We start from the raw sequence: 57,671 nt of genomic DNA on the forward strand, positions 1-57,671 counted from the left end.
CTTAAATCAAACCCCAAACCGAGCCGGAAACTCCAATCTTCAAAAACACAAATAGTCTCAAATCATTCGACGACGGACAACGCATGGAAAGTCATGCCGAAGCGGCTGTCCAGCTGCCGGCTGAACAGCAGGCACGCTTGATGCCGAAAGGATAATCAGACAGGCAGAGCGGTGGTGTATTTTACGGCCTTGAGTGCAAAATGCGATGATGACGTCAATACTGCATCATGAGTCAAAATGCCTCCCATAAGCAGGGCTTCATACTCGCGGACACTACCCACAACTATGCGTATCAGATAGTCCCATTCACCAGACATTGAGTAACACTCAAGAACCTCGCGATAACTATTGATATAGCGCTCAAAGTCATTTCGGGCTGCCGGATCGTGTGTCTTCATGCGTATCTGGCAAAACACATTCAGCCCCTTGTCAACAGCTTCAGGATCTACCAGCCGTACCGTGCGAGTCAGCACGCCTGCTTCTTCAAGTCTGGAAATGCGTCTCCAGCATGATGCCGCCGATGCGCCAACTTTCTCGGCCAGCTGTGACTGGCTGATATCGCCCTGTTCCTGCAATATGCGCAGTATGGATTTGTCGACTGAATCCAGCGTGATCGTTTTCATTCACAAATTCCGTTCATGATGAATAATTCATTTCATATTGTGTATTATTCCCGGCAAGATTGAAAGGTATTTCGCGCCAATAAGCAATATTCTGATCCAACTATATTCAGGAGGGGAATAATGGGTCAGAGCGTCATCAAGACACACAGGCACAACACAGCCGATGGGCAGATCGATTGGCCAAAGGCTGCCTATTATCTTCACTTGTCCCGTGCGCTGGATGAAATGGAGGAAAATCGTCTCGTCCCTGAAAAAAAGGTGCTGTATCAGTTTTCCGCGCGCGGCCATGATATGGCGCAAATCCTGCTTGGGCTGCAGCTCACTGGGGCACATGATGCCATTTGCGGCTATTACCGGTCGCGGCCCATTCTGCTCTCACTTGGCGTTGAACCGGTCGATATATTGGGCTCGGCAATGGGACGCGCAGGCGGTTATTCCGATGGACGCGACATTGGCGTCGTCTTCAATTATCCAAACCCCAATGGTGCTTCAGCGCTGCCCATGTGTGGCGGTGTAGGCGCACAATATACGCCGACAGCCGGTTGGACCCAGGCATTGAACTATTACACCAATACGCTCGGCAATAACGAATATGCCAAGGCTATTGGCGTCGTGCTGGGCGGCGATGGCTCCGTTGCTTCCAATGGTTTCTGGGCAGCATTGACCGCCGCGACCACACAATCGTTGCCAATGCTGTTCTATATCGAGGACAATGGCTATGGCATTTCGGTGCCATCCACTTTCCAGACGCCAGGTGGCAATATTGCAGCCAATCTGGCGAGCTGGAAAAACCTCAGGATTTTTGATGGTGATGGCTGCGGTCCGGAAACCGCAGCGCAACTTATTCAGGAAGCTGTTACTTTCGTTCGTGAACAGCGCCTGCCTGCAATGCTTCGCCTGACGGTTCCGCGCCTGCAGGGACACAGTTTTCAGGATACGCAGGCCTATAAAAGTGCGGACACAGTGCGCGCGGAATGGGCGCGTGATCCGCTTCCACGCCTCAGGGACTATCTTGTTCCCGCCGTCATGAGTGCCGATGAGTGGGGAAGCATTGAAGCCAAAGCGCGCCAGGATGCCGAAACTGCGCGCGAAGCTGCAGAAGCCCGGCCTGTCGCCGAACCGACCACGGTCACTCACAATCTGTTCTTTAGTGGCGAAATGCAGAAGATGGGTGGCCAGCATTGCACCGGTTACATCGCCCCCAAAAGTTCCGACGTACCGGAGCCCTCGGGCGCGCGCATCAATATGGTGACCGCCATACGCAAGACGCTCGACCATGAAATGTCGATCAACGAGCGTGTTGTCGTTTTCGGTGAGGATATCGGCCCCAAGGGCGGTGTTCACGCTGTTACCTTGGGGCTTCAGGACAAGTTCGGCCATGATCGCGTTTTTGACACATCGCTGTCAGAAGAAGGCATTATTGGCCGGGCCGTCGGCATGGCGCTGGCCGGTCTTGTCCCGGTTCCGGAGATTCAATTCCGCAAATATGCAGAACCCGCCACGGAACAGCTCAATGATTGCGGCACAATGCGCTGGCGAACCAATAACCGCTTTGCTGCTCCCATCATTGTCCGCATGCCGATTGGTTTTTTCAAATGCGGCGACCCATGGCACAGCCAGACAAATGAGGTGGCCTTTGTGCACCAGCCGGGCTGGAAGGTTGCTGTCCCATCCAATGCCGAAGATGCTGTTGGCTTGCTGCGCACATCGTTGCGCGGCAATGATCCGGTGATCTTTTTCGAACATCGCGCCATGCTTGATCACGCATGGGCACGTCGGCCCTATCCGGGCGATCATTTCGCCCTTCCATTCGGCAAGGCAAAATTCACCCGCACAGGCACCGATATTACCATCGTAACCTGGGGTGCCATGGTGCACAGATGCGAAGAAGCCGCCGAAGGCGTCTCCGCCGACGTCATTGACCTGCGTACCCTCATGCCATGGGATCAGGATGCGGTACTGACATCGGTCAGGAAAACCCGCCGCTGCCTCATCGTCCATGAAGATCTGGGCACGGCTGGCTTTGGTGCAGAAATTGCAGCCGTCGTGGCCGACAAGGCTTTCATGGATCTCGATGCCCCGGTTTCCCGCCTGACAATGCCGGATATTCCAAGCCCGCATAATCCGGTCTTGCTGGATTGGGCGGTTCCTTCGGTTGAGCGCATCGCAAACCGCATCGCCGAACTTCTGGAGTTCTGAACATGGCCACGTTGATTGATATAGTTGCACCTGTTGAGCAGGAAGGCACCAAAGCCGTCGTGCGGAACTGGTTGAAACAGATCGGCGACACGGTTGCGGAAGGTGATGCTTTGGTGGAACTGGAAACCGACAAGGTAACCCAGGAGGTGCCAGCGCCCTGCAGCGGCATTCTCACCGAAACGCTCATGACCAATGGCGACGCCACAGCGCCCGGTGCAATCCTTGGCCGCATAGCATTGGCAAGTGTCGCTGATACGCCAGTCCCGGAAGCCTCCGCCGTAAAACAGGAGGAGCCGCTTGATGCAGCAAGCCCCCCAAAACAGTATTCGCCAGCAGTACGCCGCGCTGCTGCAGAATATGGCATTGATCCATCAACCGTCACCGGCACGGGAAAAGGCGGACGTGTGACCCGCCTTGATATGGATCTGGCCTATCAGCAGAAAATCAGGCAGGCCACGACTGCAACGGCTGCGTCAGTACAGCCTGCCTCTGCGACCATAACCGCCATTGCCCAGCCAGCGACAACCAGTACTGACGACAATGTCCTGTCGCGGAAAATTCCGCATTCCCCCATGCGCATGGCCATTGCCAAACATATGGCGCATTCGCTGTCGACAGCACCGCAGGTTACGGCTGTCTTCGAGGCCGACTTCACCGCCATCATGCGCCACCGAGATGCACACAAGGGGCACATGAAGGCCGAAGGCATCAATCTCTCCTATACGGCCTATATTGTTGCAGCCTGTGTCGAGGCCATGAAGCAAGTCCCGGAAGTCAACAGCCAGTGGCATGATGACTGCCTTGAAGTGTTCAGCGACATCAATATTGGCGTTGGCATCGCTCTGGGCGATCAGGGGCTTGTTGTTCCGGTCATTCGCCGGGCCCAGCATCTGTCCCTGCAAGGCATTGCGTCGCAATTGCAGGATCTGACCAACAGGGCACGCTCCAGATCACTCAAAAGCGAGGAGCTGCAAGGCGGCACTTTCACAATTTCGAACCATGGTGTGTCCGGCTCACTTCTGGCAGCACCCATCATCATCAACCAGCCGCAATCGGCCATTCTCGGCATTGGCAAGGTGGAGAAACGTGTTGTCGTGCGTGAAATGGATGGAGTTGATACCATCCAGATCCGTCCGATGGCCTATGTGTCGCTGACGATCGATCACCGCGCGCTTGATGGTCACCAGACAAACAGCTGGCTGAAAGCATTCGTGAACACGCTGGAGAACTGGCCCAGTGAATAGAAAACATGACTTTGACGTGATCGTCATTGGTGCGGGTCCGGGTGGCTATGCCTGCGCAATTCGTGCCGCACAGCTTGGGCTTCGAACAGCCTGTATTGATGAGCGGGAGACCTTGGGCGGCACCTGCCTCAATGTGGGCTGCATACCCTCCAAAGCATTGCTGCATGCCACATACATCTATGACGCGGCAGCAAATGGCACATGGTCGCGTTTTGGCATAAGGGCAGAAAGCCTCTCTTTTGATCTTGCAGCCATGATGGCGCAAAAGGATGAGATCGTTCGGGGCCTTACGCGGGGCATCGAATTTCTGTTCAGGAAGAACAAGGTTGAACGCATTCAGGGATCGGCTGCGTTTGAAGACGCACACACGATCATGGTTGCGGACAAACGCCTGACTGCCAGACATGTCATCATCGCGACCGGCTCTGTGCCCGCCCCGTTTCGATCGGCCAGAATTGACAACGACGCCGGCATCATCGTGGATTCAACGGGCGCGCTTGCGCTCAAATCTGTTCCTGAACGGCTGATCGTCATCGGTGGTGGGGTGATTGGCCTTGAACTTGGTTCTGTCTGGGCGCGGCTTGGTTCCAACGTGACCATACTGGAATATCAGGACGCAATCCTGCCGGGTATGGATGGTGATATTCGCAAAACCATGCAGCAATTGCTGCAAGCCCAGGGGATGCAGATCAAAACCGCGGTCGAGGTTCAAACCATTGAACAGGCTGGTCGTACAGCCATTGTCACCTGCCGGCAGAATGGCGAGAGCAAAAGCATGGAAGCAGATACCGTTCTGGTTGCGACCGGCAGGCGTCCCAATACGGCAGGACTCCATCTGAAAAAGATCGGTCTGGTTCCAGATGAACGCGGTTTCATTCCGGTTGATCACACATGGAAAACGCAGATTGATGGTGTCTATGCCATCGGCGACGTAACCAATGGCCCGATGCTGGCGCATCGCGCCGAGGATGAGGGCATAGCCCTTGCCGAGCGTCTTGCTGGCATCGTGCGTGACGTCAATCACGCTGTCATTCCGGCCGTAGTTTATACGCATCCGGAAGTCGCAACTGTTGGCGAAACGGAAGAGACTGTCAGACAGTCTGGGCGCCCTTACAAGGTGTCAAAATTCCCGATGCTGGCCAATAGTCGAGCCAAAGCAAACGGCGAAAGCGAAGGCTTCGTCAAATTGATCGCGCATGAAAAGACCGACATTGTCCTGGGTGCGCATGTCATTGCCTCCGTTGCCGGAACGATGATCGCACAGATCGCACAAGCCATGGAATTTGGCGCAACCGCAGAGGACATCGCCTATACCTGCCATGCCCATCCGACACATGGTGAAGCAATCAAGGAAGCTGCACTCGGCCTGGATGGCAGTCCAATCCATATCTAGTGTCAGGGCTCATTGATGAGAGCCAGAAGATGACGGCTGCTGCGATACAGATTGCAAGAAGAAGGTATGAGCGCATCGGTCTTAGCGGGTTGCAATGCGTCTCCAATCCCTGAGTCTGGCGAACAGGTTCTCGACCTTGTGCCGCTGGCGGTAGAGGGTCGTGTCATAGTCATACGGGACTTTGCGGCTTCGGCTGGATGGGATACACGGCTCGATGCTCCTGGCTTCCCAGCCCCTCGCTGAACCCACGCTGTCCTATCCACGATCGGCGATCAGGTGAGAGGCCGGCGGCAGCGCATCAAGCACGAGACGAGCGCCTTTGGGTCGCTCATCTGGCCTTCCGACAACAGCAGGATGATCGGCCGTCCATCCTGGTCACAGACGGCATGGAGCCTGGAGTGCAGGCCACCCCTGGCGCGCCCAATACGACGGGGAGCATCCCCTTTTTAGGCAGGTTCGCCGCGGTCCGTGAGCTTTCAGGTGCCTGGCGGCGATCATGATGCGCTCCACTTTCGGCCCTTCTCCGGCGAGCGCGGCGAAGATGCGGTTGAACACACCCATCCTGTTCCAGCGGATGAAGCGGTTGTAGAGCGTTTTGTGCGGGCCGTAGCCAGCCCGGCGCGTCCTTCCACTGGAGACCGTTGCGGATCACGTAGACAATCCCGCTGACCATCCGCCGGTCATCGCCCCGGGGAACACCATACGACAGCGGAAAATGCGGCGATATTCGAGCCATCCATCTGGCGCTCGCCAGCAGATCAAATCACTCATGGCAGCACATTCTTGCGCCACCAGTGAAGCAATAGATTAGACACTACACAACCAATTAACAGGTCATGAGCCTAGGTATGTCATGGGAGCGCGTCTTTGCAGCCCTCATGCGTTATATGTGGGCGTGGTGGCGTGGCGATTCTTACGATCTGGAAACAGGCCAATCTCACCTGTGGCACGCTGCGTGCTGCATCGCATCTCTGATCGCGTATGAGGTGGGGATGATCGGGCTGCCGCAAATAGGGAATCAAAATTCGAACAAACCGCCGTCAAACAATATGAAAAGATATGGAAAGGCGTAGGGCCGGTTCAGGTTTTACAATAAATCAATGGGAGGTCGGACAGTCAGGTCTGGGTATTCTGCGCCTATATCGCCGGCATAACCATTTGATATTAAAATGTAAAACGTCAATCTCTATTAATCAAATGGTGGGCGTGACAGGGATTGAACCTGTGACCCCTACGATGTCAACGTAGTGCTCTCCCGCTGAGCTACACGCCCATTCGATGGGGCGCATACACCACATCACGCTGCGCCCGTCAATGGCCCTTGTGAAATTTTTCTGACTTTTATTACAGAAATTCACAAATGCCCGTTTTGATTGCCGAAATCAGGCGGCAACCAGCATCTTCTCGATCTCGTTCACCAGCTCACGCAGGTGGAATGGCTTGGAAAGAACCTTGGCATCGCGCGGCGCATCCGAATCAGGATTAAGCGCAACAGCAGCAAATCCCGTGATGAACATGATCTTCAGATCAGGATCAATTTCGGTGGCGCGGCGCGCCAGTTCAATGCCATCCATTTCTGGCATCACAATATCTGTCAGAAGCAGCGAAAACGGCTCTTCCTGCAGCCGTTCATAGGCGCTCGCGCCATTGTCAAAATGCGTGACACTATAGCCGGCCTTTTCAAGCGCCTTCACCAGAAAGCGGCGCATGTCATTATCGTCTTCAGCGAGAAGGATTCTCTTCATAGCTCCGTCCGAACATTTGCTCATTGCCTGCACCATGGCACGGCGACATCGAATCAATATTGCATTCAGAAAACCCTTTTTTGGTAAATATGAGGTGAATGCAGTCCCCGATCCTGCCAGCTGAATGCCAAAAAATCGTAAAGCTGATGCCGTTTTGTCACCGGCCCCAAGCTATCGCCTCACATGATAAAGACAGCCTGAAACAACGCATGATCAGTTATGGCCAGTTTTGCAACTTGCTGCCCGCGTCAACCGCAAAATGACTGTGATCCTCATCGCGCTTCCGAGGATGACCACGTGATCGGCAATTCCGGTCATTGCGGCCAACCAAGGAACACAGTCATGAAGAAAGCTGTTTGCCATCACCACACACTTGCAGCCACGGTGACAGTGAGTGTCCCGTCGATTGCAGTGGAAAAGACAATGCTGGTTCAGGTTCAGTGGAATGATGAAGACAACCGCCCACCGCTTATCCGCGTCCGGGAGGCGAATCGCGCAATCTTGGCCCGTGCTGCCATGACAAGCCTGTCCACCACCCAGACTGGGGTGAGCACCGTCCAGACATCCTGGGCCCACGGCAGATCAGACGCACATTGGAACGCCGCAACCTTGTTGCTGATGACATTCTTCCTGACCGCGGCCGCCATTTGTGCGCGCAACCAAACCCCATGGCCGCCGTGTCATCGTTACCGTCGATGCATTCAATGGCCATATCCTGGATATCCGACCGGCGCATCCACGGGCCTATTGATTTCCGGCCAAGGAAACACGGCATTTCTGACAGTTTCAGGCCAGACACCCTGCAGGATGTCTGGCCTGATCTTATGACCTTTTGCTAGAATGAAGCCCATGTTAGCGTTCTGAACCTGCAGGTTCCTGTCAGGCAAGCACAAACGGACACAAGGCTTCATGTCAGAGCTCCTTTTTGGAACAGCCGCAAATCCTGTTCCACACGGCATCACTGCGGGCACGTTTGAAACGCGTGACCATATCCGCCTGCGTTATGCCTGCCTTCCGGCCAGAACGCAGGCTAAGCATGGCACCGTCATCATCCTGCAGGGCCGCAATGAATCCATCGAAAAGTATTTTGAAACGATGGAAGATCTCGCCGCGCGCGGATTGACTGTCTTCACATTTGACTGGCGTGGACAGGGCGGGTCGCAGCGTCTGCTGGACGATCGGCTGCGCGGCTATGTGCGTCATTTTGATGATTATGGTGCCGATCTCGATCAGATACTCACCCAGATCATCCTGCCCGATTGCCCGGCGCCCTTTTACGTGCTGGCGCATTCGGCTGGCGGACTGATTGCGCTCAATTCCATCTCCGTGCTGGCCGCGCACATTACGCGCATGGTGCTTTGCGCGCCGCTCATGGGGCTTGCACAACAGAAGATCAGCGACAGCACGATGCGTCGGCTGACAACCTTTCTGTGCTGGATCGGCCTTGGCAGAGCCTATGTTGCAGGCGGCCCCAAACTGATGGAACGCCCTTTTGCCGATAATCCGCTTTCCAGCGACGAGAAACGTTTCACCCGCAATGCTGAACTGCAGCGTAACAATCCGACGCTTGCCCTGGGCGGACCGACCGTGCGCTGGACAAAAAGTGCGCTGCAGGCCGCACGCCGCCTGAACCAGCCTGACCAGTTTTCCGAAACCCCGATTCCAACCCTGATCATCGCCGCAGGCGCAGACAAGGTCGTCTCCACCGCGGCAATCGAGCGTTTTGTTGCACGCACCCGCAATGTCTCGCTTGTCGTGATTGATGGCGCCCGGCATGAATTGTTGCAGGAAGCCGATTTCTACCGCGCACAGGCACTTGCGGCATTCGACGCCTTCATTCCGGGCACGGCCGCGCCAAAAGGCACGGAAAGCACCAAAGCCGATAGCGTCTGACCAGCGCCTAAAAATTACAGGCGCTGGCAGAACAGTCTAGCTGTTCAGCACGGCCAGCGCCGCCTTGTGCAGTTCTGGCGTTGCGGCCGCCACAATATCCCCGCCCTGTTCGGCCGGACCGCCATCGCGCCGGGTAATGACGCCGCCCGCCTTTTCGATGATCGGGATCAGCGCCGCAATATCATAGACCTTGAGATCGGCTTCCACGACCAGATCAACATGCCCGGCCGCCAGCATGGCGAAAGCATAGCAATCGACACCATAACGCGACAGGCGAACCGATTGTTCCAGGCGAGCAAAGGCTTCTCCCAGCGTGCCCTTGAAATAGGCTGGCGTGGTTGTGAACAATGTTGCATCGGCAAGCCTTGTGGTCCGGCTGACCGCAAGGCGCTCTACGCCATCCACGCCCTTGCGCTGCAGGAATGCACCTTCGCCATCGCTGTAGAACAATTCGCCGGTAAATGGCTGCGCCATCATGCCAGCCGTGGCATCGCCATCGACCAGAAGACCAAGCAGCGTGCCCCAGACAGGCAGACCGGAAATGAAGGCGCGCGTGCCATCAATCGGATCAATCACCCAGACATGGCTGCGCTCGACATGCTCGGCGCCATATTCCTCGCCCAGAATGCCATGATCGGGAAAATGCTTGCCGATCAGCGTGCGTATGGCACGTTCTGCCGCCCGGTCGGCTTCCGTGACCGGGTCAAAACCCACCGTATATTTGTTGTCGACTTCCACAGTCTTGCGAAAACGCGGCAGGGTTTCCTGTGCTGCAGCATCAGCCACTGCGGAAAAAAATGCCTTATCGATCAACAAAATGATTCTCCTGTTTCGTTATTAGCTGTCTATTTATGCAATCCGCACTACGAATGATCAATTATTGAGCATCAAAGAATTTCGCGTAAAAAATGTGCGAAATCTGTTGACGTCAACCATATTTCGGCGTAGCTTAACCATCAGACAGGTCGTCCTGTCGATGCCTTTCGAGGCATTTCCTCCCTAGTCTTTGGCCGCGCTGAAACAGCGCGGTTTTTTTTATCTTCATGTCCGGAATTATTCTGCGGCCATTGCGGTTGAGACGAAGATATCGTCCGGTAGCGCGGTGACATCGCTCAGGAACTGATAGAGATCGTTGCACAGCGCGTCGAATCCGGGCAGCTTGAACAATGTCTGCTCGTTCATGTAAAGACTGCGGTTGATCTCGATCTGCAGGGCATGGATGGCATTCAGCGGCCGACCATAATGTTCGGTAATGAACCCGCCGGCATAGGGCCTGTTATGCGCCACCACATAGCCCTGATCGGCAAGCAGCTGGATGACAGCTCTGGTCAGGCCGGAACTGCATGACTGGCCGAAACGGTCACCGATGATGAAGTCCGGCCTGTCACTCACCTCGCCCGGACGAACATGCCCGGGCATGGAATGGCAATCGATCATGACGGCATAGCCAAATTTGTCACGTGTGGCACGCAACAGATCACTCAGCGCCTGATGATAGGGCTTGTAGAGCGATTCAATCCGATACATTGCCTCGGCAAGCGGAATGCGGCCGGGATAGATGAGCTGCCCCTCTCCCACCAGACGCGGAATCGTGCCAAGCCCGCCGGCCACCCGCACGGAATGGCTGTTGGCATAGGGCGGCAAGGTCTCCTCGAACATGCAGGGGTCGAGTTCATAGGGCTCACGGTTGACGTCAATGAAGGCGCGTGGAAAATTTGCCTTGAGCAGCGGTGCACCCAGCCGGACAACGCTGGCAAACAGCTCATCGACATAGCAATCTTCCGAAAAGCGGATGCTCAGCCCATTGAGCCGGGACGATTCCAGAAAGGATTGCGGATAATAGCGCCCGCTATGCGGGGAACTGAACACAAAGGGGATCCGCTGCTCTGAAGGAGCGATTATTTCGAACGGTGGAACCTGACAAAAATCCCGCTCCAGACTCATTCCTGTTCCTGTTCACACACGTCCCATGACTTGCCGCGGATCGGCAAGGTGAAGCTATACATTCAAAGCCGCAGCATCGCCTGTAAACGGCGCAGAAGACGCACATCCAAGCCGATGGGCAGACGCAGAATCCTGCATTCGACCGTCGACAGGTTACTTCAGCTTGCCACCATGTGCAAATGAACTGAAAACCGAAATGAAGTGAATGCGCGTCAAATGCCTGTGACATGCCAACGAGACTTTTCGTCCGTCATACATGACGCGAAAACAGACGGAACTGTCAGATCTGCCAAGCCACATGCCTGTCTCCAGCACAACAGGCAAAAAATAAAGCGCCAGCAAATGACTGGCGCTTACCACATTGAGATTCTGTCACCCGGCAGTCAATCTGCCGAAGACGATATTAACGGCCGTAGACGGCGGAAACGATTTCTGCGCGGGTCAGGCCGATATCGGCAAGACGGCGATCGTCCATGGCGTCGAGTTCACGGATTGCACGGCGGCGTGCTACATACTGCTGCATTTTCTGGCGAATGTTCATGACTTCAATTCCTTCTTTGATGCTCATTATTTAAGCTTTTGCCTCAGATATAACCAGTGCCATGATTGCAAATGAGGCATGCGAATTTCAGGGGTCTCGTTCTTTGGAAGCTGCAATGTGGGTTCATGGAAATGTCTTTTGCCCTGCACGCATTAATCGATTAAGTCAGCATTCATGATGTCACGCCAGCCATTTGGATACATGCATGCTTTACGGAATCATCATAGCCTTCACCTCTTTTGCGGCCTATGCCGTCAGCGATGCATGCATCAAGTTTCTTGATGGCACGTTGCCAGCCTATGAAGTTGCCTGCATTGGCGCGTTCTTTGGTCTGTTTGCCATTCCATTCATCAAGACCAGCAATGATGACTGGATGGACATGTTCCGCACCACCAATCGCAAGCTCTGGCTGCTGCGCGCCGTCAGCGCCACGGTCGGCGTGGTGGGCAGCGTCACGGCCTTCACCTTTCTTTCCATGGCCGAGGCCTTTGCGCTGATCTTCCTGATGCCTGCCTTCGTCACCATCCTGTCAGCCGTTTTCCTCAAGGAAAAAAGCGGCTGGAAGCGCTGGACAGCGGTTCTGATCGGCTTTGTCGGCGTTCTTGTCGTGCTGCGTCCCGGTTTCCGTGAACTGTCGATCGGCCATTTTGGCGCCCTGTTTGCAGGCCTTGGCGGGGCAATCGGTATTGTCATCATGCGCCGGATGGGATCGAACGAAAAACGTGTTTCCCTTTACAATGCCAGCATGATCGGCCCTATCCTGATCTGCGGCCTGCTGATGATTCCAGGTTTTCAGGCTCCCACAGCCCTGCAATGGCTTTATCTCGCAGGCTATGGCCTGCTGGCTGCGCTCGGTGGCGTGCTTTTGATCATCGCCGCGCAGCATGCCCCTGCAAGCGTTGTCGCCCTGCCGCAATACAGCCAGATGATCTGGGCAATCCTGTTTGGCTATTTCATATTCAATGACCATGTCGACACGCCGATGCTGATCGGTATCGTGCTTATTGTTATCTCCGGCCTTTTCACTTTTCTGCGAGAACAACAGCGCGGCATCGACAAACCGCCAACAATGGTGACAACCATGGCCGAGCCTTCAATCATGGACGACACACAAGAAAACCACATATCCTGACCAGAGTTCATGGCTAGGTTTTCAAAACGAGTAGGAGAGGACGCAATATGAGCGAGAACAGCACGATGTGGACCTATTACAAGGGCGAATGGCGTGAAGGCGATGTACGCATTCTGGGAGCCGCCTCTCATGCAACCTGGCTTGGCTCGCTGGTTTTCGACGGCGCGCGTCTCTTCGAAGGCGTAACACCCGATCTTGATCTGCATTCAGCCCGCGTCAATGATTCCGCACGCGCCTTGGGATTGCAGCCGACGCTGACAGCAAATGACATCGAGTCGCTGGCGCGCGAAGGCCTCAAGAAATTCGCCCCCGGCACGGATGTTTATATCCGCCCGATGTACTGGGCGGAAGAAGGTGACGCCTCCACGGTTGCCCCCGTAGCGGAATCGACCGATTTCGCACTTTGCCTTGAAGCCATCCCGATGGTCGAGCCAAAGGGTTTCACCATCACCACGACCAGCTTCCGCAGGCCCTATCTTGAAGTCATGCCGGTCAATGCCAAGGCCGCATGCCTTTATCCGAACAATGCGCGCATGCTGCATGAAGCAAGAGCCAAGGGCTTCCACAATGCACTGGTGACGGATGTGCTCGGCAATGTTGCCGAAACGGCCACCTCAAACGTCTTCATGGTACGCGGCGGCGAAGTCTTCACGCCGGTCGCAAACGGCACCTTTCTCAACGGCATCACCCGTCAGCGCGTCATCAAGCTTCTGCGTGCTGCCGGCGTGACCGTGCATGAAACCACGCTTAAAGTGCAGGACTTCCGCGAAGCCGACGAAATCTTTTCGACTGGCAATATGAGCAAGGTTGTACCGATCATCGGCTTTGACGATCGCAAGCTCGACTTTGGTCCCATCACACGCCGCGCGCGTCAGCTCTATTGGGAATGGGCGCACAGCTAATGGCAGTTTCAAGATAAGTGGGAACCGGTTTTCGTCCGGAGCTGCGAAAAACAGTAGATTGGAGCAGTTCAGAACCTCCGTGAAAATCTGAATTGCTCCAGCCTCAAAAATATTCCCGTTCCGCTTTTATTGCCAATCCATTAGATTGGAGAAAACGGAGCGGGAGACGATCATGGTTGAGCTCGTCAATAATCTTGAAAATCTTGAATTCATCATCGCCAAGGCACGGGAATATGATGTGCAGGTGCCAACGACTGATGAAGATCCCGATTCCGGCAGCAACAATGATGATGAGCTCGATATTCTCGACGCCAAACGGGATAATCCGACACGCAAGGAACTGGTCGCCGCCATCCACTCCCTCAATGAAGATGAGCGGATGGAGCTGCTCGCATTGATGTGGCTTGGACGCGGGGATTTCAGCACAAGCGAATGGGAAGATGCGCTTGCAACCGCAGCCGACCGCCATAATGGCGCGGAAGCCGACTATCTGTTGGGCACGCCCCTTCTCGGCGATTACCTTGAAGAAGGTCTGGCCCAGCTCGGCATTACGCTGGATGCCTATGACAATTGATCAGGGAAATTGATCGATTAACGACGTATTCTGTTTTGACCTGATGACTGCGCACCGCTACTCTGTGCCCACATCATGACTTCATCGGCATTGTCGATATATCCTGCGGAGGCCATCATGCTTCAGAAAAATCTGGTTCAGAAAACTGAATTCTATATCGATGGTGCCTGGCGCGCGCCACTTCAGCCCAAAACCATTGAAGTGATCAATCCGGCAACGGAAAGGCCCTATGCCGTCATTTCTGCCGGTTCGGCTGAGGATATTGATCTTGCCGTTGCCGCCGCACGCAAGGCTTTCCCTTCCTGGAGCGAGACCCCGGCCGAAGAGCGCATGGGCTATATCCGCCGCATTGCCGAGATTTACAAGGAACGCATGGAAGAAATGGCCAAGACCATTTCGCTGGAAATGGGCGCGCCCATCACCCTTGCACGCGAGGCACAGGCTGCGGCAGGTCTGTCGCATACGAAGGCCTTCATCCGCGCCTTTGAAAATTACGAATTTGAGGCGATCTACGCGCCAAAATTCCCGAACCAGCTGATCCGGCATGAACCGATCGGCGTTTGCGGCCTGATTACGCCCTGGAACTGGCCAATGAACCAGATTGCGCTCAAGGTCATCCCGGCCATTGCCGTTGGCTGCACGGTGGTGCTGAAGCCATCCGAAATTGCGCCCATGTCGGCGCTGCTGTTTGCCGAATTCCTGCATGAGGCCGGCCTGCCAAAGGGCGTGTTCAATCTCGTCAATGGCGAGGGTGCAGTAGTTGGCGAGGCGCTCTCGCATCATCCTGACGTTGACATGATGTCCTTTACCGGCTCGACACGTGCAGGCACCGCTGTCTCCCGCGCAGCCTCTGCCACCGTCAAGCGCGTTTCGCTGGAGCTTGGCGGCAAGTCGCCCAATATCGTCTTTGCCGACAGCGATCTGGAAGCTGCCATTGCGCGTGGTGTTGCGCACTGTTTTGAAAATACCGGCCAATCCTGCAATGCCCCGACGCGCATGCTGGTGGAACGCTCGGTCTATGCGCGCGCAGTCGAACTGGCAAGACAGGCCGCAGAGGCAACTGTCGTTGACGATCCGGCCAAGGAGGGCAGCCATATTGGCCCACTTTCCTCCGCGGTGCAGTTTGAGAAGGTGCAACGCCTGATCCAGACCGGCATTGATGAAGGCGCGCGTCTGATTGCCGGCGGCACCGGTCGCCCCGAAGGCCTGACGGAAGGCTATTTCGTCAAACCGACCATTTTCGCCGATGTGAACAATACGATGACCATTGCGCGCGAGGAAATCTTTGGCCCGGTTCTGGCCATGATTCCGTTCGACACGGAAGAAGAAGCCATCGCCATTGCCAATGACACGCCCTATGGTCTGGCGGCCTATATCCAGACCCAGAACCCGGAACGGGCACAGCGCGTTGCCCGCAAGCTGCGCGCCGGCATGATCCAGATCAATGGCACGTCCCGCGCACCGGGTACCCCGTTTGGCGGCTACAAACAGTCCGGAAATGGCCGAGAAGGTGGCAAATGGGGTCTGGAAGACTTCCTCGAAGTCAAGCTGATCTGTGGCTGAAGCAGCCGAAACAAGCAGTTCCAGAAAAAACGGGAACCAGTTTTCCCGCTGGAACATAACGTCAATTTCAAAACAAGTCAGGGCTTTCGCAAGCATCTGGATGCCCTCATCACGCGCCGGCAGAGTCTGACGCCTGTACACATGCCAGGCTGGCCCTACTGGGGCAGATGCAGCATGAGAACCTGACTTGCCTCGCGAATGTCCTTTTCAACTGCAGCGGCAAGGGCCTCGACATCCTTGTTGCGCAGGGCTGCAATCATGACGTCATGCTCATCATTGGCAATGGCATGAAAGCGGCCTTCATGTGCCAGCATATTGAGCCACGGCCCGGTTTGCAGCCAGCACAATCCGATCAGCTGCAACAGATAAGGCATGCCGGCTGCCGCATAGATGGCGAAATGGAAACTCTGATTATCCGCGAGATAATCAGAAAAGCGCCCTTCCGTGATGGCGACATGCATCGATACCCGTAAATTGACAAGCTGCTGCAACAGCGATTCCGAGACGGCATTGACAGCACTGCTTGCCGCCAGTGGCTCAAGCCGACAGCGTATCTCGGTGATTTCGCTGAACCGCGCCCGGGTCATTTCCGGCACACGTATCGAGCGGTTGGGCAACAGTTCCAGTGCACCTTCTGCAATCAATCGCTGCAAGGCTTCGCGCACTGGTGTTGCCGAAATGCCCAGACTGGCGCCCAGACCGCGCGTGGTCATTGTCTGTCCGGGCATGAACCGTCCCATACGCAAGGCATTGCGCAAGGCATTATAGGCCTGTTCATGTAACGGTTCGGAAGTGAGCTGAACAAAATCCATCACGTCTCTTTTGCCCCTGATACATCTGACAGATCAGACGTTATTCATTTTACCGCCACCTCAAAACACTGCTATTTCGGGCAGTCTTGCTGATTTCACTCATGATAGATGCGCTGTCGCCAATGCTTTTTCCATGGCCTCAAGGAAACGTTCAGCTTCAGCCTGCCGCATGATCAACTGCGGACGGATTTTCAGGATATTTGCCCCCGGCCCGGTTGCACTTATCAGAACGCCGTTGCGGCGAAGATTGTTCACCAGCGATGTCGCCAGAGCCGCGTTCGGCGCATTGGTCTGCCGATCCACGACACATTCCACGGCCAAGAATAAACCACTGCCGCGCACATCTGCAATGTCCTGCCTGCCGGCCGTGAGTGCTTTCAGACCCTCTTTCAGGAAATTTCCGGTTTTTTCTGCATTTTCCTGCAGTCCTTCCTCCTGAATGACATCCAGAACCGCCGTTGCAGCCGCAATGGCCACCGGATTGCCGCCAAATGTGTTGAAATAACGCGCCCTGACACCAAATTCGGCCACCAGATCCGGGCGAATCGCCACACCGGAAATTGGAAAACCATTGCCCATCGGCTTGCCCATCGTCACCATGTCGGGAATGACATCGTGGCGCTGGAACCCCCAGAATTTCTCACCCGTGCGGGCAAAGCCTGCCTGTACTTCATCGGCGATGAACAGGCCGCCTTCGGCATGGATCAGGTCAACGGCCGGTTTCAGAAAGCCGGCAGGATCGGGATAAAGCCCGTCGCTGGAAAAGATCGTGTCAACGATCAATGCCGCCGGTTCGATCCCGTCCTTGCGCATATCCTCAATGGCGGTTTTCAGATCCGCCGCCAGTTTCGCGCCCTGCTCTTCCATCGGCACGAACAATGCATTGGGCGCCGGAATGGTGCGCACGCGCTTGCCACGCTGGACATAATCGCCAAGCGAAGGCGAAATCTCCGCCACGGCCTCGGTCAGACCATGATAGGCAAGACTGGTTATGATGACGCCCTGGCGCCGGGTGAAAGAACGGGCAATGCGCAAGGCAAGATCATTGGCCTCAGAGCCGGTACAGGCAAACATCATGTGCCCAAGCTGCGGGGGCATGGTGGCCAGCAGCCGTTCGGCATAGTTCACAATGTCTTCATGCAGATAGCGCGTATGCGTATTCAGAATACCAAGCTGGCGGGTGATGGCGGCAACCACTTTCGGGTTGCAGTGCCCGACCGAGGCGACATTGTTATAAGCGTCGAGATATTTCCGCCCCTTGTTGTCATAGAGCCAGCAGCCCTCGCCCCGCACGACATGGATCGGCTCTTCATAAAACAGCCGGTAGGCCGGTCCAAGCGCCCTGAGGCGACGCTCAATCAGCGCACGATCCTCGGCATCGAGCTGTGCCGCCCTTGCCTGATCGAATGCATTTACCATAGTCATGGCATTCAATTCCTTTTCGAGCTGTTTGCCGCAGCGCGCAGCGCATCTACCGCCGCATCCATTCCAATATTCTCCAGCGTATCGATACCACGTAAGGAAGCCGCCTTGTTGCGCAGGATATAGGCCGCATTTTCCGGATAAAGCTGCGCACGCCATGCAGTGATGGCAAGCGTCGTGATGTGACGCAGCCTGATCAGATCAGGCAGCAGTTCCAGCTCCTCCTCCTCCAGTGGCAGCGCCTTCGTATAGCCGGCAATGATTTCCCTGACCAGATCAAGCCCATCCCCGCCATTTTCCCGGGCCTGGACATGATAGGAGCAGGCGATGGCCAGATCGCAGATGATCGGGGTAAACAGCATGTCGCCAAAATCGATGATGCCGGTTGGCCGGTTCGCCGCAACTGCATCGACCACAATATTGTGCGGGTTGAAATCATTATGCACCATCTGCGCGCGCAGGCGCGGAATACGTGGCGCGATTTCCGCTTTGAAATGGTCAAGTACATAGGTCAGGCGACGGCGCAGATCCTGATCTGCAACAGATTCGATCATCGGGCGCAGATGGTGCGCCTGTTTGATGTCCCATTGCAGGAAATGCCCGCCAGCCGGGTGGAAAAAGCCGCGCAGGCCAAGCGTCAGCCGCGCCAGCAGATTACCGAGCGCATGATGCAGACCCGGTGCCGGGGTCACTGCATGAAGCATCTTGCCTTCAAGATAGGACATCAGCCGCACAATATGCTGTCTGCCTGTCGCGCTGGTCACACTTGTCCATGCCTTTCCCTCCAGCGTGGCGTGGATACGCTGGACTGGCAGGGATGGATCGATCTTTGCCAGATGCATCAGTGCTGCCGTCTGCATGGCCGTGACGCCTTGCGGCTCTGCGTCATTGGTGATCTTCAGCAGCGCCTGTTCGCCAGTGGCAAGACGGATGCGGAAATTGGCGTCACGTTCGGACGATAACAGTTCCAGCTCACCCGTAATGCCATAAATGTCCCACGCGAGCCTTGCTGCAGCATCCGGATCAATGGCCGGCGGGGACTGGTTCAGCAGCGATGAGCCCGTTTCATTGGTGGCGCCCGGCGCCAGATTTGCATCGGTCGTGGCCAGAACAGGCGGCAGAGCGCTCTTCGAGCCAGTTTCCTTGAGAATAGACCGGGTTTTCAACACAAATATCCTTGCTCTACCGCTTATTTTAAAATGTCGAATTGCTGCCGCCAGCCAGGCATTCACCGCCATCCACGACCAGCGCATGGCCGGTTATAAAGGAAGAACGATCCGAGCAGAGGAACAGAACAGCTTCTGCTATTTCTTCCGGGCGTCCGAAACGTCCCATCGGCACCAGATTGCGCACCACATTTTCAAGCGCCGCACGACCACCCAGCTGTGTTTCGTAAGGCACATTGAATGGCGTATCAACCCAGCCCGGACACAACGCATTCACGCGAATGCCATCGCGCGCATATTCCAACGCAATCTGCTTGGTCATGGTGATGACGGCAGATTTGGTGGTGATATAGGCAAGCATGCCCTTGTCAAGAAAGACGCCAGCATTCGAGGCCGTGTTGAGGATCACTCCGCCGCCCTGTTTGCGCATGATCGGCAGGACGGCCCGGCAGGCGGCAAAATGCGCAACCACATTGATCTCATAGGATTTACGCATGTCGGTCGCATCGATTTCCTCCAGCGCGCCGGCAATCTGCACACCGGCGTGATTATGCAGAATGTTCAGTCCGCCATGTTTTGCCGCCACCGCTTCAAACAGTGCGCCAATGGCAGGTTCATCGGCAACATCAAGCTGTTGGGCTTCGGCGCGAAAACCCGATTGCAGGATAAGATCGACTGTTTCCCTCGCGCCTTCAAGATTGCGATCCGTTACAACGACATAGGCCCCATTGGCAGCAAGGATCTGTGCCGAGGCCCGGCCAATGCCGGAACCGGCTGCGGTGACGAGGGCAATTTTGCCTGAAAGAAGCGGTTGGGTCATGGCATCATTCCTTAAATGCGAAGTGACCGTTCGGTTTCAGCGTCGAACAGATGCAGCGCCTTGAGATCAGCATAGAATTGGGTGGTTTCGCCACGGCCTGGTTCCGTGCCCGGCTGCAGGCGGATGGTAACTTCGCGATCGCCAAGCTCACCAATGACATAGACTTCCGCGCCACATGGTTCGATCAGCGAGGCCGTGATTGCAAAGGCTGGCGCTTCCATACTGCGCGGGGCGACATGAAAAGCTTCCGGGCGGATACCCAGCAGAACGCGACGGCCATTTTCATCTTTCAGGTGAGCGAAAGCCGCTGGCAGGGCAAAGTTTGGACCCGATTCAACCATGATCTGGCCATCGCGCAGAACCGCTGGCAGCAGGTTCATTTCCGGCGAACCAATGAAGCTCGCAACAAAGGTCGAGACCGGGTAATTGTAGAGCTCATCCGGCGTGCCGATCTGCTCGATCCGGCCTGAACGCATAGCGACGATGCGGTCTGCCAGTGTCATGGCCTCGATCTGATCATGCGTCACATAAATGACCGTCTGCCTTTCTTCCAGATGCATGCGCTTGATCTCGGCGCGCATGGAGGTGCGCAATTGCGCATCAAGATTGGAAAGTGGTTCGTCAAAAAGATAGACTGCCGGATTGCGCACCATTGCCCGCCCCATGGCGACACGCTGGCGCTGGCCACCGGAAAGCTCACGCGGCTTGCGGTCCAACAGATGTTCGATACGCAGCATCTTCGCCGCGCGCTTCACCTGCTCGTCAATCTGGGCCTGCGGAACCTTCGCCAGCTTGAGGCTGAATCCCATGTTTTCTGACGCAGTCATGTGCGGATAGAGCGCGTATGACTGAAAAACCATGGCAATGTCTCGGTTTTTTGGTGACAATTTTGTGACATCGCGACCACCAATGCGGATCTCGCCGCCGCTGGTTGCCTCCAGTCCGGCAATCATGCGCAGCAATGTGGTCTTGCCACAACCCGATGGCCCCACCAGCACGACAAACTCGCCATCATTGACCGTCAGGTTGAGATCGCGAATGATGTCGATGGATCCAAAACTTTTGGACAGTTGAATGACTTCTACTTGTGCCAAAGGCGTATCTCCTAAAATCTCCTGGTAAACAGGCCACGCCGTTCATAAACCTCGGCGGCTTCGTGGATCAGCGCCGCAATACGCCTTGCGCCATAAGCGCTCAGCAACTCTTCCGCCCGATCGTGTAACTGTTGCGCATTGTGGGCGCGGCCCGGCCGCAGCAGCTCATAGGTGTCAAGCAGCAGGGGCTGCGGGACGACTGCCAGTTCTGCCGCGCGTTCCAGATTTTCCGCCAGCCGGTCATAGCCGCTTGCGCGCGCAATATCGGCCTGCATGCGCAATGTTTCCGGCGTAATGGCAAGGTCATCGGGTTTCACGCGGCCTGCGAGAACGGCTTCCAGCGTGAAATCGGACAGGCCCAGACCATTGGCAGTACGGATTTTTTCCGGTGCTTTTTCAGAAAGCGGGTAAAGGTCTCGTGGATCAGAAGTCATGCGTTGCGCTCCGCACAGGCAAAAAACATTTCTTCCGGTTCCGCACCGGGATCGGTCATTTCCGTCTCGATGGCATAGAGCAGCGCCACGCGCGGATGGTACCGTGCCCCCAGAGCCTGACCGTCATTGGCGACAATAATCGGCTCCGGCGTTTCACCCCATGTCATGCGCGCGGCATTGCGGCCCATGGCGCGATAGTGTTCAAGCGAAACCAATGGCGCATTGGAGAAAAGCTCAAGATTCATGTGCGGCAGGCGATCACGCTGATGGATGACAGCCGTACCTTTGGCCTGAATACCAATGCCATAACCCGAACCGGAAAGATGCGCGGCCGTAAGCCCAAGAAATGACGTATCCGCCGTATGCCTGATGCGCACCACGCGCGGCAAACCACCACCTTCAAGAATTCCTGCTGTCAGCGCTGCCAGCACGTCGGAAACCGAATGGCCTGCCGTGGTGCGTTGCAGCCGCTCGCCAAAGGCCGGGCTGATGCCGATCACCACTTCATGCGGATCGCGCCCCGTTTCAGCCTTGCCGATCGGATAGAATTGCGCGGCCCCTTCCGGCGGCTCATGACGACCTTCCGCATTCAGCACATGATCGCGGCCAATGACACCGCGAATATTCTTGATGCGGCTCCAGCGCGCATCATCCATGCGGTAGCCGGTGCCGGGCCCCTGATAATCATTGGGCTCATTGACGGCGCTCACCACCCTGCCATCACGGATGATCGCCGAGGTCTGAAGATAATCTCCACTGACGCGCTGTCGCAGCATGCCAAGCAGGTTTTCGGCCATGTCCTTATGACCACGCACGGCCAGTGCACGTACGACATCAAGAGCTGTCAGGCCGCGCCTTTCAATGGCCTGGCTGATTTCCAGCGTCTGTTTTGGCGTGAAAGTTGTCGTTTCATTCGATCCGGAAGCGACAATCACGCTCTGCTTCATCGCCTCATCGGCCTTGGCAAGACCAAGCTCCTCCAGCACATCGGCCAGCGCATCCACCGCTTCGCGTCGCAATTTCAGTGCCTCATCCTCCGACAGGGGCACCAGACCGCCATCGGCCTGGAAATCGCGCTGGAGCACCAGATACTCTTCCATCTCCTCGGCATTGATCAGCGATGGATTGAACGAATTGTCATAGGCCTTGACCGAACCAAAACCCGAGGTTAGCAGATCCGATCCGGCCAGAAGATAGGGGGTGATCTTGGCACCAACACGCACTTCCGATTCCGAAATGCGGGTGTCATTGCCAGATGCGCATTCAAGCCCAACCCAGACGGCCATCAGGTTTTCTGCCAGAAGCTCGCGAACACCACCCGGCATGGAGGCGGTCAGTGGCGCGCCATCAATACCGCCATTTTGCGTGCCCTGCACACCCATGGCGCGTTGCAGGCAGACACAGCGCGCTTCGAGATAAAGCACCGAACATTTCTCGTGAAACCCCATCAGCAGTTCGGACGAGGCGCCCGATGTACAGCGTGCCTTGATGCCACGTGAAGCATAGGCGGCAGTGAGAAAAGCCTTTGACCAGGGTGTATCATCGCCATCGATGAAGGACCGTTCCGTGCCGTAGACCGAGACGGTTTCGGCATAGGTGGCAAGACCGGCAAGGCCGATCTTCAGTTCCTCCGCCTCTTCGATCGAACACTGGAACAATGTATTGCCATCACCTGCCGCCGCTCCCACCGTACAGGCAAGCGCATTGGCCCAGGCATTACCGGCAACACGCATGGTGGTTTCGATCTCGTCAAAGCCGAAGCCGACAGCCACGGCGGCATCGGCTGCCAGTTGCAGCGGGTCATCCTTGGCATTGGTGACATGCGCCTGATTGCCAGGACTCAAGCGCTGACGCATTTTCGAATAGGCAAAGGTTGCTTCAAGCGCGGAAAGACAGCTGACCACCTGTGCCAGTTTCGCCGGTGTCATGCCGCGTGCAAGACGCATCAGTTCACTGCGCGGCACATGGATGTCCACCAGCATCCGCGCCACGACTTCATTGGGCAGCGCCATGGCCTCTTCTGCCACAGACGGATCAATGTGATAGGCGGCAATGAAACTATCAATAATATCGAAATCCTCGGCACGCTTACCGTCCATTTCGATGACTTTGCCATGCGCATCGATCTTCAGGCTGGGGTCTGGATCATAGGGGCTGCGGAAGACCGAAAAACCATGTTCCGGATTTTCTTCGGCAAAACTGTCAAGGCGCAGCGCACGCTGATCCCATTCCTTCATGCGGTTCCAGCGGATAGTCCTGTCTGAAGACGTCATGTTCAGCTCTCCTTCATGATGCGCAGCAGAACAAGTGTCAGCGCCACGACCGCGACAAGCAGGATGAACGAGACAGCCGCCGCCTGGCCGATATCGAGAAAGCGAAAACCAAGGCGATAGGCATAGAAGCTGATGGTTTCCGTGCTCTTGCCGGGCCCGCCCTGCGTCAGCATGTAGATCAGGTCATAGCTCTTCAGCGCACTGATCATGCGGATGAGCAGCGTGACAAGGATCACCGGACGCAGCATTGGCAACGTCACATGACGCAGGATCTGCAGCGCATTGGCGCCATCAATGCGCGCGGCTTCGATCGGATCAAGCGGGAGGGATTTCAAGCCTGCATAGAGCATCAACAGCATCAGCGATGTTTCGTGCCAGACATCGACAAAGATCACGGTTGCAAGCGCCAGATTGGGATCACCAAACCAGCCCTGTGCCGGAATGCCAACAAGGCCAAACAGCCAATTGATGATGCCCAGATTGGGATTGAACATCAGCCGGAACATCAAGGCGACGGCAACCGGCGTCATCAGCATGGGCAGCATCAGTACGACGAGGTAAAATTCACGAAAGCGCAGCCATGGCTGGTTGAGCAGCAGCGCCAGACCAAAGGCGATGAGGAATTCGATCACCACGACGAGAAAGGTGAGCTTCAGCGTCACCCATGAAACGCCGGCAAATTCCGCACTCATCATGACGGCATAATTCTGCAGGCCGATGAAATCACCCTGACCATAGGTCATGATATATTCATGCAGGCTCAGATAAAGCGAATAGAGCAGTGGGGCAGCCACAATCAGCGCCAGAACCAAGATGGTCGGCGTCATGAAGACGAATTTGTAAAAGCCGAGAGACAGGCCTTCACCCTTATTCAGCCGTGCGGATGATGCCATCATCGGGGTGGAAGTCGCATGTGACATGGCCGATTGATCCGTAATGGGTGGCAAAGAAGTGGCCGAAGTAAAATGGTGGCTTCGGCCCTAACCGAGACTAAGCGCTTATTTCAGCAGCGGATCACCACGGGTCAGCGCTGCCAGCTTGTCCTCGGCATTGGCTATTGCGGTTGCAGGATCAGTACCATTGGCCAGCACATCGCCCATGACTTCGGCAAAGACTTCAACAAGCTGGGTTGCACGCGACATGACCGGTAGGCCCTTTGCATGCGCCAGCGCATCGCCGACGCTCTGCATGGCCGGCCATTTATTGATGAAATCCTCGTTTTCATAGATCCAGGTCTGGGTTGGCTGACCACCCGCCATGGCGCGTTTCAGCGCAACATCCTTCGATTCAGCCCATTTGATGAATTCCCACGAGCAATCCGGGTTGGCGGCATTGGTCGGGATCGCCCAGCCCCATGCGCCAAGCAGGCTGTCCTTGCCCGGCATACGTGCAAAAGCCATCTTGTCGACGACCTGCGATTCCTTTGGATCCTGCAGGGTCGGCATCAGGAACAGATAGGAAATGGCGAATACCGCCTTGTCCTGCTTCAGCGCATTGGCAACATCATCGAAATTGGCACCAAGCGCGCCCGGCTGCGCGGCATTCTTCATCAGATCGGCATAGATGGTGATAGCCTTGATGCCTTCCGGAGAATCGAGCGTCGGCGTCCAGGTTTCGCGATTGTAGAAATCGGCCCCTTTCGAGAAGACATAATTGGTCGCTTCCATCACAACCGGATCAGCGCGCTGGCCAGCCATGGCCATGCCGGAACGGCCGGTCTGATCTTTGGTCCATTTGGCAACTTCGGCAAATTCTTCCAGCGTTTCCGGAATACGCCAGTCACGGCCAAATTTTTCCTTATAGGCTGCCTGGAATTCAGGACTTTCGACAATGTCCTTGCGGTAAAGCATACCCATCGCATAATGCCAGAATGGCAGCATATAGGTTGTGCCCTTGACCTGGCCGTTCACTTGCATCAGGGACGGAAAATAGACAGAGGTATCAATATTCTCGGCCTTGATGCGCTCATCCAGCGGCTGAATCCATTTGGCGGTAACGAATTCCCCCGCCCAATAGCTGTCCACGACGAGAACATCATAGGTTCCGGTATCAGCCGTGAGACTTGGCACCAGCTTTTCATGCATCAGCGAATAGTTGACTGCTTCCATATTCAGCTTGGCACCGGAAAGCTTTTCAAATTCGGGCGCAACCTCCATCAGGGCCGTGCTGTCCGGCACGGTTTCCAGCAAGAGGTTGAGTGTCACACCCTTGCAGACATCTTCTGGCGCGGCATAGGCGGCCGTCGCCAGAAACAGGGATGCTGCAGTAGCCAGAATTCCCATTTTTGAAGCATTCATCTTCTCGTTCCCTTTTTTGATTTTGAACTATTAATCTGTAAGGCTTGGTCACCCTTTGACCGCACCGGCATTGAGACCGGCAATCAAAAAGCGGCGAACAGTCAGATAGATGATGGCCATAGGCATCATTGCGAGAATGGTCGCAGCACTGACCGCACCGATGGCGGTCCCCTGCTGGGTCACAAGGCTGGAAATGGCAACCGGCAGCGTTTTGGTCTCCTGCCCCGAAAGCATCAGGGCGAACAGGAATTCGTTCCAGCACAGGACAAAACTCAGGATCGTCGCCGCCCCTATGCCCGGCAGTAGAGCCGGCACGATGATGCGGACAAAGGCCGTCAACGGCGTACAGCCATCAATGAGGGCGGCCTCATCAAGCTCGCGCGGTACGCGCTTCATGAAACTCATCAACAGCCAGACGACATAGGGCAGATTAAAGGCAAGATAGGCAAGGATCAGGCCCATATGCGAATTGGTCAGACCAATATCCTTGAAAATCAGGAAGAAGGGGATGACCAGCACGATCGGCGGCATCATCTGTGTGGCCAGAATGACAATCGGCATCGCCCTGCCGCCGGCATTGTAACGGTCAATCGCATAGGCTGCGAGCGCGCCAATCACAACCGCCAGAACCGTTGATGTCAGGGCTATGGTTACGCTGTTCATGAAAAAGGCGCCGAAATGAAACTCGGACAAGATCGTGCGGTAATTATCAAGCGTCGGCGTGAAGAAAAGCTTTGGCGGCAACTGATAGGCCGTAACCTTGTCAACAAAGGATGTGCGCAATACCCACAGCAATGGCGCCAAAATCAGGAGACTGCACAAGCCCAGAATACAATGGGTCAAAATCCGTACCAGCAAGGATGGTTGCATCGCACAGCCTGTTATTTGTTATAACACATAACAAATAACACACGCTGTCCGGCCATTTGTCAATGCGGATTTGTAGAAGCTGTAATCTTGTTGACACAGGTTGACGCGATCAGAATGCCGCAAGATAAACGCCTTGAAAAGACCTGCGCACGATCAGCCGCAAACAGCTGCAGACAAACAATATGTTGGAGCAATTCACCGTAAAATGTGAATTGCCTAATGAATATCGAGATGCGGTTTCAATGGCATGTCGTCCGTGACCGGAACTGTCTGACGCTCAATCATGCGATGGACGCGCGGTGGTTTGTCGCCGCGATGCAGCACACGCAGTTTCTCGTTAATATCGGCATCAGCCTGTGTCCGGCGCTGGTTATGGCGCACATATTCCACCCAGGTCGGCACATGATAGCTTTCCGTCCAGATTTCCGGATTTTCCAGATCACGCAACAGAACCCACTGACGTGCGCCGTCACGAATCCGGATACGGCGGCGCATGGTCATGGTGGCCAGAAATTCGGGAATATCTTCCTGCGCGATGATATAATCCACCATGATCATGATCGGGCCGCTGCGCGCACGAATATCCAGCTGCAGTTCCGGTTCGCTGAACTGATTGAGCGGATCCAGATTGAGCGATTCAAAATCAGGCTGGCGCAGGACAAGACCGATAGCCGCGCCAAACAACAGTACGAAAGCGGAAGCATAAAAGGCCGTCGGCACCGATGTGGCTTCGGCAAGCACGCCCCACAGCCAGCTTCCCACCGCCATACCGCCGAAGGTTGCCGTCTGATAAAGCGCCAAGGCGCGCCCGACCACCCAGCGCGGCGTTGACATCTGCACGCTGACATTGAACAGTGACAGCGCCTGCACCCAGGCCATGCCAGCTGGCAACAGGATCAGGCAGCTGAGCCAGATCTGCCTGCTCCACGCCATGCCCATGCAGCATAGGGCAAAGACGACGAACGCACTACGCACCTGCCATTCATTGCCAAGGATTTCGCGCAGGCGGGCGCTGGTCAGCGCGCCCATGATCGCGCCAAGGCCGAAAAAGCCCAGCATCATGCCATAGGTCAGCGCCGTACCCTGAACGATATCGCGGGCAACCAGCGGCAGAAGCGCCAGCACGACGACCGCTGACAGACCAAACAGGAAACCGCGCAGCATGACTTTCAGCAGGTTCGGCGACATCAGCACATAGCGCATGCCCGCCATCATCGCCGCACCCAGCGTTTCGCGCGGCAATGGCGACTTTTCCGTCTTGCGTTCCCAGCGACTCAAGGCAACGATCAGCGGAACATAGCTCACCGCATTGAGCAGAAAGGCAAAGGCAGCCCCGGCGGTCGCGACAATGAAACCGCCAATGGCCGGACCGATACTGCGCATGATGTTGAAGCTCATGCTGTTGAGTGCCACAGCTGCCGGCAGATCAGAACGTGGCACAATATCGCCAACCGATGCCTGCCATGACGGATTGTGCAAGGCGGTGCCGCAGCCAATCAGAAAGGTAAAGCCGAGCAGCATCCATGGCGTGAGCATGTTGAGATAGGAAAAAGCCGCCAGCACAAATGAAATGACAAGCAGCAGTATCTGCGCCGCCAGCATGATCCGCCGGCGGTCGAAATTATCCGCCAGGGCGCCAGCTGCCACGGAAAAGATCATCACCGGCAGTGCCGTGGACGCCTGAACCAGCGCAACCATATCGTCCGACTGGGTGATCGTGGCCATCATCCAGCCTGCGCCAACAGACTGGACCAGCCCACCCAGGTTGGATGCAAGTGTCGCACCCCAGAGAGATCGGTAGGTTCTTGACTGAAATGGAGCGAGGGATGAAGCTCTTTGTGGCACCCAGACGACCTCGTAATAAATTCCGCCGGCACTTCATGCCTGACCGCGCAGACATGAAGCAGCCAGTTTACGTGTTTCCAGAACTTGCACAAGCCACCCTATGCCATAGGACGAATGTGCAATTTTCTGGAATAAAATTGCGTTCAAATCATGAAATGGCGCCATGTCCGCACTCTCCATCCACCTTGTCGCGGACGTTCTGCCATCTGTAACACACTTTCTGAAAGCTACAGGTCTTTGCAAAAATCCGTCGCTTGACGCCGGCCCGCCAATCACGAAATGTATGGATCGATCGTTGCCAGGTTCAGGAAAAGTGGAACCTTTTTCCGTCCGCGGCTGCGAAAAGAACAATCTGTCAGGGCAATTCAGCGTTTCCGCAAAAATCCGAATTGCCTCAAGAATGACGCAACAGAGCTCGTGTTCTGGATGAACGGATCCCGTTTTGCGCGTATCCGGCCAAATCGATCTTTGGAGAAGACATGGGAACGATTTTGCACCAAGCCTTTGATGCAGCGGGCGAATGCGCAGAATTGTTTCGCAACACGCCCTGGCATGCTACCTCGCTGGGCGCGTCGGAAAACTGGCCGATGGAGCTGCGTACCATGGTTCAGGTTGTTCTGCAGGCAAGACAACCCATGGGCGTCATCTGGGGCGACGAGCGTGTCCTGATCTATAATGATGCCGCAGCCAGCCTGTTGCACGCCAACCATCCAGCAGCTTTTGGCAAGCCAGTCGGTACGGCACTTGAGCCGCATTACTATCAGCGCATGGAGCCATATATCGCCGCAGCCTACCGCGGCATCAGTTCCATCGAACCCCGATCCGCCATCGCCGGAAATGCAGATCTGTCGACGTCAAGATCAGAATTGTCCCTGTCCTACACCCCTATTTATTGCGATGGACGCATTGCAGGCCTGTTCTGGTGCGGCAATGACTGGTCCGCGCGCAATGCCTTGCAGAAAAGAAGCGAGCGCGAACGCCAGTTCCTCAAGACATTCTTTGAGTCATCCCTTGGTGCCGTGGCGCTGACGGAGGGGCCCAATCATGTCATCACCTATGCCAATGAGGAATATGTCAAGCTGCTGGGCCATCGTGATCTGATCAACTGCACGGCCGAGCAAGCAATCCCCGAACTCGTGCCGCAAGGCTTCATTACCCTGCTGGATGAAGTTCTTGCCACCGGCAAGCCGCATATTGGCAAATTGGTTAACGTCATCCTGCAGAATACAATGGATGCCCATCCGGAGCATAAGGTCGTCGATTTCGTTTATCACCCATTATTCAATGATGACGGAACCTGCGACCGAGTCTTTGTGCAGGCCATTGACATTACAGAACGGCATATGCTGCACCGCGAACTGGCGCATCGCCTGAAAAACCAGCTTGCAGTGGTGCAATCCATTGTCAATCTGACCTTGAAAAGCGGCAAGGATCTGAATGATGCCGTGAAAGTGCTGACCGAGCGCATTGCCGTTCTGGCGCGGGCGCAGGATGTCGTCATCAGCGGCAATGTAGATGATCGCAACATTGAAAGAGTCATCCGCGAAGCGCTTGCCTGGCAAAGCGATGAACGCATTTACATCCACGGCCCGCAACTGACCATTGGCACGCGCCAGGCTTTGTCACTTGCCCTGATCATACATGAATTGCTGACCAACGCCTTGAAATATGGCGCTCTTTCAACACCATCCGGCAAGGTTGAACTGCATTGGCGCATCGAGGGCCACAATATGGTGAAACGTTTTATTCTGAACTGGACGGAAAGCGGCGCCCCTGACGTTGAGCCGCCCGCACATAAAGGGGTCGGTACACGTCTCATCCAAGCCGGCATTTCCGGAACGCGCAATGGTACGACCAGTCTGCAATTCATGCCGCAAGGCCTGCGCTTTACGCTTTCAGCCGATCTCGCATCCCTGCAAAAGGACTATTAGCACATCGTCTGTCTGATGCCTCTGTTGCTGCCTTCGCGCCGGAATCACCAGGCATGCGCCATCTGATCAAAAGCTGCAGGGGCGCTAACCGATCCATCAGACAACGCCGCATAAAGATCTGCAGTCGCCCACTGCAAGCGCCGATCACGCAGCTCCATTTCAATCACCCGATACGCGGCATGGCTTATCCGGTACACATGCCTGGCGCCCACCATATCGGTTGCGCGCGGCGTTCGCATTCAGTAATAGCTCATATAATGAAAACGCTTCATTAAAACTTTTCATTCCGCGTCGATTTTCCGTCCCAAAAGCCAGATTTGACACCCAAAATAATGCCTATTTTTTGACCCTTTGCCTATTTTATGAACATGGCTTTTTTGCATTAATGGAGCTATTCAGAATTTTTTATTCAATGATTTCAATATGATAAAAATTTTGTTGTATCTGGAGAAGCGTCTCGCTGCAAATCCCGCTTGACTCTTTAACGCAAGCGAATATCCATTCACCTTCAAATGAAACGCTTCATTTTCAATCGGTCATCCGGTGCATCGATGATCGATTGTTCCGTTCCAAACCTTAGGGAGGACATTGATGTACCGTAAATTGATCGGCCTTCTGGCCGGTAGTGTTGCCTATGCAGCAACCAGCCTTGCTGCTGGCGCCTGCGAGATCAAGATCGGCGCGACTGGCCCGCTTTCGGGTGCAGCCACCCAATGGGGGCTGGCCATCAAGGGCGCGGCTGACTTTGTTGCAGCCGAAGTCAATGCCAAGGGTGGCCTCAAGGTAGGCGATGAAACCTGCACACTCTCCGTTGTACCGATCGACGCGAAATACACGGCTGAAGGTGCGGCTGCTGCTGCCAACAATTTCGTCAGCCAGGGCGTGAAATTTGTTCTTGGGCCGATGGGTGCGCCGGAAGTAACCGGCATGAAGCCGATCGCAACCCGCAACAAGATCCTGATGATGAGCGACAGCTATGCGCGTGATGCCATTGGCCCACGCTGGCCGCTGACCTTCCACATGGGCCCTGGCCCGGCAGCCTGGGGTGACCCGATCGTCAAGCTCGCCAAGGAACAGTTTGGCGTGAAGAAGGCGCTCACCATCGCCACCAATGACCAGGCTGGCACGGACGTTGCCGAAGTGGTTGCCGACATCTATGAAAAGAACGGCATTCCGACCACCAAGGAATATTACCAACGCGGCACGACCAACTTCGCTCCAATTGTTACGCGCATCATCGCCGCCAATCCGGACGTTGTTGACACGGTTTCTTCGCCTCCGGGGGATGCCGGCATTCTGGTCAAGCAGCTGCGTCAGGCTGGCTATAAGGGCATTATCGGCCGCCTCGGTGGCCCGGGCACGGCAGAAATCCTGCGCGTTGCCGGTGGCGCTGACGTCGTTGGCGATTTCTACTGGTTCGAGCCTGTCTTCATCGACGAAAATGTCCGCAAGCTGCAGGACAGCTATCGCGAACTGCTGAAGTCCGAACCGCCGGAAAACAACTTCTTCTACCTCTTCGTTGCCGGCGGCCGTGCTCTGGCTCAGGCCATTGAAAAGGCTGGCACCTACGAAGACACCCAGAAAGTTGCCGAAGCTCTGCGCTCGATCAACGTTGTTGACCCGAACCTCGGCGAAGGCCGCTGGATCGGTCAGGCAACCTACGGCATCAACCAGGAACTTTCGTTGCCTTTCGGCATCGGAACCATCCGCAATGGTGTTGAACAGCCTGTCGTGCGTGTTGAAGCGCCGGTTGAACGCTAACCAGTATATGTGAGAACAAAATCGTGGACGGCTTTATCTCTGCTGGCCTCATAGGGCTATCCCTTGGTGCACAATATGCGTTGCTTGCGCTTGGCTTTACGCTGATCTTCGGGATTCTGGGCGTTGTTAACTTCGCGCATGGCGGTTTTTATCTTCTTGGAGGATATATCGCATATCTTTGCGTATCTTGGGCAAACCTGCCCTATCCGCTGGCAGTGGTTTGCGCCACGTTCGCGACGGCGTTTCTCGGATATATCTTCGAGCTTCTGCTCCTCGAAAGGGTCGCCAATGATCATCTGGCGACCCTGATCATCACGCTCGGCCTTTACCTTGTCATGGGAACCTCGGTGATCGTCATCTTTGGTCCTGATGCGCCTTTGTTCCAGTTCCCGGTCAATACGGTCCTGCAATTCGGCGGCATCTATCTGCCGCTTGCCAATCTTATCGTATTCCTTGTCTGTTTTGCGGCTATCGGCATTACCTATGCGCTTATCTATCGCACCAACTTTGGCCGTAGCCTGCGCGCGCTGTCCGAAGACCGTGCGGTCGCAGTCGCGCTCGGAATCCGTGCACGACTGATGTTCCCGCTCGCCTTTGCATTGGCGACAGGACTTGCCGGCATGACCGGCGCTCTCGTCACCCCCATCCTGTCGCTGACACCACATGCAGGCGACCCGGTACTGGCCTCGTCGTTCCTCGTGGTCATTCTGGGCGGTCTCGGCAGCCTTGGCGGCGCAACCATTGCCGCTTTCCTCGTTGGCCTCATTGAAGCCTATGCAGCCGTCTATCTCGGCGGCTCCAAAGGCGCGCTGATGCTGTTCGTGCTCGTTCTTATCGTTCTTCTGGTGAAGCCTACCGGCCTCATGGGAACCCAGACGCGCGGAGCCTGAATATGTCCAAGAAAACCACAGTCAAGCGCGTTCTGCCCGGCGAAATCATCGCCCTTGCTGCAATGCTTGGCGCGCTTGCGCTGCCCTTCTATGTCACCGATGCAGCAACCGTTTCGGTTGTCACCCAGTTCATGATCGCCGCCATGGGGGCGCTCAGCGTCTATATCATGCTGCGCATGGATCTGATGTTTTTCGCAGTTCCCGCTTTCATGGCCATTGGCGGTTATGCGGCTGCGATCTTGAGCTTCAACTATGATGTGACGGATCTCTTTATCCTGTCCATCATCGCCTTTGGCCTGCCGTTCCTGATCGCCATTCCGGTCGGCCTTCTGGTTCTGCGCATGAAGGGCGTCTACTTCGTCCTCGTGACTTTCGTCATGGCCGAAATCATGCCGCTGCTTCTGTTTGAAACCCCGAACCTGACGGGTGGGTCGAACGGTATTTCAGGTCTGCCGCCAGTCACGCTTTTCGGCAATATCTATATCGAGGACAACAACACCGTCCTTTTGATGATCACCGGCCTTGCAGCCTTTGCAACCTTGATTACCGTTGCCGTAACCGCCTATTTCCGTCCGCAGTTCGACTCCATCCGCGAGGATGAGCTGCTGGCACAGAGCCTTGGTCTTGTCATCGCCAAGTACAAGATCATCGGTTTCTGCTTTGCCTCAGGCATTGCCGGTCTTGCCGGCTTTGCACTGGCTGAAATGCTGATGACCGCGCATCCATCGTCCTTCTCGGCCATGTCGTCGGTCAACTATGTCGCCTACACCATCGTTGGTGGCCAGGGTGCTATCCTGGGGCCCTTGCTTGGTTCCGCATTGCTGGTCTGGGCGTCGAACATCTTCAGTATGCAGGGTGAAATTTCACAAGGCCTGTTCGGCGTTCTGCTGATCGCTGCCGTGATTTTCGCCAAGGGTGGCCTCATTGGCGTGGCTCAGCGCTGGGCCAAGCGCCTTGCCGCGCCGAAGGCTAACGCCAATGCTCTCAATGCCGGGAAGAAATCAGCATGACCGACACTTCCGCTAAAACCACCCCCCTGCTGCAAACGCACAAGATTTCCAAGCAGTTCGGCGGCAACAAGGTCTTCAATGAAATCAGCATTTCGCTCGACAAGGGCAAGGTGCTCGGCGTCATCGGCCCGAATGGTGCCGGCAAGACGACGTTGATCAATGTCATCTCCGGTCAGCTTCAGCCGACCAGCGGCGAGATCCTGCTTGAAGGCCGCAATGTCACGCCGGCAAGCTTCCATGCCCGCAGTGCGATGGGCCTGGTACGCACCTTCCAGCAGACCAAGGCGTTCAAGACTGCGACGGTTCTGGAAAATCTCCAGCGCGCCCAGCTGTTCAGCAAGAAGGGCATGGCGCTGGATGCGCCCTATGTCACCGCACTTCTCGACTTTGCCGGGCTTGCCAGCCGCATGGATCAGGTTGCCGATACCCTGCCTTATGGCATGCAGAAAATGCTTGGCCTGATGATGGCCTTCGTCACTGAACCACGCATTCTGCTGCTCGACGAACCGGCTGCCGGACTTGAAAAAGACGAACGTTTCTTCATCGACCGCTATGTCGAAGCGGCCATGCGTGAGCTTGGCTGCGGCGTGCTTCTGGTCGAGCACGACATGGAGCTGGTCAAGCGTCTTTGCCCGCGTATTTGCGTTCTTGATGGCGGCAAGCTGATTGCCGAAGGAACCCCGGCTGAAGTCCTGTCGCGCCGCGACGTGATCGAAGCCTATCTCGGAAGCGCAGCTGACGAGGAGGTCTCGCATGCTTGAAATCAGTAATCTCACAGTCCGCTATGGCGGTATCACAGCGATGAGCGATCTGTCGCTCACCGTACCACGCGGCGAAACCGTTATTCTGGTTGGCGCCAATGGTGCAGGCAAGTCGAGCCTCATCAATGCCATCATCGGCATGGTTCCGGTCGCCAAGGGCTCGATCAAGCTTGATGGCGTGGAACTGACCAAGATCGCGCCTTACAACCGCGCCGGCTGCGGCATTGGCTATTCTCCAGAAGGCCGGCGCGTCTTCCCGACCATGACGGTTCGTGACAATGTGCTGGCCGGTGCATCACGTCTTGGCCGCGCCAAGCAGAACCAGGTCTATGAAAAGCTGTCGACGCTTTTCCCGATGCTTGCCACCCGCGCCAATGATGCTGCCGGTATTTTGAGCGGTGGTCAGCAGCAGATGGTGGCCATTGCCCGCGCCTTGAGCTCGTCGCCAAAGCTGCTTCTGCTTGATGAGCCTTTCCTTGGCCTTGCCCCCGTCTGGATCCAGCAGATCTCTGATGCCATCCGCCATTTCCGTGAGGAAGGCATTACCGTTCTCATGACCGAACAGATGGCGGTTCCGGCGCTGAAGGTTGCCACTTACGGCTATGTCATCCGCAACGGCCACATCCTGCGTGGCGGCACGGTGGATGAACTGCGCGGTGCAGCACTGGCGGAGGAATATCTATGAACCTGCCCCCCCTTTCCGGTGACAAATATCGTCTTCTGACCGTGCTTTATGCGACAAGCCCGGCAGATCGCGCGGCACAGCATAACTTTCTTGCTGCCGTCGATTTTCACGATGTGCCGATGCCGCTTGATTTCTTTGTCTGGGTTGCGATCTCCGACAATCGTGTCGTGCTGATCGACAGCGGTGCGGACAAGGAAACCTGCGACCGTCGTGGCCACATCTTCTACCGCTGCCCGACCGAGGCGCTCAAGGGCCTTGGCATTCAGCCGGAAGATGTCAGCGATGTCGTCGTCACCCACATGCATTGGGATCATCTTGGCAATCTGGAAAAATTCCCGAATGCCACGATCCATGTCCATAAGGCTGAAATGGCCCATGCGACGGGCTGCGGCATGTGCCATGACATGCTGCGCAAGCCTTATGATGTCGAACAGGTTTGCACTGTCCTGCGTGCCCTTTATGCAGGACGGGTTTCCTTCACGGAAACTGCAACAGAAATCGTGCCGGGCATCCGTATTCGTCCCGTTGGAGGCCATGCGCCGGGGCTTCAGATTGTTGAAGTGCTCACCGGCCGCGGCACGATCATACTTGCCTCAGACGCCATGCATTTTTACGCCAATGCCGCACTCGGCAACCCCTATCCGGTTGTCGTCAATGTCATGGACTATCTGAACGGCCTCACCCTTTTGCGCAAGATTGCCGAGTCACCGGATCACATCGTTCCGGGCCACGATCCGAAATTGCGCGAAGTCTTTCCGCCAGTACCCGAAATCGAAGCCGCGTGGGACGTCTCTCTGCCGCCGCTAGCCACTTCCGATCAGGCCTGACGTCAATCCCTGCCAACGAATTGTTCTGGAAATACCATGCTCGAAGCTGCGAAATACAACAAGCTCCTCATCAATGGTGAATGGGTCGATGCTCCGTCCCATTTCCCGGTTCTCGACAAGTTCACCGGTGAGACGATCGCCGAAGTGGCTGCTGCAACCGAAGACCAGGTCAACCGTGCCGTTGCCATCGCCAAGGAAGCGGTTGAAGGCGAAATCCCTGCCCCGCATGCGCGGTCTGCCATTCTCTACAAGGCAGCACAGCTCCTTGACCAGTACAAGGACGCCTTCCGTGATGTCATGGTTGCTGAAGCAGGCTTCACCCTGATTGACGCGGCAAACGAAGTGCAGCGCGCACGCCTCACGCTCGAACTTTCGGCCGAAACGGCAAAGATGCTGTGCGGCCATGTCGTTCCTTTCGGCGCACATCCCGGTTCTGAAAAGCGTATCGGCTTTACCGTTCGCGAGCCGGTTGGCGTTGTCTGTGCCATCACCCCGTTCAATTCGCCGCTCAACACGGTTCTGCACAAGGTTGGCCCAAGCTTTGCCGCCGGCAATCCGACGGTGCTCAAGCCTTCGTCGCTTACGCCGCTCACCTCCGGCCTGCTTGGCCATGTCCTGCTTGAGGCCGGCATGCCGGCCGCCTATCTCCACATCATCCAGGGTGAAGGCGATGTCGGCGAACTTCTTCTGAAACATCAGGATATCGCTTTCTACACCTTCACCGGCTCAACCCGCGTTGGCCGCATCATTCAGCAGCATGCTGGCCTGCGCCGCACCCAGATGGAACTGGGCAGCATTGCCTCGACCATCATCTGCGAGGATGCCGATCTCGATCAGGCCCTGCCAAAGGTCATCAATGCCGGCATGCGCAAGGCAGGTCAGGTCTGCACCTCGGTTCAGCGCCTTCTGGTGCATGAATCGGTCTATCCGGCCGTTGTCGAAAAGCTCACCGCACTGGCAAAGACTATGAAAGCTGGCAATCCAAAAGATGACAGCGTCAAGGTTGGCCCGATGATTACGGAAGCTGCCGCCAAGCGCGCGGAAGAATGGATCAAATCCGCTGTGGAAGCCGGTGCAACGCTGCATTGCGGCGGCTCGCGTGAAGGCAGCGTGCTTCAGCCTGCCGTTCTCACCAATGTGCCGGAAACAGCCTCCGTCTGGTGCAACGAGGCTTTCGCCCCGATCATCGCGGTCAAGCCGTTCAGCGATTTCAATGAAGCCATTGCCACTGCCAACAACACGCCATTTGGTCTGGCCGCTGGCGTCTTCACCAAGAACATGGACCGCGCCATGCTTGCCATGCGCAAGCTACGCTTCGGCACCGTCCAGATCAATGAAACCTCCAGCGCACGTGCTGACGTCATGCCGTTTGGCGGCGTAAAGGACAGCGGTTTCGGCAAGGAAGGCCCGCATTATGCCGCGCTCGAAATGACCATCGAACGCCTCATGGTACTCAATCCATAACCCGCAGGCGGTTCCGGATCCCTCCCACATCTGCCGGAACCGCCCAAACCCTTTCTCACGCATGACAGGGCCAGACAGATGAACAGGCCGGTCATGCCAGCGAAATCAGCGCAAGAGCGTCGCAATAAAATGAATATGAACCAGCAAATTTCATCCTATTTCTGCCCAACCCGCATCATCATGGGCAATGAGAGCTATCGCAGGCTTTCGGATTTCATTTCCGAATTCGGCACGTCGAAAGTTTTCATGGCTGTGGATGCGGCTTTGTTGAAGACCGCCTTCGTCAATGACATTTTCGAAATGCTGAAGGCCGCAGACGTAGACTATTCCGTATTCTCGGAAATCGAGCCTGATCCAAGCGCGGACTCGGTTGAAAAGGCGCTGGAAATCAGCCGCGCGCTCGACGCTGGCCTGGTGCTCGCCGTTGGTGGCGGCAGCACGATAGACGTGGCAAAAGCTGTTGCAATCGTCTCTACCAATGGTGGCCGCATTCACGACTATGAAGGCATTGAAAAATTCTCGATCCCGCCATTGCCGCTGATCGCCATCCCGACCACGGCTGGCACGGGTTCGGAAGTTTCCGGCTCCTGCGTCATCACCGACACGGTTCGCGGCCTGAAAATGTCAATCCGCCATGCTTCGCTCAACCCTGCCCGCATTGCGATCCTTGATCCGCTGGCGCTGCGCACCGTTCCGCCGTCAGTTGCCTGCCATTCGGGTCTTGATGCCTTCGTGCATGCATTTGAATCCTTCATTTCGCGCAATGCAAATCCATTCACCGATGCGGTCAACATTGAAGCAATCCGCCTGATTTCCAGCAATCTGCGTCAGCTTGTTGCCAATCCGGAAAACAATGACGCTGCCCTGTCCATGCTGTGTGGTTCGGCTTTGGCTGGCATGGCATTCGGCCAGACCGGCCTTGGCAATGTCCACTGCATGGCTCGCTTCATTGGCGCGCGCTATCACCTGCCGCATGGCCTTTCCAATGCGCTTTGCCTGCCAGTCGTTGCGAAATTCAACATGATTGCGAATCCGGCAAAATATGCCGCCGTCGCACGTGCAATGGGCTGCAATGTTGAAGGTTTGCGCACGCTTGATGCCGCACGCCTGGCCGTGGAAGCAATTGAAGATCTTTGCGACGACCTTGGCATTCCGCGTCATCTGGAGAGCATCGGCCTCAAGGAAGAGCATATTCCGGAGCTGGCAGAGCTTTGCTATGGCGCAGGCTACAACAAGTGGAATCCGCGCACGACTTCCGTAAAGGATTTTGTCGCGCTGTTCAAACAGGCTTTCTAAGCTTGCCGGTACTGGGGTACCGATTCGGGAGGCATCATGGCGCGAGGCAAGGGATCAGATCCGAATAATTCATCGCACAGGCTGACAGCGCAGGACGTTGCCAGACATGCCGGTGTATCGATCGGAACCGTGTCGCGCGTCATCAACAATGTCCCCGGTGTAACGCCTGCAGTCGCCCAGAAAGTCAATGCGGCGATTGCAGAACTGGGCTGGGTGCCCAATGTTGCTGCCCAGAACATGCGCACCTCCTCTTCGCGCATGATCGGCTTCATCTTTTCCGATATCCGGAACGCGCTCTATGCCCAGATGACCAAGGGCGCCGAAGAGGTGCTGGCACCGCGCGGCTATCTTCTGGTGACGGCGAGCAGTGACGGCAATCCCGAACGCGAGCTTGCCCTCATTGACCTGTTCAAACGCCGCCGTGCCGATGGCATGATCCTGACCATCGAGCAGGAAAACAATGTCTCCACCGTTGCCGCAATCGGCAATCTCTCCATGCCCTATGTCATGCTGGAGCGCGAGGTCTCGCTTGGCTCTACCTCCGTGGGTGCTGACCATTATCGCGGAACAAAACAGGCAGCAGAATATCTGATCCGACAAGGGCATCAGCGCATTGGCATCATCACCGGCGGTCAGGGCACGCGCGTTGCACGCGATCGTGTGCGCGGGCTTGAAGACGCGATGAATGCGGCAGGCCTTGAGATCGACCGCAATCTGATGCGGCTTGAATCCTTCTCTGCCGAATATGCCTATCGCCAGACACAGGAGCTGATGGGTCTTGCCAATCCGCCAACCGCCCTGCTTTCCATGGGGGTGCGCCTACTCCCCGGCGTGCTTGAGGCGCTCCAGATCATGGGCAAGAGTTATCCCGAAGATGTCTCGCTGATCTGCAGCAATGACAGCGACATTGCCCGCATCATGATGCCGAAGATTACCGCGGTTCGCTATGACGCAATGGCGCTTGGCCGTGTCGCGGCTGAAAGCCTGCTTGATCAGGTTGAAGGGCGCACGACCAGCGGCACTCCGCCGCGTATCGAGATTCCGACCGAACTGGTGCTGCGCGATTCCTGCCGCCCCCTGCTCTGACGGCGCATTTTCCGGAGCCCATTCCCGTTTTGCAAATGCCTCATTGGAGGAGGAAATTGATGAGCAATGACTATCAGATCTTTCAGCCCTATAAACTGCGTGGTCTGACCCTCAATAACCGTATCGTGCTTTCACCCATGGCAATGTATATTGCCGATGAGGGCTATATCAATGATTTCCACATGACCCATTATGGCAAGTTTGCCATGGGTGGGGTGGGTCTTGTGATGGTGGAACAGACGGCTGTCTGCCGCCGTGGCCGTATTACCAATGGCTGCCTTGGCCTGTGGCAGGACGACCAGATCGAAGGTTTTAAAAAGCTTGCCGACCATGTCCATGTGTTTGGCGCAAAGATCGGCATCCAGATCAATCATGGTGGCCGCAAGGCAAGCGCCCAGCGCGCCTGGCAGGGCAATGCCGTTCTGACCGAAGAAGACATAGCCAGTGGCGACATTCCATGGCAGCCGGAAGGCCCTTCCAGCCTCCCCTTTGCCGAAGGCTGGCCAATGCCGGAAGAAATGTCGGTTGAACGGCTGCAAACGCTGCGTCAGGAATTTGTCGCAACCGCACTTCGCGCGGTGAAAGCCGGTTTTGACCTGATCGAGCTGCATCTGGCACATGGCTATCTGCTCCAGAGCTTCCTCTCGCCTCTTGCAAACAAGCGCAGCGACCAATATGGCGGCTCGCTTGAAAACCGCATGCGCCTGCCGCTGGAAATTGCTCGCGACGTGCGCGCTGCCCTGCCACATGACATGCCGCTGATTGCCCGCATTTCCGCAACCGACTGGGTTGAAGGCGGATGGACGATGGAAGATAGCCTCGTTCTTGCCGAAAAACTCAAGGAAGCAGGCGTTGACCTCGTCGACTGTTCGTCTGGCGGCAATCTCATTCGCGGCGCAACCAATTCAAACCTTGCCCGTGGGCCACTCTATCAGGTGCCCTTTGCCGAGGAAATCAGGCAAAAGGTCAATGTGCCGACCATGGCCGTTGGCATGATCCGCACGGCAGAAGAAGCTGAATCCGTGCTGCGTGATGGGCGCGCCGATCTTGTTGCCATTGGCCGTCAGATGCTGTTCGACCCATTTTGGCTTCTGCATGAAATACAGCGTCTTGGTCTTGACCCGGATTTCCGGAAGTGGCCAGCCCCTTATGGCTGGTGGCTTGAAAAATGGGCAAAGGCGCTGACAAAAGCAGCATAAGATTAAAAAAAACCGGCTGATGAGCGCATCATCAGCCGGTTTTTTTGATCATGGTTACGAGCGTTTACTCGCTGAAATCGACATGTCCGCCAAGGAAAAGTTGACCAACGCGCGGATCGGACAGGATCTTCGCAGCCGTATCATGCATGCGGGTCTGGCCAAGCTCCAGCACCAGACCATAATCCGACATGGCAAGCGCTGCCTTGGCATTCTGCTCAACCATAAGAATGGTCACTCCCTGATCACGCAAGCGGATCAGCGTCTGGAACACTTCCTGCACCAGATTGGGCGACAGGCCAATTGATGGCTCGTCGATCAGGATCAGCTTTGGATCAAGCAGCAGCGCGCGCGCCACTTCCAGCTGTTTCTGCTGCCCGCCAGACAATTCGATTGCCTTGCGGTCACGGAATTTGCGCAGCATTGGAAACTGGTCCATGACCTTTTCAATGCGCTCGCGGATGATGGCCTGATCAGGCGCCGTGATGCCGCCAAGTTCCAGATTGTGATAGACGGAAAGCTGCGGCACGACATTGCGTCCCTGCGGCACGTAAGTCACGCCATGAGCAATCATCTGGCGCGGCGTACTGCCTGTCACATCCTTGCCATCGAGCAGAATCTGGCCGGAATGAATATTGAGCAGACCGAAGATTGCCTTGAACACGGTGGATTTGCCAGCACCATTGGGCCCGATCACCGTGGTGATGGATGCCTTTGGCAGGGTGAAGCTTACACCGTTCAGAATGGTGACCTTGCCGTAACCGCCGTGAATGTCTTTGAGTTCCAGCATCGTCACCCCCCCAGATAAGCGTCAATAACCATCTGGTTTGACTGAATTTCTTCCGGCCTGCCCTCGGCAATGATCCGCCCTTCCGCCAACACGATGATGCGCGTGCAAAGGCTCATGACAAATTCCATATTGTGCTCGATCACCACGAAGGTCGTGCCATGTTCAGCATTATAGGTGACAAGCCGCTCTTTGAGATTGGCCAGCATGGTGAGGTTGACGCCACCCGCAGGTTCATCAAGCAGAACAAGATTTGGCCCGGCCATGAAGGCCATGGCTGCATCAACCAGTTTCTGCTGACCGTAAGACAACGATCCGGCAAGCTCGTCACGCAGATGGCTCAGGCGGAAGAACTCGATCATCTGCTCGGCTTCCGCTGTAAGCCCCGCGTCCCCCGGCCCAAACAGGCGCGAAAGCATGGTGCCCTTATGTTCCTGGCCAGCCAGAATGATATTGTCGATCACCGACATTTTCGGGAAAACCGACAATTGCTGGAATGTGCGACCAACACCGAGCTTGTTGAGATCCGAAGCGCGGATGCCCGATACATTCCTGCCATTGATCGAGACTTCACCATCATCTGGCTGAAGTTGACCAAGAATGCAGTTAAACAGGGTCGACTTGCCCGAACCATTCGGGCCAATGAGACCCAGAATTTCGCCTTTCTTCACATCAAACGAGACATTGTCGACGGCCTGAATGCCGCCAAAGCGCTTGGAAATATTACGAACGGAAAGAACCGGGCTGTTCATCACAGGCTCGCTCCCTTGCTCATATCGGCGCGGATCTGGTGCTTTGGCCAGAATTTCTGCCGGATCCGGTCCCATATGCCGATGAGGCCTGATGGAACAAAGATAAGCATTACGATGACAAGTGCTGAATAGATGATGAGATAATAGCCTTCCGTCACGCGCAGGAATTCAGGCAGGAGCACCACGACGCCCGCACCGATGAAGGGGCCGAAGAAATAGCCGGCACCGCCAACCACGACCATCAGGAGAATACGCAAAGAGTGTTGCAGCCCGAATGAGCCCGGCTCGATGAACTGGACAAGCGGCGTGATCAGCGAACCGGCAAGACCGCCATAGACCGAGCCAATAGCAAAGGCGAGCAACGTGATGCGGCGCGTATCAACGCCCAGGCTTTCAGCGCGGATCGGATTTTCACGCAGTGCCTTGAAGGCACGTCCCCACGGCGAGCGGACAATGCCCCACATGATGAGGGCAGCCACAACCGTCACACCAAGGGTGAAATAGTAAAATGGCAGTGGCTTCATGGTCTTGAACAGGAAGAAATCCGGCCGCGGCATACCCATGAGGCCATAATTGCCGCCCGTCAGCCATTCTTCATTGCGCATGACGAGAAAAACCAGCGTATTGAAGGCAAGTGTGACGAAAGCCAGAAAATGGCCTTTGACGCGCAAGGCCGGATAGCCAAGCAGAAGCCCAACCACAAAGCAGAGCACAAGCCCGATCGGCATGGCCACCATCCAGTGCCAGCCTGCCAGGGTAAGCAATGCCGTCGTATAGGCGCCAAGCGCCATGAAGGAAGCCTGCGCCAGCGAGATCTGGCCGGCATAGCCAAGCGTCAGGTTGAGTCCCATGGCGGCAATAGAAAAAACGAGCCACGAGGTGAGAACATAGATCATGTATTTGCCCTGCCAGACCGGTAGGGCAATGGCCAGCGCAAGCAGAAGCAGGATCAACACAAAGCGTGTCATTGACTTCATCACACAGCCCTCCCCTCGGAGGTGCCCATGATGCCCTGCGGGCGCACCAGAATGATGATGATAAGCAGAACCAGTGGCAGCGCCGCACGATATTCGGCCGTGACATAGGTGGCGGTCAGATTGTCAAGCACGCCAATCAGCAGGCCTCCGACCAGCGCGCCGCGGATCTGGTTGAAGCCACCGACGATTGCAGCAATGAAGGCAATCAGGCCCAATGTTTCGCCATTGGAAAATTTTGCCAGATAGATCGGCGTGATCAGATAGGAGGCAAGCGTCGCAAGTGCCGCATTGATCAGAAAGGTATAAAGGATCATGCGCTTGACGTTCACGCCAAGGATTTCGGCCACTGCCGGATTTTGCGCCGTTGCCTGCATGCAGCGCCCGGTGCGCGTGCGGTTCAAAAACAAGGTCAGCGCCACGACGATCGCCAGCGAAAAGGCAAGATTGAGCATGTCGCGCAGTGACAGGACAGCGCCGAACAGTTCAATCGGATCATTCGGGAATATTGACGGGAAAGGCTGGGCTTCCGCCGAATAAAACTCTTTCACGCATTCTTTCAAGAAAATGCCAAGCGTCATGGTCGCGATGATGAGGGTTATGCCCCCATGCGGCAGGATCGGCTCGACGATCACCTTTTTGAAAACGAGCCCAAGAATGAGCAGGGAAATAATCAGCCCAATGAACAAGGCGACCCAGAATGGCATGCCAAAAAAGGACATGGCCACCAGCACAAAGAAGGCCGGAAGCATGACAAACTCGCCTTGCGCGAAATTGACCGTTTGTGCCGCCTGCCAGACCAGTGTGAAGCCAATTGCAGCCAGCGCATAAATCGAGCCCGTCGCAAGGCCAGACAATAATACCTGTAAAAACTGGGACATGAATCTATCCATGAATTGTGACGGCCCACCGATTGAACGACGGGCCGTCACCTATATCTGGCTTTTGATCAGTTCGCCGGGACGGTGTCGATCACAACAGGCGTTCCGTCCTTGACCTGAACCATGAAGCTTGGGCGGGACATTTCACCGCGATCATCCCAGCAGGTGTCAAGCAGGATCTTCGGATAGTCCGCAGCCTTGAGGCAAAGGTTCTTCATTTTTTCCGCAAAGGCTTCGCCGTCAAGTTCACCGATCATGTCGGTGACATATTTGGTCGTCCAGACGCCGACATAGCCTTTCAGTGCGTCATGGGTTGGCTTGCGCTTGTGAATTTCTTCAAACTTCCTGGTGAATTCGGCAATGCCCGGCACTTCGGTGGCGCTGGCAGTGATGCCGACATGGGCGATGGCACCTTCGGCTGCATCCTTGGCAAGATCGATGACCTTGGCTTCGGTCAGCGTTACTTCACCAATGAGCGGCATGGTCAGGCCCTGCTTCTTGGCCTCGATGAGGAAACGGGCCGACTCTTCCTGGTTCATGTAAACGAAGACGGCTTCCGGATTGGCCTGCTTGAGCTTGGCAACATCGGCGGCATAGTCCGTCTGCGCCTGTTCAGAAGCGACATCGACGATTACGTCAATGCCGGCCTTTTTCATTTCTTCCACAAAAACGTCATGGCCACCCTTGCCGAACTCATTGTTGAGCCAGGCAACGCCAACCTTCTTGGCCTTCAGCGTGTCCTTGAAATAGGGAGTGAGAGCCGGAACACCCTTTTGTGCACCGCTTGAGGTGCGGAAAACGAACGGATTGCCCTTTTCGACAATGTTCGGGGCTTCAGAGCCGACAAATTGCGGAATGCTGTTTTGCTGTGCTACCAGCATGTTAACCAGGGTGGAACCGGAATAGATCGTGCCCATGATGGCAAAGGCGCCATCGTCAATGGCCTTCTGCACCAGCGCGCGCGAAATCTGCGGATCGGTCTGGGTGTCATATTCCACCGCCTCGACCTTCTTGCCCAGAATGCCGCCAGCCTCATTGACTTCCGCCACAGCCAGATTGACGCCATCACGCCAGTTGGTACCAGCCGGCGCACCCGGGCCGGAAAGTTCCACAACCGTGCCGAGCTTGACAACATCTTCAGCAAAGGCCGTGCCAGCCATTGCGCATATGCCTGCCGACAGGGCGATGAGATATTTACGAACCATTCAGTTTCCTCCCGATCGTCTTTTCATGAGTAGAGCTTTTCCGACCACGCAATTTCCAGCCTTCGCGATTTTGCTACCCGCAGTCGTATCTCAGCCTTTGGCGATACGATTGCTTGATCGATAGTGCAAGCACGAAAGGGATGTTTTTTGCAGAAATTGCGTGAATTGACAGAATTTCAGCCAAAAGTTGCTTCCAGCCATTTTTTCAGGTTTTTCACCTTGGCGCTTTTCCAGAGTTCATTGGTCGCGGTAATGTAATAGGCGCCATGGTGGATATTGGTAGGAAGCACCTCGACGAGCTCCCCGGTCTGCAGCGAAGGCGCGGCAATCAGCTCACTGACAAGCGCCACGCCACGGCCGATGCGAGCGCCATCAAGTGTCATGTTGCCATGCCACAGGTCAACGCCGGTGAGCGGCGGAACGGATTCCAGCCCTGCCTTGCGTAGCCAGCGCTGCCACAGCCCTGTTGACTTTTCATGAATGAGGGGAAGCTTTACCAAATCCTCAAGACACTCCACAGGCCCATGCTTTTCCATGAAGGCAGGACTTGCTACCGGAACAATGCGTGGTGTGGCGAAGATTTCGGTGCGAAGCCCCGGCAGCGGTTCATAGGTCTCGTAATAGGCCAGCTCCACATCAGCCTGACCGCGCAACAGGCCCTGTCCCACAAGATTTGGCTCAAGCAGGACCTGCGAAATGCCAAGGGCCGCCTCCATATCCGACAGCATGCCAAGCAGCCGCCGCGAAGCAAAACCGGCCATGCAGGCAATATGCAGCACCTCATTCGAGCCGCGCTGTAGACCAGCCACCGCATGAGCCATGATGCCGAAGGCTTGGATCAGCTGTTCAGAGAATTTCTTACCCTCTGGTGTCAGGATCAGGTTCCGCCCGCTTTTCTTGACCAGTTTCACACCAAGATAAAGCTCCAGGTTCTGGATATGGCGAGAGACAACCGTATGCGAGATAGACAGTTCGTCCGCCGCCTCGCGCACCAGACCATGGCGGCAGAAGGCTTCAAAGGCACGTAACGAAGAAAGCGGGGGAATACGAATGGACGCGGCCATGATTTATCCTTTCAGAATAGGCGTATTATTCCGATTGGTGCAATTCATGCAAGTTTTCAGTAGCGCAAACTGCTTGATAAGAGGCTCGCGAAAATCGACCTTGTCCCGCAAAGCAACAACTGATGGGACAGGACGTGCTCGCTCTCTCTGGCAAGACCGCAATTGTCGGTATTCATGAATCTCCACTGCGCGATGCGCCGCAGATTCATCCGTTCCGCATCATGATGGACTGTATCAATGCAGCCCTTGATGACGCAGGCCTCAAGCTGTCGGATGTGGATGGGCTTTGCGTGGCATCAGGTGACTGGGCGGAAGGTGGTGCGGTTGAAAGCGTAACCGAATTCGCAGACTATGCCGGCATTACGCCAACCTATTTCAACGGCACCGATGTTGGCGGCTGTTCCTATCTGGTTCATGCCGCCCATGCCGCAGCGGCAATCCATTCAGGCATTGCCGAGGTTGTCGTCATTGCCTATGCTGCCTGCCCGCGCTGGTGGCCGATCGAGACCCCTTCTTTCGACCCTTTCGTTTTCCCGGCTGGTCCCGGCCAGTTTGAACTGCCCTATGATCCGACGCTGATCTCGACATATGCGCTGATGACGCACCGGCACATGGAGGTCTATGGCACGACACGAGAACAGCTTGCCAGTGTCGCCGTGACTTTCCGCAACCATGCGCTGAACAATCCCAATGCACGCATGCGCAAGCCGATCACCATCGAGGATGTGGCACAGTCCCCGCTCGTCGCCTCACCGCTTCGCCGGCTTGACTGCTGTGTGGTCACCGATGGCGGCGGCGCAATCGTCATGACGAGCGCGGAACGCGCGAAGGATCTGAAAAAGAAACCGGTTTATCTTCGTGGCTTCGGTTCCGCCGTCCGCCGCACCCAGATCAGCCAGATCCCTGAGGATCTTGGCACCCCCGCCGTCATTTCCGGCAAAAAAGCCTTTGAAATGGCTGGTCTTGATCATGCCGATATCGACGTGGCGCAGCTTTATGACGCCTTCACCATCACGCCTCTGCTTGCCTTGGAGGATCTGGGTTTTTGTAAACGAGGTGAAGCCGGCGCATTTGCCGCAGATGGCAATCTTACCCTTGGCGGGGCGCTGCCCTGCAACACCGATGGTGGCGGTCTTTCATCCAACCATCCTGGCAAGCGCGGACTGCTCGCCCTCATCGAGGGCGTGCGCCAGCTTCGCGGTGAAGGCCCTGGTGTCCAGGTCAAGGATGCCGAAACCGCCCTCATTCACGGCCTTGGCGGTACGTTCTGCGCCTCGGCAACCACCATTCTGACCGTCTAGGATTTACGCCATGAAACCAGTCATCGACATTGACAGCGCACCTTTCTGGGAAGCGCTGAAACAAGGCCGTCTTCTTATCCAGCGCTGCCCCACGACAGGCCGCTACCAGTGGTATCCACGTGCGCATTCGATCCACGACCCGAGTGTCAGCCCCGAATGGCTCGAGGCAAGAGGCACGGGAGAGGTCTTTTCTTTCACCGTCATCCATCGTGGCAATACCAAGCGCCCCCCTTACAACTGCGCCATGATAAAACTCGATGAAGGTGTGATCATGCTCTCAACGCTGCGCGGTATCGAAGAGGAAGCAATGAAAATCGGACAGCGCGTTAGGGTTGATTTCGAGGATCTTGATGAAGAAATCCGCCTGCCCGTCTTTCGCCCGGTTGAAGCATAAGCCAATCAAGAACGATAACATTTCCAAGGAGCCTTCATGTCGCGCATCAGCTTTGACGACATCCAGGTCGGTGACGAGATAATCTCCGCCCGTATCACGGTGACCGAAAGTCATATTGTCGGCTTTGCCGGCATCACCGGTGATTTCAATCCGCTGCACATGGATGATGAATTTGCCCGTGAAAACGGATTTGGCTGCCGCATTGCTCATGGCATGCTCGGCCATTCTTTAAGCACAGGGCTGCGCTCGAAGATCGATGACTGGGCCATCCTTGCCTTTCTTGAGACGCGTCGCCGTTTCGTTGGTCCGATCCTGATGGGCGATACCATCCATTATCGCGCCACTGTGCTTGAAACCCGACCCTCCCAGTCCAAACCGGACCGTGGTGTCGTGCGCGTCAGCATGGAGCTCGTCAAACAGACCGGCGAAGTGGTGCAGAGCGGTGAAGACAGTTTCCTCGTCGAACGCCTCAATGAAAAGGGTTGAGTATGATGACACGCTTTGATGGACAGGTTGCGCTTGTAACTGGCGGCGCAGGCGGTATTGGCAGCGCGGTTTGCCGCCGCCTTTCGAAGGATGGCGCGCGCGTTATCGTGGCAGACCGCGACCTTGCTGCGGCTGAGGCTGTTGCAGCGACGCTTGAAGGTGAAGCCTTTGCCGCTGCCCTTGACGTGGCAAGCCGTGACAGCTGGTATCAGCTTCGCGATGCCTTGCCGGACAATTTCAGGGAGATTTCCATCCTTGCCAATATTGCCGGCATTACCCGCGACAGATCCTTCCTGAAAATGCAGGATGAGGACTGGGACGCCGTTCTCAATGTCAGTCTCAAGGGAAGCTGGCTGGGCTGCCAGATTGTCTTTGAAGCCATCAGCAATCACAAGAAGGGCGGGGCAATCATCAATATTGCTTCCACGTCCATTTTCGGCACTTTCGGTCAGGCCAATTATTCCTCCGCCAAGGCTGGCATCATGGGGCTGACACGCACGGCCGCCATTGAAGGCGCGCGCCGCGGCATTCGCGTCAATGCCATTGCGCCAGGTATCATCGAAACACCGATGGTCATGGCCGTTCCGGAAAACATCCGCAACAAGTGGACCGATCAGATCCTGGCCGGTCGTTTTGGCCGTCCGGAGGAAATCGCTTCCGTTGTCTCCTTCCTCGCTTCCGATGAGGCAAGCTACATCACCGGCCAGACCATCATTGTCGATGGTGGCGCAACCACCGGCGACTTCTGAGAGGCATGATGATTGATGAAGCATTCCTGGCAGGTGGTGAAAAACTTGCCTGTGGTGAACTGATCCGCACCCGCATTGGTGCAGTTGAATGGGTTGTCTTCAATCGCCCACATGCATTCAATGCCATGACCCATGACATGGAAGCCGCAATGACGCGAATCTTCCATGAAATCAATGCAACCGAGGAAGTCCGCGCGCTGGTCCTGACCGGCATGAGCGGCAAGAAGCCAGCCTTCATGGCCGGTGCAGACATGGGAGATCTGGATTCCGTTGGTGACCTTGCTGATGCGATCCAGACGGAAAAACTGGCCGAGGACCTCTGTGTTGCGCTGGAAACAGTGCGCGTGCCAACCATTGCTGCCATTGCTGGCGCCTGTGTTGGCATGGGGGCGCTGCTTGCTGCCTGCTGCGACGTGCGCATTGGCGCGCCATCCATGCGTTTTGGCTTTCCGATTGCCCGTACGGTTGGCAATTGCATCACCGCAGTCAATTTTGCACGTCTTGCCGACATTTTGGGTCCCGCCAGAACCAAGGATCTGATCTTCAGTGCAAAACTCATGAATGCCGAAGAAGCACGTCTTGCCGGTGTGGTACGTGAGGTGACGGAAGACGAGGCTGGCTTCCTTTCCCGTGTGCAGGATATTGCTACCGAAATGGCAGGTTTTGCCCCGCTGACCCTATGGGGCACCAAGGAAACGCTGCGCCGTATGCGTAACGCAAAGCTTGGCGATCAGATTGGCGATGACCTGCTCATGGCCTGCTATGCCTCAGAAGACTACAAGGCAGCGATCCGTGCCTTCGTCAACAAGGAAAAGCCCGTCTTCAAGGGACGCTGAACGGCAGATCATCACTATTGGAGCGTCTTCCCGACCGCCGGGAATGGCGCTCATTTTTATTCAAGGAATAGACGCATGAGCAATGTGACCAAAGCGCAGGTTTTTTCCTGTCTGACCCATGTGCGCCCGGAATGGATCGACATCAATGGCCATATGAACATGTCCTATTATGTGCTCATCTTCGACACACATGGGCATGAAATGTTGCAGGCTTATGGCTTTGGCGACAATTATGTAAAGCAAAGACGGCTGGGGCTTTTCATCGTGCGGGCTGAGATTGACTATCGCCGCGAGGTGTTGGTCAATGATCGATTAAGGCTCACCATGCAGGTCACCGGCTTTGACCGCAAAAGACTGTGGTTCGAGATGGACATGTATCACGCAGAAAAAAACTACCATGCCGCAAGCATCAAGCAGCTTGCCCTGCATGTGAACCTTGAAACAAGGCGCGTGACCGAATTTCCAGACGACATATATGCAAATCTCAAGGAGAACCTGCCGGAGCTGGAAAAAGAAGGCTGGATACAGCAAAAGCCCCGCCTGTGAGCGGGGCTTTTGCTTCATGTCCCGTGTCTTTACGCCTTGTAAAGACCGGCATAAATATTTCGCAGTTCTGCCTTCTGTACCTTACCCATGGTGTTGCGTGGCAGTTCCGGCAGGAAAATGACGCGTTTTGGCAACTTGAAGCTTGCAAGGCGAGGCTTCAACGCTGCAATCACATCAGCCTCTTCCAGCGTCTCGCCCTTGCGCAGCACGATGACGGCAGTGACCGCCTCGCCAAAATCGGCATGGGGCAGGCCAATGACCGCACTTTCCTGAACTTGCGGAATGGCGTCGATTTCGATCTCGACTTCCTTTGGATAGACATTGAGGCCGCCGGTGATCACCAGATCCTTGCCGCGTCCGACAATATGGACATAACCGCGTTCATCAATCTTACCGAGGTCACCGGTGATGAAAAAACCGTTTTCCCGCAGTTCCGCCGCCGTCTTTTCCGGCATCTGCCAATAACCGCTGAACACGTTCGGGCCACGCACCTCGATCATGCCTATTTCACCCTGCGGCAGTTCTTCGCCAGTTTCCGGATGGGTCACGCGCAGTTCAACGCCCGGAAGCGGAAAGCCTACCGTGCCTGCACGGCGTTCGCCATCATAAGGATTGGAGGTGTTCATGCCGGTCTCGGTCATGCCATAGCGTTCAAGAATGGCATGGCCGGTACGTTCCTGCCATTCAACATGCGTCTCGGCCAGAAGCGGCGCCGAACCAGAGATGAACAGACGAATATTGGCAACAAGATCACGATCAAGACGCGGATCACCAAGAAGGCGGGTATAGAAGGTCGGAATGCCCATCAGCACCGTTGCTGATGGCAGAAGAGCAATCATGCTGTCGAGCTCAAATTTCGGCAGGAACAACATGCGCGCACCAACCATCATCATTTGGTTGCAGCCGACGAACAGTCCATGGACGTGATAGATTGGCAATGCATGGAGAAGCACATCGTCTTCGCCCATGCGCCACAGTTCCTTCAGCGCCTCGGCATTGGAACGCAGATTGGCGTGGCTCAGCATCGCCCCCTTCGGCTTGCCAGTCGTGCCAGACGTATAGAGGATCGCAGCAAGATCCTTATCCTCGCGCGGTACGATGTCATAGTTGCGATCGCCTGTCACATTGGTGATGCTACCCTGACCGGAACTGTCGAGCGTACGCACTTCAGCGCCAATCTCGGCGGCAACTGATGCAACAGCTTCTACATCTGACGGATCACAGACAACAAGGCGGGCACCAGAATCACGCAGGAAATACTCCACTTCCTGCGGACGATAGGCCGTGTTGAGCGGCACGAAGACTGCACCGCGCTGCAAGCTTGCCAGATAAACGGCAAGCGCCTCGACACTCTTCTCAACGCGTACGACAATACGGTCGCCCGGTTTCACGCCTGCCCGGTCAAGTTCGGCAGCATAGTCTGCCGCCATGTCGCGCAACTTGCCATAAGTGTAGCTGGCCACACATTGGCCATCGCGATAGCTGTCAATCACCGTGCGTTCAGCGCGCTCGGCAAAACGGAAACTCTCAAAAAGATTGCTCATTTCACACCCGTTTCATGCTTGGTAGCCAACCCATCGAGAAGTTCAGCTACCGATCATCGTATTTCAGCCAAGACAATCCGTCAGACAGCGCCGTTTTCACGCAAGCGTTTCACATCTTCAGGTGTAAAGCCCAGTTCTGCAAGAATTTCCTCAGTATGTTCGCCGAGCTTCGGTGCAGGGAATTCAGGCAATGGCTTTTCGTCTGGCTGGATGATCGGCAATCGGACAAAGCGGCGGCCCGAACCTTCCGGCACTTCTGCAACCATGCCACGGTGCTGGACTTGCGGATCGTTGATTGCTTCGCTCACCGAATTGATGGCGCTGCTTGGAACATCAGCCTTGTCAAGAATATCAAGCCATTCATCACGCGTCTTTGTAAGGAAGCGCTCAATCAGGATCGGCTCCAGTTCGGCATGATGCGCCGCACGGGAGGAGCCTGTGGCAAAATGTTGAACACCAAATAGATGCTCCAGATCCATGGCCTTGCACAGACGTTCCCACTGTGCCTGTGTATCAACACAAATGGCAAGCGGCTTGTCAGCAGTAGGGAAAGCCTGGAATGGAGCAATCAGAGGATGACGGCTGCCAAGGCGTCGTGGTTCCTCGCCTGTGATGGCCGCACGTGCAATGGCGTTTTCAAGCAGGGCAAGCTGGCAATCGAGCATGGCGACATCCACGAAGGCGCCCTGGCCGATCTTGCCGCGGCGAAGCAGGTTGGCGAGAATGCCGATGACGGCAAAGAGCGAGGAGGCAATGTCGCCAATCGATGCGCCAACGCGCGCTGGTCCACGATCCGGCTCGCCGGTAATGCTCATCATGCCAGACAGCGCCTGGGCAATGACATCGAAAGCAGCGCGTCCACTGTAAGGACCCGACTGGCCGAAACCGGAAATCGATGTATAGACCAGTTCCGGATTGATCGCCTTCAGATCCTTGTAGCCAAGGCCAAGACGATCCATCACGCCAGCGCGGTTGTTTTCAACCAACACATCGGCCTTCTTTACCAGATCACGGAAGATGGCCTTGCCTTCATCACACTTCAGATTGATCGTGATCGAACGCTTGTTGCGGTTGACTGACAGGAAATAAATGCTTTCATCCTTGTCGAAGGGTGCGACAATACGTGTGAAGTCGCCCGACACCGGCCGTTCTACCTTTATGACTGTCGCGCCAAGTGCGCCAAGCACCCAGGTGCAATAAGGCCCGGAAAGCATGTGTGTGACGTCAATAACGACGATTCCGGCAAGAGGAGCATCGGGATTAGCCTGATTGCCATTGTCGGTGATTGATGAATTATCGAGCAATTGTAACCCCTTTAACGGATCATTGGGCCAAAACCATCCGGGCTGGCAAAAGGCACAAGCCGCCAGTCTCCAGTGTCAGCCGCAATGGCATTTCTTGAAGATGTATGATCAGCCTGAAACGGCTGGACAGCCCCACTATCGCCAGTCGCGAGGGCACGAACAATCAGTTAATCCCGACTTGATATGTGCACTGAATGTACGCTTTTCACAGTGCACGGCGTGGCAGTCCCAGACAGAGCAGCGAAAAGCCTAACGTGATGATGCCGGTAAAGGTAAAGACATCTGTGACCTCGAAAACAATGAGTAACAGCGCATAGACGGCAGCTGACGAAATCTGCGCCACATCACGAAACGTGTAGAAGATAGGAACCATTTCCGTTGCCTGTCTTTGCCTGAGCGCGCGCAGGAAGAGCCCATTGCCAACACTGTCGATCGCGCTCATGGCAATGGAGGCAATCATCAGAAAAGCCGCCGCAATGAAGAAGGAAACATGGCCGGCAATACCGGCGAAAATGGTCAGCAAGCCGCATGCCCCATAGGCAGCAAACATGAAGCGCCGTGGGCCATTGCGGCGCAAGACGACAGCCCAGAGCGGCACAACAAGCAAGAGGCAGGAAGTTGCCGAAATCAACGCGCCTGACCAGACGAGATCAACAGCCGAAGCAATGGCAAGAAGTGGTGAATAGGTATAGAGCATGTTCCACCACACGGCCCGCCCCACAGCAAGGAGCCAGGCCGTACGCATGCCATGCGATGCGATGAAGCGTTTGAGCACGTTGGAAGAGTTGGAAGAGCGGGTTCTGTCCGCGCCAGGAATGGGCCTCGTGCTCTGCCTGTTTCCCAGTGAGCCAACGCTGATACGCATGATCAGCCAGGCAACAAGTCCGCAGCCGCTTGCAGTCAAAACTGCAAGTGATCCCATATTGTTGTGCATCATGACCGAGGCCAAGAAGGGGGCAACCACAAAGCCAACCCCACCATACATGACCCGCTGCGATTCATAATGACCACGCAAAGTGCGTGGCACGGCACGCATAGCGGCAAAGCCTGCCGCCCCTTCAAACAAAGCGGACATAAGCACATGGGCAACCACGGCTGGCACCAGTGTCCATTTCCATGGCAGAAACAAGAAGACCGCCATGAGGACGGCACTCAAAAGCCCGAAATGGACTGCGAGATCCTGACCATAACGGGCAAGCAGCCTTGGCATGAACAGGCTGGTACAAAAGGCAAGGCAGCTTGCAATGAGATAGATGACGCTGACCTCACCCGCACTGCCAAGCCGCTCATAGGCTGCAACCGGGATGACCACCACAAGAAAGCAGCGGGCAAAGACAGCCATCATGTGAAACAGCAATATCCCCCGCAATCTTGTTGCAGGGGACAGGGGCAATTTGCCCTGCAAGGCCGCAATGAGACCCATAAGACAGGATCAGTCGCGAGCGAGGATCTGGCAGTTCTGTTCTGGCAGTTCCAGCGTGACGATGTCACCAACGACCGGACGAAACTGCGGCTGGATGAAGGCACGCATGGTTTCACCTGTTTCCAGCTCGACCAGAATGTCGCGACTTTCACCAAGATAGGAAGAACGCAAGACTTTGCCGGTCAGGCAATTGTCAAAGGCGCTCTTGTTGTCAACCAGCCTGACGAGACCGGGACGAATGATGAGCGCGACGTCCTGGCCTGCGACCCTTTGGCTGCGATCCGTACCCTTGATGAGGCTGGAACCGATGCGTACGGCACCGTGTCCGGCTGAAACGGCAGGAATCGTGTTGTTGTTGCCTATGAAGGAAGCAACAAAGATGTTGGCCGGTGTATCGAAGACTTCTTCCGGTGAGGCAAACTGCTGCAGCTCACCCATTTTCATCACCGCGATACGGTCAGCGGTTACCAGCGCCTCGGACTGGTCATGCGTAACATAGACAGTGGTGATGCCCAGTTCGTCATGAACGCGGCGGATCTCAAACCGCATTTCCTCGCGCAGTGCTGCGTCAAGATTGGAGAGCGGTTCGTCGAGAAGCAGGATCTTCGGCTGCACGGCAAGGGCGCGGGCCAGTGCAACGCGTTGCTGCTGACCACCGGAAAGCTCCGATGGATAGCGATCCGCCAGATGTCCGAGGCGCACGGTATCAAGCGCGCGCCTTGTGCCGGTCTCGACATCGGCACGCGAAAGCTTGCGCAGTTTCAGGCCAAAGGCAATGTTTTCGGCAACCGTCATATGCGGCCAGACGGCATAGTTCTGGAACACCAGCGAAATGCCGCGCTTTTCCGGCGGAATGACGCCATCAGCATGGGAAAGCAGCGTGTCGCCGGTCCAGATTTCACCGGAGGTCACCGTCTCGAAGCCCGCCAGCAACTGCAGCGTGGTGGACTTGCCGCAGCCGGAAGGCCCAAGCAGGGCAAGCAGATGCCCGTCCTGCAGTTCGATATTGAGATTACGAACCGCGTGGTAGTTACCAAAGCTCTTGTTCAGGTTCTTGATGCGAATATCGCTCATGGGTGGGCTCCGGTCTTAGACGCTATTGCTGGTACGACGGCTGCCCTGTCCGACCAGAAGGCGGGCAAGAAGCACGATCACAATCGTACCGGCGAGAAGGACGATGCTAGTTGCAGCCACGGCCTCATAGCGACCGCCATCCTTGAAGTTGTAGATAAGGGTGGTCATCACATTGGTCTTCGGCGAGACAAGGAAGATTGCAACCGAAAGCTCACGGATGATCGGGATGAATACAAGCAGCCAGCCCGAGACCAGACCCGCGCGCATGAGCGGTACGGTGATTCTGGTAAAGGTGCGGATTTCACCGGCGCCAACGCTGCGGGCTGCCCGCTCCAGATCCGGGCTGATGCCCTTGATGGTGGCCGCCCCTTGCGAATAGGCAATCGGCAGGAAGGTGGCAATGAAAGCTGCAATCACCAGAATTCCGGAACCATAGAGGTTGAATGGCGGACGGGTATAGGCAGAGAAATAGCCGACCGAAAGCACGATGCCCGGAATGATGATAGGAATGGTGGCAAGCGCACCCAGAACCGCAGCTCCACGCATCAGACGGCGTTCGGACAGATAGGCAACCACGACGCCAAGCAACATGCAGAAGGAGGCAGCGATACCGGCATAGACGAGCGAATTGACAATGGCGCGCTTGGTTTCGGCATTG

The 57,671-nt window shown here is 55.8% G+C and carries 55 protein-coding genes and 1 tRNA gene (1 of these 56 running past the window's edge); 27 read left to right on the forward strand and 29 right to left on the reverse strand.

Features of this window, described 5'->3' with window-relative positions:
- Positions 1–155: 155 nt before the first annotated feature.
- Positions 156–623: an Lrp/AsnC family transcriptional regulator gene (locus tag ACFO1V_RS01825; RefSeq protein WP_374831448.1), complete on the reverse strand. Its 468-nt coding sequence runs from the start codon at positions 621–623 to the stop codon at positions 156–158.
- A gap of 120 nt (positions 624–743) precedes the next feature.
- Here ACFO1V_RS01825 and ACFO1V_RS01830 point away from each other — a divergent pair, with 120 nt between their 5' ends.
- Genes ACFO1V_RS01830 through lpdA form a run of 3 tightly spaced genes read left to right on the forward strand, consistent with a single transcriptional unit; the run spans position 744 to position 5,459 of the window.
- Positions 744–2,822: a transketolase C-terminal domain-containing protein gene (locus ACFO1V_RS01830; RefSeq protein ID WP_374831450.1), complete on the forward strand. Its 2,079-nt coding sequence runs from the start codon at positions 744–746 to the stop codon at positions 2,820–2,822.
- Positions 2,823–2,824: 2 nt separating this feature from the next.
- Complete coding sequence (locus tag ACFO1V_RS01835; RefSeq protein WP_374831452.1) at positions 2,825–4,066, forward strand: dihydrolipoamide acetyltransferase family protein; 1,242 nt, start codon at positions 2,825–2,827, stop codon at positions 4,064–4,066.
- Positions 4,059–5,459, forward strand: a complete 1,401-nt coding sequence (lpdA, locus tag ACFO1V_RS01840; protein ID WP_374831454.1) for a dihydrolipoyl dehydrogenase — start codon at positions 4,059–4,061, stop codon at positions 5,457–5,459. The genes ACFO1V_RS01835 and lpdA overlap by 8 nt, the downstream gene beginning before the upstream one ends.
- A gap of 328 nt (positions 5,460–5,787) precedes the next feature.
- Here lpdA and ACFO1V_RS01845 read toward each other — a convergent pair whose 3' ends face one another.
- On the reverse strand, positions 5,788–6,195 hold the full coding sequence (locus tag ACFO1V_RS01845) for a transposase (protein ID WP_374831456.1): 408 nt from the start codon (positions 6,193–6,195) through the stop codon (positions 5,788–5,790).
- A 112-nt stretch (positions 6,196–6,307) separates the two neighbouring features.
- On the opposite strand from ACFO1V_RS01845, the gene ACFO1V_RS01850 reads away from it, so the two are divergent.
- On the forward strand, positions 6,308–6,532 hold the full coding sequence (locus ACFO1V_RS01850) for a dATP/dGTP diphosphohydrolase domain-containing protein (RefSeq protein ID WP_374831458.1): 225 nt from the start codon (positions 6,308–6,310) through the stop codon (positions 6,530–6,532).
- Positions 6,533–6,657: 125 nt separating this feature from the next.
- Here the strand turns inward: ACFO1V_RS01850 and ACFO1V_RS01855 are convergent.
- Positions 6,658–6,732: transfer RNA gene (locus ACFO1V_RS01855), tRNA-Val, on the reverse strand.
- Positions 6,733–6,841: 109 nt separating this feature from the next.
- Positions 6,842–7,204, reverse strand: a complete 363-nt coding sequence (gene cpdR / locus ACFO1V_RS01860) for a cell cycle two-component system response regulator CpdR (RefSeq protein ID WP_374831460.1) — start codon at positions 7,202–7,204, stop codon at positions 6,842–6,844.
- 342 nt (positions 7,205–7,546) lie between these two features.
- Here cpdR and ACFO1V_RS01865 point away from each other — a divergent pair, with 342 nt between their 5' ends.
- Positions 7,547–8,032: a hypothetical protein gene (locus tag ACFO1V_RS01865; RefSeq protein WP_374831462.1), complete on the forward strand. Its 486-nt coding sequence runs from the start codon at positions 7,547–7,549 to the stop codon at positions 8,030–8,032.
- An 81-nt stretch (positions 8,033–8,113) separates the two neighbouring features.
- The gene (locus ACFO1V_RS01870) at positions 8,114–9,097 is read left to right on the forward strand and encodes an alpha/beta fold hydrolase (protein WP_374831464.1); all 984 of its coding nucleotides are present in this window, start codon (positions 8,114–8,116) and stop codon (positions 9,095–9,097) included.
- A 36-nt stretch (positions 9,098–9,133) separates the two neighbouring features.
- On the opposite strand, the gene hisN is transcribed toward ACFO1V_RS01870, so the two are convergent.
- The 3 genes from hisN to ACFO1V_RS01885 form a co-directional block, all read right to left on the reverse strand.
- Entirely contained in the window at positions 9,134–9,913 is a 780-nt protein-coding gene (gene hisN, locus ACFO1V_RS01875) for a histidinol-phosphatase (RefSeq protein ID WP_374831466.1), read from the reverse strand.
- Between the two features lie 237 nt (positions 9,914–10,150).
- Positions 10,151–11,041, reverse strand: coding sequence for an N-formylglutamate amidohydrolase (locus ACFO1V_RS01880; protein ID WP_374831468.1), 891 nt, complete (start codon positions 11,039–11,041; stop codon positions 10,151–10,153).
- 403 nt (positions 11,042–11,444) lie between these two features.
- The gene (locus ACFO1V_RS01885) at positions 11,445–11,582 is read right to left on the reverse strand and encodes a DUF1127 domain-containing protein (RefSeq protein WP_380075043.1); all 138 of its coding nucleotides are present in this window, start codon (positions 11,580–11,582) and stop codon (positions 11,445–11,447) included.
- Between the two features lie 205 nt (positions 11,583–11,787).
- On the opposite strand from ACFO1V_RS01885, the gene ACFO1V_RS01890 reads away from it, so the two are divergent.
- From ACFO1V_RS01890 to ACFO1V_RS01905, 4 genes are all read left to right on the forward strand, one after another.
- Positions 11,788–12,714, forward strand: a complete 927-nt coding sequence (locus tag ACFO1V_RS01890) for a DMT family transporter (RefSeq protein WP_374831472.1) — start codon at positions 11,788–11,790, stop codon at positions 12,712–12,714.
- A 47-nt stretch (positions 12,715–12,761) separates the two neighbouring features.
- Entirely contained in the window at positions 12,762–13,616 is an 855-nt protein-coding gene (locus tag ACFO1V_RS01895) for a branched-chain amino acid aminotransferase (RefSeq protein ID WP_374831474.1), read from the forward strand.
- Between the two features lie 172 nt (positions 13,617–13,788).
- Complete coding sequence (locus tag ACFO1V_RS01900) at positions 13,789–14,190, forward strand: DUF3775 domain-containing protein (RefSeq protein WP_374831476.1); 402 nt, start codon at positions 13,789–13,791, stop codon at positions 14,188–14,190.
- 117 nt (positions 14,191–14,307) lie between these two features.
- Positions 14,308–15,753 (forward strand): aldehyde dehydrogenase family protein, encoded by a 1,446-nt coding sequence (locus ACFO1V_RS01905; RefSeq protein ID WP_374831478.1) that lies wholly within the window; start codon positions 14,308–14,310, stop codon positions 15,751–15,753.
- Between the two features lie 155 nt (positions 15,754–15,908).
- Here ACFO1V_RS01905 and ACFO1V_RS01910 read toward each other — a convergent pair whose 3' ends face one another.
- From ACFO1V_RS01910 to ACFO1V_RS01960, 11 genes are all read right to left on the reverse strand, one after another.
- Positions 15,909–16,565: a GntR family transcriptional regulator gene (locus ACFO1V_RS01910; RefSeq protein ID WP_374831480.1), complete on the reverse strand. Its 657-nt coding sequence runs from the start codon at positions 16,563–16,565 to the stop codon at positions 15,909–15,911.
- A gap of 99 nt (positions 16,566–16,664) precedes the next feature.
- Positions 16,665–17,990 carry an aspartate aminotransferase family protein gene (locus tag ACFO1V_RS01915; protein WP_374831482.1) on the reverse strand — a complete coding sequence of 442 codons (1,326 nt, stop codon included), beginning with the start codon at positions 17,988–17,990 and terminating at the stop codon, positions 16,665–16,667.
- Positions 17,991–17,995: 5 nt separating this feature from the next.
- Complete coding sequence (locus ACFO1V_RS01920) at positions 17,996–19,153, reverse strand: phosphotransferase (protein WP_374831484.1); 1,158 nt, start codon at positions 19,151–19,153, stop codon at positions 17,996–17,998.
- Positions 19,154–19,181: 28 nt separating this feature from the next.
- Positions 19,182–19,973, reverse strand: a complete 792-nt coding sequence (locus ACFO1V_RS01925) for an SDR family NAD(P)-dependent oxidoreductase (RefSeq protein ID WP_374831486.1) — start codon at positions 19,971–19,973, stop codon at positions 19,182–19,184.
- A gap of 11 nt (positions 19,974–19,984) precedes the next feature.
- The gene (locus tag ACFO1V_RS01930) at positions 19,985–21,067 is read right to left on the reverse strand and encodes an ABC transporter ATP-binding protein (protein WP_374831488.1); all 1,083 of its coding nucleotides are present in this window, start codon (positions 21,065–21,067) and stop codon (positions 19,985–19,987) included.
- A gap of 11 nt (positions 21,068–21,078) precedes the next feature.
- Positions 21,079–21,501 carry a diol dehydratase small subunit gene (locus tag ACFO1V_RS01935; RefSeq protein ID WP_374831490.1) on the reverse strand — a complete coding sequence of 141 codons (423 nt, stop codon included), beginning with the start codon at positions 21,499–21,501 and terminating at the stop codon, positions 21,079–21,081.
- Positions 21,498–23,774, reverse strand: a complete 2,277-nt coding sequence (locus tag ACFO1V_RS01940) for a propanediol/glycerol family dehydratase large subunit (protein WP_374831492.1) — start codon at positions 23,772–23,774, stop codon at positions 21,498–21,500. The genes ACFO1V_RS01935 and ACFO1V_RS01940 overlap by 4 nt, the downstream gene beginning before the upstream one ends.
- Positions 23,775–23,776: 2 nt before the next feature.
- Positions 23,777–24,694: a carbohydrate ABC transporter permease gene (locus ACFO1V_RS01945; RefSeq protein ID WP_374831494.1), complete on the reverse strand. Its 918-nt coding sequence runs from the start codon at positions 24,692–24,694 to the stop codon at positions 23,777–23,779.
- 78 nt (positions 24,695–24,772) lie between these two features.
- Positions 24,773–26,071: an extracellular solute-binding protein gene (locus ACFO1V_RS01950; protein WP_374831496.1), complete on the reverse strand. Its 1,299-nt coding sequence runs from the start codon at positions 26,069–26,071 to the stop codon at positions 24,773–24,775.
- A 48-nt stretch (positions 26,072–26,119) separates the two neighbouring features.
- Complete coding sequence (locus ACFO1V_RS01955; protein WP_374831498.1) at positions 26,120–26,941, reverse strand: carbohydrate ABC transporter permease; 822 nt, start codon at positions 26,939–26,941, stop codon at positions 26,120–26,122.
- A 216-nt stretch (positions 26,942–27,157) separates the two neighbouring features.
- Complete coding sequence (locus ACFO1V_RS01960) at positions 27,158–28,786, reverse strand: MFS transporter (protein WP_374831500.1); 1,629 nt, start codon at positions 28,784–28,786, stop codon at positions 27,158–27,160.
- 479 nt (positions 28,787–29,265) lie between these two features.
- On the opposite strand from ACFO1V_RS01960, the gene ACFO1V_RS01965 reads away from it, so the two are divergent.
- The 11 genes from ACFO1V_RS01965 to ACFO1V_RS02015 all read left to right on the forward strand — a co-directional run bounded on the left by ACFO1V_RS01965 (position 29,266) and on the right by ACFO1V_RS02015 (position 41,696).
- Positions 29,266–30,717 (forward strand): HWE histidine kinase domain-containing protein, encoded by a 1,452-nt coding sequence (locus ACFO1V_RS01965; RefSeq protein ID WP_374831502.1) that lies wholly within the window; start codon positions 29,266–29,268, stop codon positions 30,715–30,717.
- A 591-nt stretch (positions 30,718–31,308) separates the two neighbouring features.
- Positions 31,309–32,478: an ABC transporter substrate-binding protein gene (locus ACFO1V_RS01970; protein ID WP_374831504.1), complete on the forward strand. Its 1,170-nt coding sequence runs from the start codon at positions 31,309–31,311 to the stop codon at positions 32,476–32,478.
- Between the two features lie 23 nt (positions 32,479–32,501).
- Entirely contained in the window at positions 32,502–33,368 is an 867-nt protein-coding gene (locus ACFO1V_RS01975) for a branched-chain amino acid ABC transporter permease (protein ID WP_374831506.1), read from the forward strand.
- A 2-nt stretch (positions 33,369–33,370) separates the two neighbouring features.
- Positions 33,371–34,378, forward strand: coding sequence for a branched-chain amino acid ABC transporter permease (locus ACFO1V_RS01980; protein ID WP_374831508.1), 1,008 nt, complete (start codon positions 33,371–33,373; stop codon positions 34,376–34,378).
- Positions 34,375–35,139: an ABC transporter ATP-binding protein gene (locus tag ACFO1V_RS01985; RefSeq protein ID WP_374831510.1), complete on the forward strand. Its 765-nt coding sequence runs from the start codon at positions 34,375–34,377 to the stop codon at positions 35,137–35,139. The genes ACFO1V_RS01980 and ACFO1V_RS01985 overlap by 4 nt, the downstream gene beginning before the upstream one ends.
- Entirely contained in the window at positions 35,132–35,824 is a 693-nt protein-coding gene (locus ACFO1V_RS01990) for an ABC transporter ATP-binding protein (RefSeq protein WP_374831512.1), read from the forward strand. The genes ACFO1V_RS01985 and ACFO1V_RS01990 overlap by 8 nt, the downstream gene beginning before the upstream one ends.
- A complete protein-coding gene (locus ACFO1V_RS01995) occupies positions 35,821–36,651 on the forward strand; it encodes an N-acyl homoserine lactonase family protein (protein ID WP_374831513.1) in 831 nt (276 codons plus the stop codon). Before ACFO1V_RS01990 ends, ACFO1V_RS01995 begins: the two co-directional genes overlap by 4 nt.
- A gap of 36 nt (positions 36,652–36,687) precedes the next feature.
- Entirely contained in the window at positions 36,688–38,115 is a 1,428-nt protein-coding gene (locus ACFO1V_RS02000; RefSeq protein WP_374831515.1) for an aldehyde dehydrogenase family protein, read from the forward strand.
- A 135-nt stretch (positions 38,116–38,250) separates the two neighbouring features.
- On the forward strand, positions 38,251–39,411 hold the full coding sequence (locus ACFO1V_RS02005) for an iron-containing alcohol dehydrogenase (protein WP_374831517.1): 1,161 nt from the start codon (positions 38,251–38,253) through the stop codon (positions 39,409–39,411).
- A 36-nt stretch (positions 39,412–39,447) separates the two neighbouring features.
- Positions 39,448–40,497: a LacI family DNA-binding transcriptional regulator gene (locus ACFO1V_RS02010; protein ID WP_374831519.1), complete on the forward strand. Its 1,050-nt coding sequence runs from the start codon at positions 39,448–39,450 to the stop codon at positions 40,495–40,497.
- A 59-nt stretch (positions 40,498–40,556) separates the two neighbouring features.
- Positions 40,557–41,696 carry an NADH:flavin oxidoreductase/NADH oxidase gene (locus ACFO1V_RS02015; RefSeq protein ID WP_374831521.1) on the forward strand — a complete coding sequence of 380 codons (1,140 nt, stop codon included), beginning with the start codon at positions 40,557–40,559 and terminating at the stop codon, positions 41,694–41,696.
- Between the two features lie 64 nt (positions 41,697–41,760).
- On the opposite strand, the gene ACFO1V_RS02020 is transcribed toward ACFO1V_RS02015, so the two are convergent.
- The 6 genes from ACFO1V_RS02020 to ACFO1V_RS02045 form a co-directional block, all read right to left on the reverse strand.
- Complete coding sequence (locus tag ACFO1V_RS02020) at positions 41,761–42,483, reverse strand: ABC transporter ATP-binding protein (RefSeq protein ID WP_374831523.1); 723 nt, start codon at positions 42,481–42,483, stop codon at positions 41,761–41,763.
- Positions 42,484–42,485: 2 nt separating this feature from the next.
- Positions 42,486–43,232, reverse strand: a complete 747-nt coding sequence (locus tag ACFO1V_RS02025) for an ABC transporter ATP-binding protein (RefSeq protein WP_374831525.1) — start codon at positions 43,230–43,232, stop codon at positions 42,486–42,488.
- Positions 43,232–44,200 carry a branched-chain amino acid ABC transporter permease gene (locus ACFO1V_RS02030; protein ID WP_374831627.1) on the reverse strand — a complete coding sequence of 323 codons (969 nt, stop codon included), beginning with the start codon at positions 44,198–44,200 and terminating at the stop codon, positions 43,232–43,234. The genes ACFO1V_RS02025 and ACFO1V_RS02030 overlap by 1 nt, the downstream gene beginning before the upstream one ends.
- An 8-nt stretch (positions 44,201–44,208) precedes the next feature.
- Positions 44,209–45,087, reverse strand: coding sequence for a branched-chain amino acid ABC transporter permease (locus tag ACFO1V_RS02035; protein WP_374831527.1), 879 nt, complete (start codon positions 45,085–45,087; stop codon positions 44,209–44,211).
- Positions 45,088–45,155: 68 nt separating this feature from the next.
- Positions 45,156–46,292 (reverse strand): ABC transporter substrate-binding protein, encoded by a 1,137-nt coding sequence (locus ACFO1V_RS02040; RefSeq protein ID WP_374831529.1) that lies wholly within the window; start codon positions 46,290–46,292, stop codon positions 45,156–45,158.
- A 176-nt stretch (positions 46,293–46,468) separates the two neighbouring features.
- Entirely contained in the window at positions 46,469–47,356 is an 888-nt protein-coding gene (locus tag ACFO1V_RS02045) for a LysR substrate-binding domain-containing protein (RefSeq protein WP_374831531.1), read from the reverse strand.
- Positions 47,357–47,490: 134 nt separating this feature from the next.
- Here ACFO1V_RS02045 and ACFO1V_RS02050 point away from each other — a divergent pair, with 134 nt between their 5' ends.
- The 6 genes from ACFO1V_RS02050 (at position 47,491) to ACFO1V_RS02075 (ending at position 51,668) form a co-directional block, all read left to right on the forward strand.
- Complete coding sequence (locus ACFO1V_RS02050) at positions 47,491–48,657, forward strand: thiolase C-terminal domain-containing protein (RefSeq protein WP_380075044.1); 1,167 nt, start codon at positions 47,491–47,493, stop codon at positions 48,655–48,657.
- Positions 48,658–48,667: 10 nt separating this feature from the next.
- Positions 48,668–49,051, forward strand: coding sequence for a Zn-ribbon domain-containing OB-fold protein (locus tag ACFO1V_RS02055; protein WP_374831535.1), 384 nt, complete (start codon positions 48,668–48,670; stop codon positions 49,049–49,051).
- Between the two features lie 36 nt (positions 49,052–49,087).
- Positions 49,088–49,537 carry a MaoC/PaaZ C-terminal domain-containing protein gene (locus ACFO1V_RS02060; protein ID WP_374831537.1) on the forward strand — a complete coding sequence of 150 codons (450 nt, stop codon included), beginning with the start codon at positions 49,088–49,090 and terminating at the stop codon, positions 49,535–49,537.
- A 5-nt stretch (positions 49,538–49,542) separates the two neighbouring features.
- Positions 49,543–50,286 carry an SDR family oxidoreductase gene (locus tag ACFO1V_RS02065; protein ID WP_374831539.1) on the forward strand — a complete coding sequence of 248 codons (744 nt, stop codon included), beginning with the start codon at positions 49,543–49,545 and terminating at the stop codon, positions 50,284–50,286.
- A gap of 8 nt (positions 50,287–50,294) precedes the next feature.
- Positions 50,295–51,122: an enoyl-CoA hydratase gene (locus ACFO1V_RS02070; protein WP_374831541.1), complete on the forward strand. Its 828-nt coding sequence runs from the start codon at positions 50,295–50,297 to the stop codon at positions 51,120–51,122.
- Between the two features lie 75 nt (positions 51,123–51,197).
- Positions 51,198–51,668, forward strand: a complete 471-nt coding sequence (locus ACFO1V_RS02075) for an acyl-CoA thioesterase (RefSeq protein WP_374831543.1) — start codon at positions 51,198–51,200, stop codon at positions 51,666–51,668.
- A 29-nt stretch (positions 51,669–51,697) separates the two neighbouring features.
- Here ACFO1V_RS02075 and ACFO1V_RS02080 read toward each other — a convergent pair whose 3' ends face one another.
- The 5 genes from ACFO1V_RS02080 to ACFO1V_RS02100 all read right to left on the reverse strand — a co-directional run.
- A complete protein-coding gene (locus tag ACFO1V_RS02080) occupies positions 51,698–53,212 on the reverse strand; it encodes a malonate--CoA ligase (RefSeq protein ID WP_374831545.1) in 1,515 nt (504 codons plus the stop codon).
- A gap of 80 nt (positions 53,213–53,292) precedes the next feature.
- Positions 53,293–54,516, reverse strand: a complete 1,224-nt coding sequence (locus ACFO1V_RS02085) for a CaiB/BaiF CoA transferase family protein (RefSeq protein WP_374831547.1) — start codon at positions 54,514–54,516, stop codon at positions 53,293–53,295.
- 205 nt (positions 54,517–54,721) lie between these two features.
- On the reverse strand, positions 54,722–55,873 hold the full coding sequence (locus ACFO1V_RS02090; RefSeq protein ID WP_374831549.1) for an MFS transporter: 1,152 nt from the start codon (positions 55,871–55,873) through the stop codon (positions 54,722–54,724).
- 75 nt (positions 55,874–55,948) lie between these two features.
- Entirely contained in the window at positions 55,949–57,013 is a 1,065-nt protein-coding gene (locus ACFO1V_RS02095; protein WP_374831551.1) for an ABC transporter ATP-binding protein, read from the reverse strand.
- Between the two features lie 15 nt (positions 57,014–57,028).
- Positions 57,029–57,671 carry the 3' end of an ABC transporter permease gene (locus tag ACFO1V_RS02100; protein WP_374831553.1) on the reverse strand. It continues 1,100 nt past the right edge of the window, so only the last 643 of its 1,743 coding nucleotides appear in the window; its start codon lies off the right edge, out of view; it ends in the stop codon at positions 57,029–57,031.

Source organism: Daeguia caeni (assembly GCF_042653845.1).
In the GTDB taxonomy this organism is placed as follows: domain Bacteria; phylum Pseudomonadota; class Alphaproteobacteria; order Rhizobiales; family Rhizobiaceae; genus Brucella; species Brucella caeni.

Excerpts from the sequence above, each read along its gene's own strand:
- ACFO1V_RS02000 (WP_374831515.1), top strand. The coding sequence starts at position 36,688 with ATGCTCGAAGCTGCGAAATACAACAAGCTCCTCATCAATGGTGAATGG.
- ACFO1V_RS01990 (WP_374831512.1), top strand. The coding sequence starts at position 35,132 with ATGCTTGAAATCAGTAATCTCACAGTCCGCTATGGCGGTATCACAGCG.
- ACFO1V_RS02010 (WP_374831519.1), top strand. The coding sequence starts at position 39,448 with ATGGCGCGAGGCAAGGGATCAGATCCGAATAATTCATCGCACAGGCTG.
- ACFO1V_RS01995 (WP_374831513.1), top strand. The coding sequence starts at position 35,821 with ATGAACCTGCCCCCCCTTTCCGGTGACAAATATCGTCTTCTGACCGTG.
- ACFO1V_RS02070 (WP_374831541.1), top strand. The coding sequence starts at position 50,295 with ATGATTGATGAAGCATTCCTGGCAGGTGGTGAAAAACTTGCCTGTGGT.
- ACFO1V_RS02025 (WP_374831525.1), bottom strand. The coding sequence starts at position 43,232 with ATGAACAGCCCGGTTCTTTCCGTTCGTAATATTTCCAAGCGCTTTGGC.
- ACFO1V_RS01900 (WP_374831476.1), top strand. The coding sequence starts at position 13,789 with ATGGTTGAGCTCGTCAATAATCTTGAAAATCTTGAATTCATCATCGCC.
- ACFO1V_RS01940 (WP_374831492.1), bottom strand. The coding sequence starts at position 23,774 with ATGACGTCTTCAGACAGGACTATCCGCTGGAACCGCATGAAGGAATGG.
- ACFO1V_RS01970 (WP_374831504.1), top strand. The coding sequence starts at position 31,309 with ATGTACCGTAAATTGATCGGCCTTCTGGCCGGTAGTGTTGCCTATGCA.
- ACFO1V_RS01950 (WP_374831496.1), bottom strand. The coding sequence starts at position 26,071 with ATGAATGCTTCAAAAATGGGAATTCTGGCTACTGCAGCATCCCTGTTT.
- ACFO1V_RS01850 (WP_374831458.1), top strand. The coding sequence starts at position 6,308 with ATGTCATGGGAGCGCGTCTTTGCAGCCCTCATGCGTTATATGTGGGCG.
- ACFO1V_RS01865 (WP_374831462.1), top strand. The coding sequence starts at position 7,547 with ATGAAGAAAGCTGTTTGCCATCACCACACACTTGCAGCCACGGTGACA.
- ACFO1V_RS01895 (WP_374831474.1), top strand. The coding sequence starts at position 12,762 with ATGAGCGAGAACAGCACGATGTGGACCTATTACAAGGGCGAATGGCGT.
- ACFO1V_RS02075 (WP_374831543.1), top strand. The coding sequence starts at position 51,198 with ATGAGCAATGTGACCAAAGCGCAGGTTTTTTCCTGTCTGACCCATGTG.
- ACFO1V_RS01945 (WP_374831494.1), bottom strand. The coding sequence starts at position 24,694 with ATGTCACATGCGACTTCCACCCCGATGATGGCATCATCCGCACGGCTG.
- ACFO1V_RS02005 (WP_374831517.1), top strand. The coding sequence starts at position 38,251 with ATGAACCAGCAAATTTCATCCTATTTCTGCCCAACCCGCATCATCATG.
- ACFO1V_RS01965 (WP_374831502.1), top strand. The coding sequence starts at position 29,266 with ATGGGAACGATTTTGCACCAAGCCTTTGATGCAGCGGGCGAATGCGCA.
- ACFO1V_RS02065 (WP_374831539.1), top strand. The coding sequence starts at position 49,543 with ATGACACGCTTTGATGGACAGGTTGCGCTTGTAACTGGCGGCGCAGGC.
- ACFO1V_RS02015 (WP_374831521.1), top strand. The coding sequence starts at position 40,557 with ATGAGCAATGACTATCAGATCTTTCAGCCCTATAAACTGCGTGGTCTG.
- ACFO1V_RS01915 (WP_374831482.1), bottom strand. The coding sequence starts at position 17,990 with ATGACTATGGTAAATGCATTCGATCAGGCAAGGGCGGCACAGCTCGAT.
- ACFO1V_RS01935 (WP_374831490.1), bottom strand. The coding sequence starts at position 21,501 with ATGACTTCTGATCCACGAGACCTTTACCCGCTTTCTGAAAAAGCACCG.
- ACFO1V_RS01980 (WP_374831508.1), top strand. The coding sequence starts at position 33,371 with ATGTCCAAGAAAACCACAGTCAAGCGCGTTCTGCCCGGCGAAATCATC.
- ACFO1V_RS02055 (WP_374831535.1), top strand. The coding sequence starts at position 48,668 with ATGAAACCAGTCATCGACATTGACAGCGCACCTTTCTGGGAAGCGCTG.
- cpdR (WP_374831460.1), bottom strand. The coding sequence starts at position 7,204 with ATGAAGAGAATCCTTCTCGCTGAAGACGATAATGACATGCGCCGCTTT.
- ACFO1V_RS01885 (WP_380075043.1), bottom strand. The coding sequence starts at position 11,582 with ATGAACATTCGCCAGAAAATGCAGCAGTATGTAGCACGCCGCCGTGCA.
- ACFO1V_RS01870 (WP_374831464.1), top strand. The coding sequence starts at position 8,114 with ATGTCAGAGCTCCTTTTTGGAACAGCCGCAAATCCTGTTCCACACGGC.
- ACFO1V_RS01985 (WP_374831510.1), top strand. The coding sequence starts at position 34,375 with ATGACCGACACTTCCGCTAAAACCACCCCCCTGCTGCAAACGCACAAG.
- ACFO1V_RS01925 (WP_374831486.1), bottom strand. The coding sequence starts at position 19,973 with ATGACCCAACCGCTTCTTTCAGGCAAAATTGCCCTCGTCACCGCAGCC.
- ACFO1V_RS01845 (WP_374831456.1), bottom strand. The coding sequence starts at position 6,195 with ATGGCTCGAATATCGCCGCATTTTCCGCTGTCGTATGGTGTTCCCCGG.
- ACFO1V_RS01890 (WP_374831472.1), top strand. The coding sequence starts at position 11,788 with ATGCTTTACGGAATCATCATAGCCTTCACCTCTTTTGCGGCCTATGCC.
- ACFO1V_RS02030 (WP_374831627.1), bottom strand. The coding sequence starts at position 44,200 with ATGACACGCTTTGTGTTGATCCTGCTTCTGCTTGCGCTGGCCATTGCC.
- ACFO1V_RS02020 (WP_374831523.1), bottom strand. The coding sequence starts at position 42,483 with ATGCTGGAACTCAAAGACATTCACGGCGGTTACGGCAAGGTCACCATT.
- ACFO1V_RS01910 (WP_374831480.1), bottom strand. The coding sequence starts at position 16,565 with ATGGATTTTGTTCAGCTCACTTCCGAACCGTTACATGAACAGGCCTAT.
- ACFO1V_RS02080 (WP_374831545.1), bottom strand. The coding sequence starts at position 53,212 with ATGAGCAATCTTTTTGAGAGTTTCCGTTTTGCCGAGCGCGCTGAACGC.
- ACFO1V_RS02035 (WP_374831527.1), bottom strand. The coding sequence starts at position 45,087 with ATGTCCCAGTTTTTACAGGTATTATTGTCTGGCCTTGCGACGGGCTCG.
- ACFO1V_RS02045 (WP_374831531.1), bottom strand. The coding sequence starts at position 47,356 with ATGGCCGCGTCCATTCGTATTCCCCCGCTTTCTTCGTTACGTGCCTTT.
- ACFO1V_RS02040 (WP_374831529.1), bottom strand. The coding sequence starts at position 46,292 with ATGGTTCGTAAATATCTCATCGCCCTGTCGGCAGGCATATGCGCAATG.
- ACFO1V_RS01830 (WP_374831450.1), top strand. The coding sequence starts at position 744 with ATGGGTCAGAGCGTCATCAAGACACACAGGCACAACACAGCCGATGGG.
- ACFO1V_RS02060 (WP_374831537.1), top strand. The coding sequence starts at position 49,088 with ATGTCGCGCATCAGCTTTGACGACATCCAGGTCGGTGACGAGATAATC.
- ACFO1V_RS01880 (WP_374831468.1), bottom strand. The coding sequence starts at position 11,041 with ATGAGTCTGGAGCGGGATTTTTGTCAGGTTCCACCGTTCGAAATAATC.
- ACFO1V_RS01905 (WP_374831478.1), top strand. The coding sequence starts at position 14,308 with ATGCTTCAGAAAAATCTGGTTCAGAAAACTGAATTCTATATCGATGGT.
- ACFO1V_RS01835 (WP_374831452.1), top strand. The coding sequence starts at position 2,825 with ATGGCCACGTTGATTGATATAGTTGCACCTGTTGAGCAGGAAGGCACC.
- ACFO1V_RS02095 (WP_374831551.1), bottom strand. The coding sequence starts at position 57,013 with ATGAGCGATATTCGCATCAAGAACCTGAACAAGAGCTTTGGTAACTAC.
- ACFO1V_RS01955 (WP_374831498.1), bottom strand. The coding sequence starts at position 26,941 with ATGCAACCATCCTTGCTGGTACGGATTTTGACCCATTGTATTCTGGGC.
- ACFO1V_RS01825 (WP_374831448.1), bottom strand. The coding sequence starts at position 623 with ATGAAAACGATCACGCTGGATTCAGTCGACAAATCCATACTGCGCATA.